Origin of the sequence: Nocardioides sp. YR527, from assembly GCF_900101045.1 — a bacterium.
In the GTDB taxonomy this organism is placed as follows: domain Bacteria; phylum Actinomycetota; class Actinomycetes; order Propionibacteriales; family Nocardioidaceae; genus Nocardioides.
Window position 1 is genome coordinate 456124 of record NZ_FNFN01000002.1, and the last position, 57671, is coordinate 513794.

The window sequence follows — 57671 nt, forward strand, 5'->3', positions numbered from 1 at the left end:
CCCCCCAGTCGGTCCAGTCGAGCCCCCTGACCGCGAACGATCCGCGCGAGATGGGTCCGTACACCCTCATCGGCCGCATCGGCCACGGCGGCATGGGCGTGGTCTATCTGGGTGAGGACGCCGCGGGCATGAAGGCGGCGGTCAAGGCGATCCTTCCCGAGCTCACCTCCGACCCGGGGTTCCGCGCCCGGTTCGAGCGGGAGATCGAGGCCGCCAAGAGGGTCGAGAGCCGCTTCACCGCGAGGGTCCTCGACGCCGACCCCAGTGCCGAGCAGCCCTGGATGGCGAGCGAGTACGTCGCCGACCCGCCCCTCAACAAGGTGATCGGATCCGGTCAGCGCCTGTCCGAGATCGACGTACGTCAGCTGGTCGCCGGCGTCGCCGAGGCCCTCGCCGCGGTGCACGCTGCCGGGCTGGTCCACCGCGACATCAAGCCGGGCAACATCCTCTACGGCGACACCGACCCGTGCGTGATCGACATGGGCATCGCCCGCTCCGTCGACGGCACCTCGCTGACCCAGACCGGCAAGGCGGTCGGCACCTACGGCTACCAGGCGCCCGAGCAGGTCCAGACCGGCACCTTCTCCAGCGCCGTCGACATCTGGGCGCTGGGCCTGGTCGCCTTCGTCGCCGCCACCGGCCGCTGGCCGTTCAGCGGCGAGATCGGCTCGATGGGACATCTCCTCACGGGCGAGTCGCCCAACCTGAGCCTGTGCCCGGTATACCTGCGCCCGCTGGTCGCCGCCTGCCTGGCCGAGAACCCGACCGGACGCCCCTCCGCCGCGGACATCCTCGCCACCAACGGCGACTGGACCCTGCTGCCGGCCCCGGTCACCTCGGAGGAGGAGACGAGCGTCGGCACGCTGTCGCCGGCCGCCGTCACGGGCGGGATCGCTCGCCCTCCGCACCCCGCCACGGCCTCCTCGAACACCGCCGACCTGCCGACGATGGCACCCACGTTCGCTGAGCCCGCCCAGCCTGCCGCCCGACGCTGGAAGGTCGCGGTCCTGGCCGCGGCGGCCGTGGTCCTGGTCTCGGCCGGCGTGGCCGTTGCCGCCAATCCCGGCCTCCTGCCCGGCCAGGAAGACACCCCGAAGGTCGGCGAGGTTACCCCGTCTGCCGAGCCGACCACCGGCGAGAGCAGCACGGCGCCGACCACGCCGGTCGGCGGCTCGGTCGACACCGGGACGGACCCCGGGCTGAGCGAGGAACCCGGCAACGAGGGTGCGGAGGGCGACGGCGAGGTCGCCCCCAGTGACGGCGCGACCAACGGCGAGACGATGCCCGCCGAGTCGCCGGCCTCGAGCGCGACGGCCCCCAGCGACCCGGCCACCGACCCGGCCACCGCGACGCCGACCGCCGAGCCGACCGAGACCGCGACGGTCGAGCCGACCGAGGATCCCGCCGAGGATCCGACGGCGACCGCGACTCCCTGAGCAGGTCGCCGGAGGGGTTCGCGAGACCCCGGTCACACCGCGTCCCAGGTTGGATCGATCAAGGTGGCCGGGGCTCTGGGGATGCCGATAATCGAGCCTGGCGGAGTGTGCCGTCCGCCCCGAAATGGGCCTTCCCGAGCAACTGAAAGTTGAGCTGTGAGCGACACCGACGAGACCTTCAACGACTGGCAGCACCGCGAGGAGCTCGCGGAGACGATGATCCCGATCATCGGCAAGCTCTACCGCGAGAAGGATGTCACCATCCTGGTTCACAGCCGGTCGCTGGTGAGCAAGTCCGACATCTCGATCCTCAAGGCCCACCGCTTCGCACGCCAGATCGAGGGCGAGGAGCTCTCGGTCACCGAGACGTTCCCGCTGCTCCAGGCGGTCGCCAAGCTCGACATCGGCCCCTCGAAGATCGACCTGGGCCTGCTCGCGGTTCAGTACGCCGAGGACGAGCGCGGTCTCTCCGTCGACGACTTCGTCGCCGAGAAGCTGTCCGGCGCAACGGGCGAGAACAAGCTCGAGCGCAACGGCGGCCAGGACGTCGTGCTCTACGGCTTCGGCCGGATCGGCCGGCTCGTCGCCCGGCTCCTCGTCGAGAAGGCCGGCTCGCGCCACGGTCTGCGGCTGAAGGCCGTCGTCGTCCGCAAGGGCGGCGAGGACGACCTCATCAAGCGCGCCTCGCTGCTGCGTCGCGACTCGATCCACGGACAGTTCGCCGGCACCATCACGGTGGACGAGAAGAACGGCGTGATCATCGCCAACGGCAACCCGATCCAGTTCATCTACTCCAACGACCCCACGACGGTCGACTACACGGCGTACGGCATCAAGGACGCCATCCTCATCGACAACACCGGCAAGTGGCGTGACCAGGCCGGGCTCGAGCAGCACCTGCGCCCGGGCATCAAGAAGGTCCTGCTGACCGCGCCGGGCAAGGGCGACGTCCCCAACATCGTCCACGGGGTCAACCACCAGACCCTGACCGGGGACGAGAAGGTCATCTCCTGCGCCTCCTGCACGACCAACGCGATCGTGCCGCCCCTGAAGCTGATGGAGGACCGCTTCGGGATCTCCCGTGGTCACGTGGAGACGGTCCACTCGTTCACCAACGACCAGAACCTCTTGGACAACTACCACAAGGCCGACCGTCGCGGCCGCTCCGCACCGCTCAACCTGGTGCTCACCGAGACCGGTGCCGCCTCCGCCGTTTCCAAGGCGCTCCCGGACCTGAAGGCGAAGATCACCGGCAACTCGATCCGCATCCCCACCCCGGATGTCTCGATCGCGATCCTGTCGCTCTCACTCAAGAGCGAGACCTCGAAGGAAGAGGTCGTCGACTACCTGCGCGAGGCCTCGCTCACCGGCGAGCTGCGTCGCCAGGTGGACTTCACCACCGCCCGCGACGCCGTCTCCTCCGACTTCATCGGCTCCCGCGCCGCGTCGATCGTCGACGGCAACGCGACCATCGTCGACGGCGACTCCGCCATCCTCTACGTCTGGTACGACAACGAGTTCGGCTACTCCTGCCAGGTCGTCCGCACCGTGCAGTCGATCTCCGGTGTCGAGTACCCGACCTTCCCGGCGCCCTCTGCCTGATTCTTCTCGGTGGTCTCGACAGGCTCGACCACCATGGCTGCCCCTCCTCGCCCGGTCTCCGGGCGAGGAGGGGCGGTCTCGTTCCAGGCCCAGAGAATGGCGTCGGCGCTGGTCAGGCCGACCTGTGCGACGTCGCGGAGCACGGGCGCGGACCGTAGCCACATCTCGTACTCGACCCGCTCCTTCTGTTTCTCGGCATCGACGCTGAGCCAGTCGACCTCACGCAACGGCCCGTTGACCGGCGCACCCCAGACCGTCACCGTCGGTCCGTGCTCGAGCGGCAGCCAGGTCTCCTCGATCGGCGCGAACCAGTCGCCGGCTGGTTCGACGTGAAACGTACGAGGCGGAGCGCTTCGGTTCGCAGCCGGCGGCGCACCTCTGTCGTAGGTGTGGCCGGTGACCTCCGCACCGAACACCACCCAGCTGGCGATCGTCGCGACCAGCGGGAAGCGGCGGCCGTCCAGGCAGCCCCAGCGGTCCAGCATCAGGCCGAGGAGGGGCGGCACGTACCAGTTCCGTCTGACGACCTCGGCCTGCTCCGCCCAGGTCTGGGAGAGGTTCAGCTTGCGCTCGCGGCCGAGCCTGACGATCACCGGCCGGACCGCATCCAGCGTCTGGTCCGTGCAACGCGGGCGGGCCAGCAGGTCGGCCAACCTCCGTTCGTCATAGACGATCGCACTCCCCACCTTCTGCCCCGGGCCGGCGAGGCCGGCGGTCAGAACTCGGTTCGCCTCGACCTTCCCGATCATGTGCAGCTCGCAGATGCGGCGTATCGCCTCGCGCGTCGTGATCCCCATGGGTTACGGACGGTAGGCAGAATCTCACGGTCCTTCGACCACAAACTCGCAGCCTGTGGATAACCCTGTGGAAAGTCCGTCGGCGCCGCCCATCAGAAGTCGGCTCGCGTCCTTTTACTAGACGATGACAGCTTGTGAAGGATTCACAAAGCGTCATCGTCTAGTAAAAGGACGAGATCATCGCCTGACCCGCGGCCCGCGACTCAAGCGCGGCCCCTGGTGGCGACCAGGGACCGGACACTGGCCACTTCTTATTACTCATGAGTAGCATACGGTCCATGGCGTACGAATCCCTGCTCTCACCGATCACCATCGGGTCGCTCACGCTGCGCAACCGGGTGGTGATGGGGTCGATGCACACCGGCCTCGAGGACCACGCGTGGGACATCCCGAAGCTGGCCGCCTACTTCGCCGAGCGGGCGCGCGGCGGCACCGGGCTGATCATCACCGGCGGCTACGCGCCCAACAAGCGGGGCTGGCTCAAGCCGTTCGCGAGCGAGATGAGCTCCCGGCTGCACGCCGCCCAGCACCGCCGGGTCACCGGCGCGGTGCACGAGGAGGGCGGCGCGATCGCGATGCAGGTGCTGCACGCGGGTCGCTATGCCTACACGCCGTTCTCGGTCAGCGCTTCGGCCGTCCAGGCGCCGATCAACCCGTTCAAGCCCGCGGCCCTCTCCGACAAGGCCGTCGACGCGACCGTGAACGACTTCGCCAAGAGCGTCTCGCTGGCGAAGAGGGCCGGCTACGACGCGGTCGAGATCATGGGCTCGGAGGGCTACCTGATCAACCAGTTCCTCGCCGAGCGGACCAACCAGCGTGAGGACCGCTGGGGCGGCACCGCGACCAACCGGATGCGGTTCCCGGTGGAGATCGTACGTCGCTCGCGCGAGCTGGTCGGCGACGACTTCCCGATCATCTTCCGGCTCTCGATCCTCGACCTGGTCGAGGACGGCCAGACCTGGGAGGAGACGATCGAGCTCGCCTACGCACTCCAGGACGCCGGCGTCTCGGTCTTCAACACCGGCATCGGCTGGCACGAGGCGCGGGTCCCCACCATCATCACCCAGGTCCCGCGTGGTGCGTGGCTGGACATGACCGCCCGCCTCAAGGCCGAGGTGTCGGTCCCGGTCTGCGCCTCCAACCGGATCAACACTCCCGAGCTCGCCGACGAGGCGATCGCGACCGGCAAGGCCGACCTGGTCTCGATGGCCCGACCGCTGCTGGCCGACCCGGAGTTCGCCAAGAAGACCGCCGAGGGCCGCACCGACGAGATCAACACCTGCATCGCCTGCAACCAGGCCTGCCTGGACCACGCCTTCGCCAACAAGGCCGCCTCCTGCCTGGTCAACCCGCGCGCCGCGCGCGAGACCACCCTGGTGCTCCGGCCGACCAAGCTCAAGCAGAAGGTGGCCGTCGTCGGCGCCGGACCGGCCGGCCTCGCCGCCGCCACCTCGGCCGCGGAGCGCGGCTTCGCGGTGACCCTGTTCGAGAAGTCCTCGCAGATCGGAGGCCAGTTCCGCCTCGCGATGGCGGTGCCCGGCAAGGAGGACTTCAAGGACACGCTGCGCTACTTCACCCGCCGTCTCGAGGTGCTGGGCGTCGAGGTACGTCTCGACACCGAGGCCACCACCGCTGACCTGGAGCCCTTCGACCACGTCATCGTCTCCACCGGTGTCACGCCGCGGCTCCCGCAGATCGCCGGCTCCGAGGACGAGCGGGTCGTGACGTACGCCGATGTGCTCGCCGGTCGGGTCGTCCCAGGCCGTCGCGTCGCGGTGATCGGCGCCGGCGGCATCGGCGTCGACGTGTCCGCCTGGCTGACCCACCAGCCCGAGACCCTCGATGAGTGGAAGGCCCGGTGGGGCGTCGGTGACCCGGCGACCTTCCGCGGCGGTCTGACCAGGCCGGTCCTGGAGGCACCGGCTCGCCAGGTGACCCTGCTGCAGCGGAAGGCCACCCCGATCGGCATCGGCCTCGGCAAGACCTCCGGCTGGGCCCACCGAGCCCACCTGAAGCAGGACGGCGTCAAGCAGGTCCGGGGCGCGACGTACGACAAGATCGAGGCCGGTGACGACTCCCTCACCCTCCACTACGCCGTCGACGGCGAGCCGCGCACGCTCGACGTCGATCACGTGATCCTCTGCGCTGGCCAGGAGTCGGTGCGAGACCTGTGGACCGAGCGCGAGCACTGGCACCTGATCGGTGGCGCCGACGTCGCCGCCGAGCTCGACGCCAAGCGCGCGATCAAGCAGGGAACCGAGGTCGCAGCCGGCCTGTGACCCGATAGCCTCGGCACATGAGCGATCCCGACTGCCTGTTCTGCAACATCGTCGCGGGCAACATCCCCTCGACGAAGGTCTACGAGGACGAGGAGACGTACGCCTTCACCGACATCGCCCCGGCGGCCGAAGGCCACACGGTGGTGGTGCCGAAGACGCACACCAAGGACGTCCTCGAGGCCGACCCGGCGGTCTACGCAGCCACTGCGAAGACCGCCCAGGCGGTCGCGAAGCGGGCGGTCGAGGTGCTGCAGGCGGACGGGGTCAACGTACTCAACAACTGCGGGCCGGCCGCGTGGCAGACGGTGTTCCACCTGCACTTCCACGTGATCCCGCGCTACACCGACAAGACCAAGGACTCGCTCACCCTCCCCTGGGTGCCGAAGCCGGGTGACCTGGACGCGATCCGGGCGATCGGTGAGAAGCTCGCCTTCTAGCGGCACTGCCCAGGAACGACTGCCCAGGAACGGCGGAGTGGCGGCGCACCGGGTGCGCCGCCACTTAGCGATCACGGGTCAGGACAGGCTGCGAGGGGCCTTGCCCTCCTCCACCCAGCTCACCAGCGCCCCCAGCGGGTCCGCAGGTGCCGGGGCCGCACCCGGACCGCAGTGGGCGGCGCCGGGCACGAGGAAGAGCCGGTAGAAGTCGCTGGTCGCCCGGCGACCGAAGCGCTTCTCGACCTCGTCGTGGTAGCGGATCGAGCCGCCGACGGGGACGAGCTGGTCGGCCAGGCCGTGCCAGGTCAGCAGCTTGCCACCGGCACGACGGAAGCCGGACAGATCGGCGTCGTCGCTGGCGATGACGTCGTGGTACTGCTCCACCGACTGCTCGAGGTAGGCCTCGAAGTCGGCCTGGGTGATCGTGGTGAGGTCATAGGCCGGGTCCTGCTTCAGCAGGCTGGCGACCCAGCCGGTCGACACCGGGAAGGGGTAAGTGCCGATCGCACTGAGGTCGGCGCCCTTCGCCAGGCCGTACCAGAGCCGCTTCCCGGTCGAGGAGCGCGGACCGTCCCAGATCCGGTTCACGACCTCGGCGTCGGTGGCCGTGAGGGTCAGCTGCTCGCCGTCGCAGAGGACGGTCCGCCCGACGATGCTCTTCGCGTCGAAGTCGCAGGCGGACGGGTCCTCGATGACACCGTTCGTGTCCGGGCCGTCGCAGGCGGCGACGGCCGCGGCGGTGAAGGCGTCGAACTCGCACTTCGTCAGGTGGTCGTCCAGCTCGTTCTGCACCACGATCGGCCAGAGATCGGCCACGGCGAAGCGGTCCCAGGAGATCGCCGGTGCGTTGGCGAGCACCCCGTCGAAGTCCCCGGGATGACGCTGCGCCTCCATGTAGCCCTGGCGGCCGCCGGTCGAGCAGCCGTTCCAGTACGAGTACGCCGCCGCGCGGCCGTAGTGGGCGCGCGTGACCGCCTTGCCGACGACGGCCAGCTCGTGCGGGCCACGCTCGGCGAAGTTCTCCAGGACCGTCCGGTTCACCTGGCCGTCGGCGGTCAGCGCCCAGTCGGGCGTGTACCCGGTGGTCGGCGTCGCACCCGCGTCCGTGGTGCCGACGGCGTACCCGGCCTTGATCGCGTTCGCCTGGTCGGGGCCGAAGCCGCCGGCGAGGTAGCCGCTGCCGCCCAGCGCCTGGAAGCGTCCGGTCCACCCGGTCGCCGGCAACCACACCTCGATCAGCTCGCGGTCACCGGCACGACCGTGCGTCAGCGTGACCTGGACCTGGCAGAACGCGGGCACCCCGGTCACCGGCGGGGGCGGCTCGGCCTGCCCGAACAACGGCGGGAACTGCAGGGTGCCGCCCGGCTCGGCGACCGCCGTGACGTCGACGACCCGGGCACCCTTGGGCGCGGAGACGTCCGGGACGACGCATTCCGATGCGGCTTTGCCCGGGCCGGTCGCGGTCGTGGCCCCCGCGGAGGGCCGGTCGTGGTGGTTCGTGCCTGCGTACGCCGGCTGCACGGCGAACGTGAGCGCTGCGACCAACGGGACCGCGGCGACCAAGAGCCTCTTCATGTCGTTCTCCTCCTCGTGCGGCCCGCTCGGGCCGCACGAGGAACACTCCCTGGCAACACCCCGGTCCGACGCCAGGGAGACACCCTGGCCGACCCCCTGGCGGCATACCTGGCGAGGGATCAGAACTAGCCGGTGGGAGCTCCCTCGGCATGCGCCGCGACCATCTCCGCGTACCACCTGAAGGACCGCTTCGGCGTCCGCACCCCGGCGGCGTCGACGTGCACCAAGCCGTACTTCCCGCCCACGCCGTCCTCCCAGTCCTTCCCGGTGAACGGCGCCTCCCAGCCGTCGCGGTCGAGCAGGGTGTAGGCGTAGAAGCCGCGTACGTCGACTCCGCGCTCGATCGCGGCCGAGACCGCCTCCAGGTGTGCCTCGAGGTAGTCGATCCGGGCCTGGTCGTCGACCTCGCCGTCGACCATCGGAGCGTCGTACGCAGCACCGCACTCGGTCACCACGATCGGCGGCATCGCGGCGCGATAGCGGGATCGGGTGATGATCAGCCACTCACGCAGGGCGGTGGGCACAACGCCCCAGCCGGTGTCGGTGGCGGGATAGCCGACGAGCGGCACCATCCGGAACGGGATGTCGTCGCCCTCGGCGGAGGCGCCGATGCGTTGCGGAGCGAAGAAGTTGACCCCGTAGAAGTCGAGGGGCGAACGGATCACGGCCATGTCGCCCGGCATCGTGACCTCGTCGGCGAGACCGGCGATGTCACGGGGATAGCGGCCCATCAGCATCGCTTCGAGAGGCACCGCGTTCCAGGCCAGGTCGATGAGCTTGGCCGCGCCGACATCGGCGGGGTCCTCCGAGAGCGGCCAGATCGGCTCGTGGTGGTTGGCACACCCGACCGACTCGACACCGGCGGCGCGCAGCACCTGGACACCACGGCCGTGGGCGAGGAGGAGATGATGCATCGCCGCGACGACTCCCCAGCCCGCGCGGCGCCCGGGCGCGATCGTGCCGAGCCCGTATCCGAGGTAGCCGGCCACGTTGGGATCCTGGACCGGCACCCACTCCGGGATCCGGTCGCCGATCAGGTCCGCGACCGTCTCGGCGTAATCGCCGAACGCATCGACGGTGGCGCGGTTGAGCCAGCCGCCGTCGGCGGCCAGCGGCTCGGGCAGCTCGCCGGCGTAGAGCGTGGCCGACGGGCGCAGACCGGCCTCGAGCAGCTCGTCGGCCAGGCGGTCGTAACGAGCGCGGGCATCGGGATCGAAGGCACCGCGCCCACCCGGCTGAAGCTCACGCCAGGAGACCGCGAACCGGTAGCCAGGCGCACCGAGGCGTTGAAGCAGCGCAACGTCCTGCTCGCCCCCCGGCCGGGTGGCGTCTGCAGTGCCGAACACGAAGCCAGTCGGGAACTTGGGAAACGCCACGGCACAATCATGACTGTGACTGCCCAGATCCGCCGAGGAAACGCCCGATTCACGGAACGTCCACCCGGCCTCCGGCCAGGAAAAATAACCTGGCACACCTACTCGTTCGGCCCCCACTACGACCCCGACCGCATCGGTTTCGGTCCGATCGTGACCTACGACGAACACCTGCTGCGCAGCGGTGAGGGGTTCGATACCCATCACCACGCCGGGGTCACGATCGTGACCTGGCCGCTGGCCGGCGAGGTGACCCACACCGACTCGACCGGCGCCACCGGGACCGTCGCCCCCGGCCAGGTCGGTGTCTTCACCACCGGCGACGGTGTCGACCACTCCGAGTTCGCCTCGGCTGCCGGCACCCGGTTCATCCAGGTCTGGATCGCGGGCAGCACCGGCACGCCGGCGTACGCCGTCCACGACGTCGCCGCCGTCGAGGGCGAGTGGACCGAGGCCGTCCGCCTGGACCAGGGGACGCTGCGGGTCGGTCGCGTCGGCACCGCCGGACCCGCCGAGATCACCCTCCCGGGCGGCGACCTCCGCCATCTCCACGTCGCTTCCGGAGCGCTGCTGCGCAGCGGGATGGCCGAGCCGCTCACCGCCGGCGACGCCTTCGAGATCACCGCCGGCGAGGATCTGCCGCCGGAATTCACGGTCAGCGCGGGCGTACCGACGGAGCTTCTGCTCTGGACCTTCGACCAAGGCGGATAAAGCGCGGACAGGGCGACGAAACGACGGCTACAGTCCGCCTAGACTGCTGCTCAGTGTGGAGACTCTGCTGAAGGATTTGGTGTGACGACGTTCCTCATCATCGGAGCCGTCGGGCTGGGCCTCCTGCTGGTGTCGCTGGTGATCGGCGACCTCCTCGACGGCTTCCTCGGCGGCCTGCTGGACTGGCTGGCGAGCGACTGGTTCTCCACGGCCGCGCTGGCCGGATTCGTGTCGGCGTTCGGGTTCGGCGGTGCCATCGCCCACGGGCCGCTGGACCTCGGCCTGCTGCCCTCGGTCCTGATCGGCTCCGTCGTCGGAGCACTCTTCGCCTGGTTCGCGCTGTGGCTGACCCGCCTGCTGAAGGAGGAGCACACCGACGCGGCGCCCTCGGGGGACGCCGCCGTCGGCCTGGACGCTGCCGTGATCACAACGATCCCGGCGGACGGGTTCGGCGTGGTGCGGGTCGCCCTCGGCGGCCACACGATGACCTACAACGCCAAGGCTCCCGACACCGACGAGGCGATCACGCCCGGCACCGCCGTGCACATCACCGGTGTCCTCTCACCGACGGCAGTCACCGTCGCGCCGACCTGGCGCGAGATCACCTCCTGACCTGAAGGGGTCCTCATGGAACTGCTGGTGCCGATCGCCGGCCTTGTCGTACTTCTCATCCTGCTTCTGCTGCTGGTCACCAGCCGCTACAAGGTCGCCGGTCCCAACCAGGCGTTCATCGTCACCGGCCGCAAGGGCAAGGCGGTGCTCAACCCCGAGACCGGCCAGCTCACCACCGACCTGTCGGGTCAGAAGGTCGTGCTCGGCGGCGGCGTCTTCGTCGTGCCGTTCGTGCAGAAGCTGGCGACCATGGACCTCTCCTCGCGCCGGATCTCGGTCCAGATCCGCGGCGCGGTCTCCGGGCAGGGCATCAAGCTCAACCTCGAAGGTGTCGCGATCGTGAAGGTGGGCGGCAACGCCGACCAGATCCGGCTGGCCGCACAGCGCTTCCTCTCCCAGCAGCAGGAGATCGAGCCGTTCACCCAGGAGGTGCTCGCCGGTGCGCTGCGCTCGATCGTCGGTGGTCTGACCGTCGAGCAGATCATCCGTGACCGGGCCGCGTTCGCCCAGCGGGTCGCCGACGAGTCCGAGTCCTCCCTCACCGGCCAGGGCCTGATCCTGGACACCTTCCAGATCCAGGACGTCACCGACGACGGCTCCTACCTCGCCAACCTGGGCCGCCCTGAGGCCGCCCGCATCACCCAGGCTGCTTCGATCGCCGAGGCGGAGGCGCGTCGTGCCGCCGAGCAGGCCCGGATCAAGGCCGAGGAGGAGATCGCGGTCGCCCAGCGCGCGCTCGCGCTCAAGCAGGCCGAGATCAAGGCCGAGACCGACGCGGCCTCGGCCAACGCCGCCGCCTCCGGCCCGCTGGCCCAGGCCGACCGCGACCAGGCCATCCTCACCGAGCAGGAGAAGGTCGCCGTACGTCAGGCCGCACTGACCGAGCGACAGCTCGAGACGCAGGTGCGCAAGCCCGCCGACGCGGAGCGCTACCGCGTCGAGCAGGAGGCGGAGGGCCGCCGCAACTCCGAGATCGCCGCCGCGGAGGCCCGCAAGGCGGCCACCATCGCCGCGGCCGAGGCCGACGCCGAGCAGGCGCGTCTCTCCGGCGAGGCCGAGAAGGCCCGCCGTGCCGCGCTGGCCGAGGCCGAGGCCATCGAGGGTGCCAAGCGCGGTGACGCGCAGAAGGCGCTGCGTCTGGCCGGTGCCGAGGCGACCCGGGCCGAGGGTGAGGCGAGCGCGGCCGCGACCCTGGCCGTCGGTCACGCCGAGGCCGAGGCGATGGACAAGCGCGCCGCGGCGTTCGCGTCCTACAACGACGCCGCCGTGCTGCAGATGCTCATCGAGGTCCTGCCCCAGGTCGCCAGGGAGGTCGCGGCGCCGATCAGCGCCATCGACAACCTCACCGTGCTCTCCACCGAGGGGGCCGGCGCCATCCCGAAGCAGGTCAACGACAACGTCGTCCAGACCCTCAACATGCTCAAGACCACGACCGGGGTCGACCTCGGCGGGATGCTCCGCAAGGCCGCCGACTCGACCTCGGCGAACGGCACCGCCGAGATCCCTGCCGGACAGTGACCGATCCACACCTTGCTAACACCCGGTCACCAATCCTGTGGAAAAGGGACATAAACGTGACAGCCAGGAACAAGTCTGGTTATGTATCCACGTCGACGTAGGGAGGGAGCACTCCAAGCCTCGACCGGGCCTCGCGGCCGCAAGGCCGCCAGGCTCGCCCCTTGAGCTTCTCTACTGTTCCCCCCGTCGGTAGAGAAGCACCGAGGGAAATTGAATGTGGCCCGGCCTCACGGCCGGGCCACATCTTATTTGCCGGTCTCTATCGCTCGTTGGCCATCCGGAGGAAGGCCTCGACGAGCGGGCCCGAGGTGGCGGCGCCGTTCTCGCCCTCGTCGACGTAGACGGCCACGGCCAGGTCACCCTGCGCGGCGATCATCCAGGTGTGGGTGAGGCGCTTGCCGTTGCGGTCGAACTCGGCCGTGCCGGTCTTGGCGATCACCGGCTTGCCCGGCACGTCGGCCAGGCCGCTGCCGGTGCCGTCGGTGACCACGCCCCGGAAGATCGTACGCAGCTGCTCGGCCTCGTCGGCGGCGAGCGGCTCGACGCCCGACGGCTTGGCGACCTGGCCCTCGACGAGGGTCGGGACCACGGTGTGACCTGCCTGGATGGAGCCGATGACCGTGGCCATCACGAGCGGCGAGGCGAGCACCTTGCCCTGGCCGATCAGGTCGGCGGCGTGCTCGGTCTCGCCCGCGGGCTCGGGGATCTGTCCGAAGTAGGAGGTGAAGCCGGCGTCGCGGTCGATCCCGAAGCCCAGCGAGGCGGCGGCGGAGGCGATCTCCGCGTGACCGACCTCGCCGGCCACGCCGACCATGGCGGTGTTGCAGGACTCGGCGACGGCGTGGGCGAGGGTGATCTCGCCGAGGGCCGACTTCGGGTACCACGAGTCGTTCTTGAAGGTCTTGCCGTCGACGGTGGCCTTGGCAGGGCACTTGACCTGGCTCTTCGCGTTCAGCCCCTTGCGCAGCAGCGCCAGCGTGGTCGCGGCCTTGAAGGTCGAGCCCGGCGCCGCCTGGCCGTAGGTGGCCAGGTTCATCTTGTTGTCCTCGCCGTTGGCGGCGACCAGCACGGCACCGTCGCTGGGCCGGATCGCGACCAGGGCACTCTCGGGCTTGATTCGCTTCAGGATCTTCTCGGCGCTCTTCTGGAGCCGCGCGTCGAGGGTGACGGTCAGCGACTTCCCGTCGACCGGGTCGGTGCTGTGGAGCCTCTTGAGCACCTCACCCTCGTCACCGAGCACCGCGACCTGCAGCCCGGGCTTCCCCCGCAGCTGTTCGTCATAGCGCGCCTGCAGGCCGGAGAGCCCGGCGAGATCACCTGGAAGGAAGGTGCCAGGCTTCTTCTTCATCATCTCCGCCGTGACCTCACCGACGATGCCGACGACCGGCGAGGCGAACTCCTTGGTCGGGCCGAGCGGGAGCGTCCGGTTGAGCATCGCGGCGCCCTTGATCTTGGCGATCTTCGCGGTCTTGGCCTTCGTCATCATCGGCTTGCGGATCGAGAGCGCCTCGACGAACGCCTTGTCGCCGGCAGCCTTGACGCGCTTGGCGTAGCGCTTCGGGTTGATGCCGACGATCGCGGCTACGTCCCGGGCGGCAGCGGGAGCCGCCACCGGGTCGATCAGGGTCTTGTCGATGCCGACCGTGACGACCGGCCGGTCCGCGACCAGGGTCTCTCCGGACGTACTCAGGATCTCGCCGCGCTGCTGCTGGACGGTCTCGACATGGAGGCTGCGTCCTTCGGCGAGCGTCGGGGCGACGACCGTCGGCTCCCAGACGAACTCCCACGTGTCATCGGTCTTACGGAGCTCGACCTCCGACTCGTAGGTCCACCGGCCGCCCGGCAGTCCCCACGCCCAGGTGAGCGTCGACTTGGCGCTGTCGGTGCCGTGGCCGGAGAAGACCGGCTTGGTCGCGGACACGTCGGGCGCGCCGAGCTTCCCGAACAGGTTGCCGGTCAGATCGCTGTAGTCGGCGGCGACGGCAGCGGGATCGGTCTTGGCCACGAAGTCGACCTTCGTGAACTTTCCGGTCTCCAGCGCGGTGGTCAGGGTCGACACGCTCGGAACCGGCTCCTTGTCCCCACCACAGGCGGCAAGCAGCGGTAGGGCAACAGCAAGGGCCGCTATGCCCCGGGAGACTCGCATGGAACGGTTCTATCAGCCTCGCCCCCAAGATTGGGTTACACCTGTCCAACGCGGAGGTTGTGAAGCCGAGAGTGACCAGTAGGCCACGCTCGGCTTCACAACCCATCCGGTCAGTGCGTCGCCAGCCAGGCGTCCAGGTCGACGCCGCGCTGGTCGGCGAGCTTCTCCAGACGCTCACGGGTCGGCGGCTGGAACACCTTCGGCTCGATGTGGCGGTCGAGGGCGGCGTACTTCCTCTGCTTGGCGGCCTGCGCGGGACCGGTCGCCTCGGCCGCGGTGACCACGGCCGGGGTCGCGGTGACCGCGGCACCGGTGAGCGGCGAGCTCACCAGAGGGGTGTAGCCGTCACGATGGCCGGCGGTGTTGGCGTGGTAGGACTCCGCGATCGGGTTGGAGAGCCCGTTGACCCACTCGGGGTTGTCACAGACCGCGTGTCCGGTGAACCGGCTGATCGGGTTGACGTAGCTGAAGCCGGCGGCGCTCGCCCGGGAGGCCGTGGTGTTGTTGAGGAGCACCGCGGTGTCGTTGAGGAGCGCCTCGTCCTGCGGGCTGAACCAGGTGAGGGCGTTGCAGTCCTCGCCCATGAACAGCTTCGGATATCCCACGACCACCACCTTCGCGCTGGGAGCGGCCGACCGGATCCTCGAGTAGAGCGTCCCGAGACTGGCCGGGAGGGTGTTGCGGATGTAGTTCTGCGCACCCGCGACCGCTCCCGCGCAGTCGCTCGCCCAGGCGGGGAGAGCGCACTCGGTGATCACGTCGACGAAGCCGGCGTCGTTGCCACCGACCGAGATGGTCACGTAGCGGGTCGAGGTCGACAGCGCGCTGAGCTGGCTGTTGGTGACGTCGGCGACGACCGCACCCGAGCAGGCACGGAAGTTGAGGCTGTAGCTCTTCGCCGCGGCGACCAGGCTCGGGTACGCCAGGGTCGAGCGCATGCAGTTGCTGCCGTCGTTGATGTAGGTGCGGGTGCCGACTCCTGAGGAGTAGGAGTCGCCGAGCGCGACGTAAGGCTCCCCGGCCGCGGCGGCCGGGGAGCCTGGGGCGGCGGCGAGGCCGGCGCCGAGAAGGGCGATGGATGTGAGGGAGACCGCGAGGCGGACTTTGGACAGGCGGAAGATCGAACCGTTCATGGCAACTCCCGAAAGCCGGGGACCGCTGGGGGCGGCCCTTCCCTTCGGTTGTACGCGCCCTTACGTCTCCCCGCAGGAAATTTGTTTCATGTCCAAGTAACTGTCCGGAACCCGCTTACCCGGATTCACCCGACGTTCTGCAGCCTCGGCAGGAGCCGGTCGAGCCACCGCGGCAGCCACCAGGCGCCGGGGCCGAGCAGACGCATCACCGCGGGCACGACGAGGCACCGCACCACGACCGCGTCGAGCAGCACCGCCACCGCCATCACGAAGCCCATCTCCTGCAGCATCCGGTCAGGGCTGAACCAGAAGGCACCGAAGACCACGACCATGATGGCGGCGGCGGCCGTGATGACGCCGCCGGTGTGCGCCAGCCCCTCCCGGACCGCCTCCTGGGCATCGCCGCTGCGCAGCCACTCCTCGCGCATCCGCGAGATCAGGAAGACCTCGTAGTCCATCGAGAGCCCGAAGACGATCGCGAAGGTCATCACCGGCAGGAACGCCTCGATCGGACCGGGCTCGACCCCGAGCAGCCCCTCCTGGAAGACGTACGTCATCGCGCCCATCGAGGCGCCGATCGAGAGGAGGTTGAGGATCGCCGCCTTGACCGCCACCGCGACGGAGCGGAAGACGCACATCAGCAGCAACGAGGAGAGCCCGACGACGAGCCCGATGAAGAGCGGCAGCTTCTTCGCGACCGCGTCGGAGTAGTCGATCAGCGCCGCGGTCGATCCGCCGACGAGGACGTCGTCGCCGAGATCCTCGCGGAGATCCTTGACCAGCTCGGTGGTCTCGGCATCCTGCGGGCCGGTCTCCGGGAAGGCGACGGAGGTGAACACCGCTCCGTCGGGCGACGGTTGCGGCGGCGTCACGGCGGCCACGCCGGCGTACCCCTGGACCTCCTCGTACGCCGCCACCGCTTCCTCCTGGGAGCCCTCGGTCATGACGATGAGCGGACCGTTGGCACCGGGGCCGAACTTCTCGCTGACCAGGTCGTACGCCTTCCGGGTGGTCGAGGAGGGGTCATCGTTGCCGGCGTCGGCGAAGCCGAGCTGGAGCCCGAGGACGGGGGTGGCCAGCGCACCGAGCGCGACCAGGGAGACGACCAGCGCGGCCCACGGGTGCCGCTGGACACCGGAGGCCCAGGCGCGCCAGCGCTGGCCGGGCTCGCGGCGGGAGCGGGCGGCGTGCTTGCGTACCGACTTCTCCAGACGCTTGCCGAACAGCGTCAGCAGCGACGGCAGCAGCGTGACCGCGGCGATCATGGTCATCAGGACCGTGAGCGCGACCCCGAGCACGACCCCCTGGATCGAGGTCAGCTGCAGCACGTAGAGGCCGCAGAGGGCGAGGATCACGCTCACGCCGGCGAAGAGGACCGAGCGGCCGGCGGTGTCGATCGCGGTCGCCGTGGCGTCCTCGCGGGTGGCGCCGCCGAGGAGCTCGCTGCGGTAGCGCGAGAAGACCAGCAGGGCGTAGTCGATACCCACGCCCAGCCCGACGATCATCAGCATCGGCGCGGTGTAGTCCGGGATCGTGGTCAGGTGCGAGAGCAACGTGACCACGCCGAAGGTCGTGCCGACCGCGAAGATCGCGGTGATCAGCGGCAGGCTCGCCGCCAGGAACGAGCCGAACATGAACAGCATGATCACCAGCGCGGCGAGCATGCCCATCCCCTCGGAGCTGCCGCCCTCGCCCTCGTTCACCTCACGCATCGAGTCGCCGGCCATCTCGACCTGGAGGTCGTTGGTCGAGGTCTCGTCGGCCAGCTCGAGGAAGGGCTCGTAGGCGCTCACCGGGAGCTCTCCGGCCTCGGCATCCATCACCACGGTGACCAGCGCGGTCGTACCGTCCTCGCTCACCGACCCGCGCTGGGGATCCGCCGCCTCGACGGTCTCGACATGAGGGACCTCGGCGAGATCCGCGAGCAGCTGGCCCACGGCCTGCTGGTCGGTGTTCCAGCCCCGCTCGTCGTGGATGACCGCGCGCACCTCGTCGCCGCGCGATCCACCGTGCTTCGCCTGCAGGTCGGCCATCTCCTGCGACTGGGTGCCCGGGATGTCGAAGGAGTTGCGGTAGTCGTCGCCGATGCTCTGCGCCGCCGCCGTCACACCCACCAGGACGACCACCCACAGCAGCAGTGCGGTCCAGTGATGGCGTTGAGAGAAGGACGCCAGCCGCCGCAGCGGACTGGGTCTGGTGGTCGTCTGGATGGTCATCATGTCTCCTGTCGTACGTCGCCTGGCTATAGGTAGTCTGGCGACATGTATGAAGACAATGTACGACCTTCTGTGTAGGCTGTCTACATGAAAGCCGACGCCCTACGTGGCCACCTCGACTCGCTGATCCTGGCCGTCGTCGAGAAGCAGCCCCTCCACGGCTACGCGATCATCGAGGCCCTGAGCGCCCGCAGCGGTGGCGAGCTCGACCTCCCCACCGGCACCATCTACCCCGCGCTGCGTCGCCTCGAGAAGGCGGGCTACCTCGACAGCTCCTGGTCCGAGGTCGGCGGCCGCAAGCGCCGCACCTACGAGCTCTCGAGCGCCGGCCGCAAGGCCCTCGCCTCCCACCGCCAGGAGTGGCGCACCTTCGCCAAGGTCGTCTCGGGCGTACTCGGCGAAGCCTGATCCCCGCCGAGCCCTACCGAGGCGTCACCCCGATCGGCCGAGTCGGCACTTACGTCGACCGAGTCGGCATTTATGGCGAGTCATTCAGGGAGTTCCCTGATGTGGCCGACACCGTCGAGCGCAGAAGATGAGCCTATGAGCGCCGTCGACGTCTACCTTGCGGACCTGCGCGCCGCGATCCCCGGCCCGAGCTGGACCCGGCGCGACCTGCTGCGCGAGGCCGGCGGCCATCTCGAGGACGCGACCGACGCCTACACCGCGGCGGGCTACACGACGACCGAGGCCGAGGCGCTCGCCCTGCGCGACTTCGGCTCCGTCGACGACATCGCGCCCGGCTTCCGGGACACCGTCGCGGTCGGCGCGGCCCGACGTACGGCGCTCCTGCTCGTCCTCGTCATGATCCCCCAGGCCGTCCTCTGGGACGGCGGGATCGACCTCGGCGCGAGCGCCCATTCGGCCGCCCCGGACAGCGGCCTCTTCCACGTCCTCGACCTCGTCATCGGGTACGTCGGCACAGCAGGCGCCCTCGGCGCCGTCATCGCCCTGGCGGTGACCGCGATCGGTCAGCGTTGGCTCCGGATCGGGCGCCGTACGGCCCGACTGACCGCCGCCTGGTCCCTGGCCACGGCCGTGATCGTGCCGATCATCGGCTTCACCATGCTGGCCCTGACCGGCGGCCTCACCGTGTTCCTGGCGCTCAGCGCGCTCGCCTTCATGGCCGCGCCGTTCGCCCTGGTCGCCCTCTCCGCCCAGCGCACCCTCGCCGCCTGCTGAACTGCGCTGGTCGAGCCGCCGGAGCCGCTAGGCGAAGGCGTGTCGAGACCAACACAGCCACTGTCGCGTCGAGGGGCACTGTGTTGGTCTCGACACGCTCGCTGGCGCTCGCGGCTCGACCAGCGGGGGTTGGTCAGTCGAACTTGCGCTTCTGCCGCGGCTTGCGGGGGCGGTCGCCGAAGTCGGAGCTGCCCTGACGGCCACCCTTGTCGAAACGGCCGCCCGAGCGACGCACGGGGCCGCCGCCGGAGTCCTCGGAGAGCTCGATGAGCTTGCCGGAGATGCGGGTCGACTCGAGCGCCTTCCAGGTCTCGGGAGCCAGGTCCGCGGGGAGCTCGACGAGCGAGAAGTCGTTGCGGATGGAGATGTTGCCGAAGTCGGCGCGACGCAGGCCGCCCTCGTTGGCGATGGCACCGACGATCTGGCGCGGCTCGACGCGGTGACGCTTGCCGACCTGGATCTTGTAGGTGGCCAGCGGCTGCCCGGAGTGACGCGAGGTGCTCGTCTCGCGGCGAGGGCCGCGGTCGCTGCCGCGGTCGTCGCGGTCGCGACGCCCGCGCCGGTCCTCGTAGGCGGGCTTCTCGGGCTCGGGCTCGAGGAGCAGCGGCTCCTCGCCGTGGAGCACCGCGGCCAGGGCGGCGGCGACGTCGACCTCGGGGATGTCGTGCTCCTCGACGTAGTGACGCACCACGTCGCGGAAGAACTCGATCTTCTCGCCCTCCTGGAGCGCGGCGGTGATGCCGTCGTCGAAGCGGGAGAGGCGGGTCGCGTTGACCTCGTCGACCGAGGGCAGCTGCATCTGGGTCGGCGATGCCTTGGTGTGCTTCTCGATCGCGCGCAGCAGCCACCGCTCACGCGGGGTGACGAACGAGATCGCGTCGCCGGTGCGACCGGCGCGGCCGGTGCGGCCGATGCGGTGGACGTACGCCTCGACATCGGTCGGCAGGTCGTAGTTGACCACGTGCGAGATCCGCTCGACGTCGAGACCACGAGCCGCGACGTCGGTCGCGACCAGGATGTCCAGCGAGCCGTCCTTGAGCTGGTTGACGGTCTTCTCGCGCTGGGCCTGGGCGATGTCGCCGTTGATCGCGGTCGCGGCGAAGCCACGCGCGCGCAGCTTCTCGGCCAGCGACTCGGTCTCGGACTTGGTGCGCGTGAAGACGATCATGCCCTCGAAGTTCTCGACCTCGAGGATGCGGGTGAGCGCGTCGACCTTCTGGGGGTAGGACACCATCAGGTAGCGCTGGGTGATGTTGGCGGCGGTCTGGGTCTTCGCCTTGACCGAGATCTCCTTCGCATCGCGAAGGTACTTCTTCGACAGCCGGCGGATCTGCGCGGGCATCGTCGCCGAGAAGAGCGCGACCTGCTTGTCCTCGGGGGTGTCGGCGAGGATCGTCTCGACGTCCTCCGCGAAGCCCATGTTGAGCATCTCGTCGGCCTCGTCGAGCACCAGGAAGCGCAGCTGGGAGAGGTCGAGCGTGCCCTTCTCCAGGTGGTCCATGATCCGGCCGGGAGTGCCGACGACGACGTGGACGCCGCGACGCAGCGCGGTCAGCTGCGGGCCGTAGCCCTGCCCGCCGTAGACCGGCAGGATACGTACGCCGTCGAGGTTGGACGCGTAGCGCTCGAACGCCTCGCACACCTGCAGGGCCAGCTCGCGAGTCGGCGCGAGCACCAGCGCCTGCGGCGCGTTCTGGTAGACGTCGAGGTTCGAGAGCACCGGCAGCGCGAACGCGGCGGTCTTACCGGTGCCGGTCTGCGCGAGGCCGACGACGTCACGGCCCTCGAGCAGCGAGGGGATCGTCGCTGCCTGGATCGCGCTCGGCGTCTCGTAGCCGAGCGCCTTCACGGCCTCGAGGACGCCTGCGGAGAGACCGAGCGAGTCGAACGTCGGGCCCTGCTCAGCCTCCACGTCGGACCCACCGCTGGGCGCGCTCGGCTCTTCGGGCGCGGGAGTGGTGGATACGGGAGAATCAGCGTCGGTGCTCACCATCCAACGGTAGGCCCTTATAGCACGATCTCAGCATTCCTCGGCGCGGTGGCCCCCGTCACTCAGGAGACGATGACCTCGTCGCCGACCGCGATCTCGCCGGGATGCGCGACGGCGAGATGCACCGCCGCCCAGACCTTGCCATCCCAGCGGCGATGCCGGGCGAGAGCCCGGAGCGGGTCCTTGCCCGACTCCAGCGTGTCGGCGTCGATGGTCGTCATCACGCACCGGTCGATCGGCGCGGCGACCCGGAACCGGGCGCCACCGATCGCGACCTCGCTCCAGCCGTCCTCGGCGAACGCCTCCGGGGACCCCTCGATCAGCAGGTTGGCACGGAAGCGCTGGGCAGGGACCTCACCCTCGGCCCAGGCGTCGATCTGGTCGACCGAGGCGTCGGTGATCATCGACACCGGCGAGGAGTCGTGAAAAGCGGCGAACTCGCCGGGCCGGTACTTGTCCGGGTTCATCGGCCGCTTCGTCGGGTCGGCACACCACATCAGCCTCAGGTCGTCGCGGCCGAGCGCCTTCCTCAGCCACGCGTCGGCAGGCTCCCCGACGGCCTGTGCCGTGAGCGGCTTCGCGAAGAGACGTACGCCGACGGCCGGCGTCCCCCGCGGGGGCACCGCCACCTCCAGCGGGTCCATCTCGGGACCGTTCAGGAGCAGGTCCACCCCGGCCGGCCCACCGGTCGACGGCGTGTCCGCCACGATCGTGAACAGCTCCCGCAGCTCTCGAGCCGTCACCAGCTTCCCGCTGCCGTCGACGACCATCCACTCGCGGTCCCCCACGATCCCGGCCCTACCGACGTACGCCTCCTCGACCGGCCGGATCGCCGTCGACTTCACCGGATGGATGTTGATCCCTGCCAGGCGCATGGGGCCCATTGAAGCGGAAACCGCTACTCGACCGTGACCGATTTAGCGAGGTTCCGGGGCTTGTCGACGTCGTGGCCGAGAGCCTTGGCGGCGTGGAAGGCGATCAGCTGGAGCGGGATGGTCAGCAGGATCGGATCGAGCTCGACCTCGTTCTTCGGTACGTCCACGCGCAGCGCGTCGAGCTCGCCGAGGTCGACATCGGGGTGGGTGACGACGACCAGCGGTCCGCGACGGGCGCTGATCTCGTGCAGGGCCGCGACGTTCCGGTCGGTCAGCTCGTCCTGGGGCACGATCGCCACAGTCGGCACGGACTCGGAGATCAGCGCGAGCGGGCCGTGCTTGAGCTCGGAGGTCTGATAGGCCTCCGCGTGCCGGTAGGAGATCTCCTTCAGCTTCTGCGCGCCTTCGCGCGCGACCGGGTAGCCGCGTACGCGACCGACGAAGAACATCGACTCGGCCTCGGCCAGGCGCGCCGCGACCTCCTCGAGGTGGGACTCGCTCTTGAGGATCTCCTCGATCTGGGTCGGCAGCGCCTGCAGGCCGGCGATGAGCCGCTTCCCGTCGGCGATCGAGAGGTCGCGCACGCGGCCAAGCTGGAGCGCCAGGAGCGAGAACGCGACGTACATGTTGGTGAGCGCCTTGGTCGAGGCAACCGCGATCTCTGGGCCGGCGTGCAGGTAGATGCCACCGTCGACCGCGCGCGCGATCGCCGAGCCGACGACGTTGACGACACCGAGCACACGCCCGCCCTTGCGCTTGATCTCCTGGACCGCGAGCAGGGTGTCGATCGTCTCGCCGGACTGGGAGACGGCGACGTAGAGGGTGTCGGGCTCGATGATCGGGTTGCGGTAGCGGAACTCCGAGGCCGCCTCGGCGTCGGCGGGGACCCGGGCGAGCTCTTCGATGAGCCCGGCGCCCATCTGGCCGACGTAGTAGGCGGAGCCGCAACCGAGGATCTTCACCCGGCGGATCGCGCGCAGCTCGCGCGGGTCGAGGTTGAGCCCGCCGAGGTGGGCCGTGCCGAACCGCTCGTCGAGCCGTCCGCGCAGCGCCCGCTCGACCGAGGACGGCTGCTCCAGGATCTCGGTGAACATCCGCGGCTCGTCGGCGAGCTCGCCGTACTCGTACGCCGACGGGTCCACGTCGACCTCGCGAGCCGTCGTCGTGGTCGTGGTCAGGTCCTGGCGGAAGGTCGTGAACCCGGTCGCGGTGACGGTCGCGAGCTCGCCGTCGTCGAGGTGGGCGACGGTGGTGGTGTGGCGTACGACCGCGGCCAGGTCCGAGGCGACGTACATCTCCCCGTCGCCGACGCCGACGATCAGCGGCGAACCGTTGCGGGCGACGACCATGCGATCGGGGAAGTCGGCGTGCACGACCGCGAGACCCCAGGTGCCCTCGACCTGCGAGAGCGCGTCGACGACCTTCGCCTCCAGATTGTCAGCAGTCGACAATCCGATCAGGTGGGCGAAGACCTCGGTGTCGGTGTCGCTGACCAGCTCGACGCCCGCCTCGGTGAGCCTCTCCCGCAACGAGGCGGCGTTGTCGACAATCCCGTTGTGGACAACCGCGACGCGGCCGTCGGCGGAGACGTGCGGGTGGGCGTTGGTGTCGTTTGCCGGGCCATGGGTCGCCCACCGGGTGTGGCCGATGCCGACCTTGCCGGCGAACCGCTTCGGCAGCGCGTCGACCAGATCGCGTACGCGTCCGGCCTTCTTCACGACCTGGAGCCTGCTGCCCAGCACCGCGACGCCCGCCGAGTCATAGCCGCGGTGCTCCAGCCGGGCCAGCCCCTCGGTGAGCAGGCCGGCCGCCTGCTGAGGTCCGATGTAGCCGACGATTCCGCACATGTGTCCCGTCCAATCCATCCGTCGTTCTATCCGTAGATGAGCCGTCGTAGCTGCCGTTCGGTCAGCTGCGGCGCGGCGACGACCCGCGCCCGAAGCTCCTCGGCGAGCTGCGCGAAGATCGCGTCGTTCTTCGCGCCGTAGGTCTTCAGCTGTGCATGCCGGCGGCGTACGTAGGTCTCGACCGGTTCGTCGAAGTACGCCACCACGTCCTCGATCACGCGCGCCGCCTCTGCGGGCCGGAGCCCGGTGGTGGCGACCAGGTGGTCGATCAGCGCTTGCTCGGCATTCACATCACCAACTGTGAAGCACCCACATCTCCAGGTTCAAGTTCCTGCCCGATTTCGGGCAGGAATCGCGCATTCATGCCGAAGTGGAGCAAAGGGCGGACAGATCACCCATTTCGACACCTCCAGGTGGAGCGACGCACGCCATATGCCCCATTGCTTGGACTTACCCGTGGGGGTGCGGTACCTTAGGTGAACACAAGGTGAACAGGAGGTGTCTGATGAACGGTAGTAAAGTGACCAGCAAGCTCGAGCTCCGCTGGCTCCCCGTCGTCGACCGCCGCGGCCGTAAGCACATGGAGGCCCGCTGGGTCGAAGTCAGTGCGCCCGCGACCACGCGTCACGCCGCCTGACAACCGCTCAACGTTTCCGAGGCCCGCCCCCGACAAGGGAGCGGGCCTCGTGCGTTTAGGGATAGCGTTGTCACTGCAACCAATTTCCCCGCCCGCCGTCAGAAAGCCCACGAGAGCGGGAACATTGGGAGAGATTCCCCCGTTATGATGCTTGCAGTTTCAACCAATTCCTCCAGGAGCAAACCCAACATGGGCATTTTCAGCAAGAAGGACGCGGCCCCCGCTGCGACCGACTTCGACACCCCCACCGCGGCGATCGACGACATCACCGGTGACTACACCCTCGACATCGCGCACACCCGCCTGGGCTTCTCGGCCCGCCACGCGATGGTGACCACCGTCCGCGGCTCCTTCAAGGAGTTCGAGGGCACCGCGACGATCGACACCGCCGAGCCGACCAAGTCCAAGGTCTCGCTCGCGATCACCGCCGCCTCCGTAGACACCGGCAACGCCGACCGCGACGGCCACCTGCTCTCGGGTGACTTCTTCGAGAACGAGGCTCACCCCAACATCACCTTCGAGTCGACCGCGGTCGAGTTCGACGGCGAGACCTGGAACATCACCGGCGACCTGACCATCAAGGGCACCACCAAGTCGGTCACCGTTCCCTTCGAGCAGACCGGCTCCGCCAAGGACCCGTTCGGCAACACCCGCGTCGGCTTCGAGGGTGCCGTCGCGATCAACCGCACCGACTGGGGCCTCTCCTTCAACGCCGCCCTCGAGACCGGCGGCGTCCTCGTCTCCGAGAAGATCAAGCTCGAGTTCGACATCTCCGCGATCAAGGACGCCGACGAGGCCGCCTGATCCCGAGGTCGATCTGACCCACGATGCGTCGGGGCCACCGGGAGATCCCGGTGGCCCCGACGTATCACGTGCGAGGTTCGCTCAGGGCGCGTCCTGGACGTAGTAGTGCTTCTCCGTCCCGATCCGACCGGTGCCGACGACATCCACGGACGAAGAGTCCCCGGTTGCTCCCCCGGCGAAACCGAGCTGGTCCGTGCCGAGGTCCACACCACGACCGCCACCCAGCGGCGAGCCGGTGTCGTCGTCATGGTGGACGACACCACCACCGGCACCGGGGTCGGCCGGAGACTCGAGGTGCGCGCGGCCACTGACCACGACAGTCGTCCCGTCGGTCGTCACCGTCACCGCGGCGTCGCTGCCGGCTGCCGCTCCCGCGACCGTCATCGGGCCGGCATGTCCGCGGTCCGGAGCCTTGATCGGCTGCTGGGCCACCGAGGCGGCGCGGCTGTCGGCGTGCTCCACGGACTGCGAGTCGGCGCAGGCGATCCCGGCACCGGCGGCGATCAAGCCACCTGCCACCAGGGTCACCGCCACCGATCGCCGAAGCCCCCCGAGGACCTTCGAGTTCATCGCGTTCTCCTGACGTGTTCGAGTGTTGCGGGGAATGCGGGACCCCGTCAGCGCCTGCACCCGGCGCCCGAGCGCACGGGGATCGCGGCTGGCGCCGACGGGGTCCCGCCGAGCGGGGCGAGCGAGTTCCTGGTCACGCTCATAGCCCCACCCATCTGACCGGACGGATCGGCAGCCTGAGTCGGCTGACCAGCTTCACGCCCGGCGGTAGATCCATGCAGGGCGACGCCCCCCGGCGTCCAATCGCCCGCATGGATCCGTTGCTCGCTCCGACGCTCGATCGTCGCGTCACGTCCGGTGCCACGAGCCATCGCGGCACGGCGTACACCGCGGCCTCGACTGCTCGTCGAGGCCGTCACAGCCTCACTGCTCACCATGGACGCTCCCGAGTTCGGTCCGAATCAGAGCCTTCAGTACTTGTTACGTACGTCGATGCGCCGATGTTGCAGTTCTCGGAGAAATACGGAGAAAGTCCCGCAAACACGTCGCTGAGACATGTTTGCGAGACTTTGCGGGCAGGCTCAGCGGCCCTCAGCGCACCTCCGTCGTCGAGCTCAGCTCCTCGACGACACCCTCGTCGCCGGCGTCGACCGAGTAGTCCGACGCCTCGGTGGCGTCCTCCCCGTCCGGCACGTTGAGCGCCCTCAGGACCGGGGTCAGGACGACGACCACGACGATGTTCAGCAGGAACGCGGTGAGCGCGATGTAGATCGGCGTCTCCGTGCCCGGGAACGGCGCCAACGGTCCGCCGAAGTGCTCCTGCGTGGGGGAGGAGACGCCGTAGGCGACGATCGTCCCGTACGCCATCCCGACCGCCCATCCGGCCAGGACCGCCCACCGGTGGAACCACCGGGTGTAGAGCCCGACGACGATCGCCGGCAGCGTCTGCAGGATCCAGACGCCGCCGAGCAGCTGCAGGTTGATGGCGTACGACTTCGAGAGCGCCAGCACGAAGATCAGCGCCCCGAACTTCACGACCAGGGACACGATCTTGGCCTGCTTGGCCTCCTCCTGCGGGGTCGCGTCGGGCTTCAGGTAGGCCTTGTAGATGTTGCGCGTCCACAGGTTGGCGGCCGCGATCGACATGATCGCCGCCGGCACCAGCGCACCGATGATGACGGCTGCGTACGCGACGCCGGCGAACCACGCCGGGAACTGGTCCTCGAAGAGCTGCGGGATCGCGAGCTGCGGGTTCGGCGGGTCGCCGACCATCACGCCGGCCGCGAGGGCGACGAACCCGAGCAGCGCGAGGAGCCCCAGGAGGAACGAGTACGCCGGCAGCAGCGAGGCGTTGCGGCGGATCACGTTGCGGCTGCGGGTGGAGAGGACGCCGGTGATCGAGTGCGGATACATGAACAGCGCCAGCGCCGAGCCGAGGGCCAGGGAGGCGTAGGCCCACTGGCCGGCCGCCTGCGTCGGGAACAGCGCCTTCGGGGCTGCGTCGCCGGCGGCGATCGCGTCGGCGTTCTCGGTGTTGAACGTGTCGAAGCTGTTCTGCACGGTCTCGAAGATGTTGCCCCAGCCGCCGAGCTGCGAGGGGATGTAGATGATCGCCACGATGATCACGATGTAGATCAGCGAGTCCTTCACGAACGCGATCAGCGCCGGCGCCCGCAACCCGGAGGAGTACGTGTAGGCGGCCAGCACCGCGAACGCGATGAAGAGCGGCAGATCGCGAATGAACCAGTTCGAGGAGTCGCTCTGCAGGCCCATCACCTCGAGCACGACCTCCATCCCGACCAGCTGCAGCGCGATGTAGGGCATGGTGGCCAGCAGGCCGGTGACCGCCACGGCCAGGCCCAGGGACCTGGACCCGTAGCGGCCGACGACGAAGTCTGCCGGGGTGACGTACCCGTGCTTGTGCGAGACCGACCAGAGCTTCGGCAGGAACGCGAAGATGATCGGGTAGACGAGGATCGTGTAGGGCACCGCGAAGAACCCGACCGCCGAGCCGGCGAACAGCGTCGCGGGGACCGCGATGAACGTGTACGCCGTGTAGAGGTCGCCTCCGATGAGGAACCAGGCCACGAACGTACCGAACCCGCGGCCGCCCAGACCCCACTCGTCGAGGTTGTCCATCGACTTCGCCCGGCGCCAGCGAGCGGCGGAGAAGCCGAGGATCGTGACCAGCAGGAAGAGGAAGGCGAAGACGGAGACAGCTACCGCGCTCACTGGCCACCCTCCTTCCACGGGCGACCCGCGGCGGCACGGTCACGCCGGAACGCAGCCTTGGCGACGAAGTACGCGATGGTCGTGAACAGGACGGAGCAGGGGATGAGGACGAGCTGGAACCAGAAGTAGAACGGGAATCCGGCGAGCGTCGGATCCTCCTTCGCGTACAGCGGCACCGCGAGTGACGGCGCTGCTGCCGCGAACAGGAGGATCCCGACAAGGATCCACGAGCCCTTGGACGAGGACGGCATGGGTCACCTCCGAGATCTGTCGAAGTGGGGTTGGACGACCTGTGACCTTGGTCACATCCAAGCCCCGTGTCCAGCCCAATTCGACCGACACGACGACGAACGGTCGATCTGCCGGGACGAACGGTCATCCGGATCCAGAGGGTCACTATCCATGCGCTAACTTCCACGTCGACGATCCGAAGGAGAATGAGATGAACCGACGTACGTCCCTCGCCGCCGTCCTCCTGATGAGCGGGGTGATCGCGGGCGCGCCCGGCTCGGCTTCGGCGCATCCGGAACGTCCACGCGAGATCATCGCGTCTCAGGTGGTGAAGGCGACCAGCCCTCATCCCGGGCTGAACATGACGCTGCTCGAGGGCCCGACGTTCGGCGCCGACGGCGACCTCTACTTCGTCGACGTGGTGGCCTCCTCGCCGGCGCCGAAGGTGCTGCGGCTCGACCCGGCGTCGCGGGAGGTCTCCGGGTTCTTCACCGACTCCGCAGGCAGCTACACCTCGGCGCAGTGGAGTCCGGTCGACGGCCGGCTCTACCTGACCGACTACCAGGGCACGATCCGCAGCGTCGCCGCCGACGGGACCGATCCGCGCACGGTCTTCTCCGGACCGGTCGAGGGCAGCCCGATGAGTCCCGACGATCTGACCTTCGACCCGTTCGGCAACATGTACGTCACCGATCTGACCGGCTACCTCGACCCGGCGCGGGTGCCGCTGGGGCGGGTCGTGCGCATCGCCGCCGATGGCTCGGGCGCGACCGTGCTGGCCTCGGGGCTCGCCGCGCCCAACGGGATCTCCTTCGACCGCGGCCACCGCGGGCTCTACGTGAGCACGCTGTGGGAGAACCGGATCAGCTACCTCGCCCTCGACCGGTCGCGCACGTCGGTCGTCGCGGACCGGACCGTCGCCGAGGTCGACGGCGCCGCGGGGACCGAGACCGATTCCAACGCCGTCGACGCGGCCGGCAACATCTACCAGGCGACCCACGGCGAGCCGGTCATCCGCGTCTTCTCCCGGCACGGCCGGCCGCTCGCGACGGTCCGCGTCCCCGTCGCTGACCGGGCCGGACTCACCTCGGCGACCAACGTCGCGATCCGGCCCGGGACCAAGCAGGCGTACGTCACCGTCTCCGGCGATGCCGGCGGGTTCATCTACAGCTTCGACGCGCTGGCCAAGGGCATCCGGCAGTCGAACGGCGGTTAGCGCGGCCGCCGCCGGGAAATCACCTGCCGAACGGTGCCGTCGGGGCTAGCCTGCAAGGTGATCCTCACCCCCTCGGCACAGGAGCCCCCATGAGCACTGAAGTCCCCAGGATCGACCGCCGGCGTCTGCTCGGCGCTGCCGCGGCCGGCGCCGCAGCGGCACCGCTTCTCACCGGTTCGTCCGGCGCAGCGAGCGCTGCCGTCGAGCCGCTCGGGCGAGGCCAGGCCGTCCGGACCGGCGCCGAACGGGCCGCTGCCGACGGCTGGTCGGTGCTGTCGGGCGATCGGGTCGGCATCATCACGAACCCCACCGGCGTGCTCCGCAACCTGCGCAACATCGTGGACGAGATGCACGAGTCCGGGGCGGTCCAGATCGCCGGCGTCTTCGGCCCGGAGCACGGCTTCCGCGGCACGGCTCAGGCGGGCGGCTCGGAGGGCACCTTCGTCGACGAGCGCACCGGGCTGACCGTCTACGACGCCTACGGCGCGAATGTCGCGAAGATGACCGAGCTGTTCACCACCGCCGACGTCGAGACCGTCGTCTTCGACATCCAGGACGTCGGCTCCCGGTTCTACACCTACATCTGGACGATGTGGACAGCGATGCAGGCCGCCGTCGCGACCGGCAAGCGCTTCGTCGTCCTCGACCGGCCCAACCCCGTGGGCGGGACCGCCCGCGGACCGATGATGACCGCGGCGTACACCTCGGGCGTCGGCGCCCGCGAGATCGTCCAGCAGCACGGGATGTCGGTCGGTGAGCTGGCCCGGTTCTTCGACGGGGAGTTCCTCGAGGAGCACGCCGGCGGGCGGCTGGCGCAGCTCGACATCGTCCAGGTCTCCGGCTGGCGGAGAAGGACGGTGTACGCCGACACCGGGCTCGACTTCATCCTGCCGAGCCCGAACATGCCCACCGCCGACACCGCGCTGGCCTACCCCGGAACCTGCATGTTCGAGGGCACCAACCTCTCCGAGGGGCGTGGCACCACCAAGCCGTTCGAGCTGATCGGGGCGCCCTTCGTCGACCACCGCTGGGCCGCGGCGCTGGAGGAGGCCGGGCTTCCGGGCGTGACGTTCCGCGAGGCGTACTTCAATCCCTCGGTCAACAAGTTCGCCGGCCAGGTCTGCGGCGGGGTCCAGGTCACGATCCAGGACCGCGACCGCTTCGACCCCATCCGCACCGGCGTCGAGATGCTGGTCACCGCCAAGGGCCTCTATCCCGAGTTCGCCTGGCGCCAGGACTCCTGGGACACCGCCCGCCCGTTCTGGATCGACAAGCTCACCGGATCGACGAGGCTGCGTACGCAGATCGACGCCGGCGCCACCGGCGACGAGGTAGAGGCGGCCTGGCGAGACGAGCTGGCCGCCTTCGACCGGACCCGCCGCCAGTACCTCCTCTACCGCTGACCCGGCGCGTCCTCACCGAAAACCACGTCGAGTCGGCGCGTTATGACGCGCCGACTCGGCGAGATTTTCGGTCAGAACGAGCCGACTCGGCGGTCGGGTCAGCGGAGGGCGGCGGTTGCGGCTGCGAGCGCGGTCACGCGGTCCCAGTCGCCGGAGGCGAGCGCGTCGGCGGGGGTGAGCCAGGAGCCGCCGACGCAGCCTACGTTGCGGAGGCTGAGGTAGCTGGGGGCGGTGGCGAGGGAGATGCCGCCGGTGGGGCAGAAGCGCGCGTCGGGGAGGACGGACGGCAGCGAGCCCAGGTACTTGGCGCCGCCGGAGGCCTCGGCCGGGAAGAACTTCATCGCGGTATGGCCGGTCTCGAGCACCGCGAGGGCCTCGGAGACGGTGGCGGTGCCGGGCAGGAACGGCAGGCCGGTGTCGCGCATCGCGCCGAGCAGCGTCGGGGTAGCGCCCGGCGAGACCAGGAACTGAGCGCCGGCCGCGGCGGCCTCCTTCGCGAGCACGGGAGTGGTCACGGTGCCGGCGCCGATCAGGACCTCCGGCACCTCCTCGGCGATGGCCCGGATGGCGTCGAGCGCGACCGGCGTACGCAGCGTCAGCTCGACCACGGGCACGCCGCCCTCGGCGAGGGCGCGGGCCACGGGCACCGCGTGGGCGACATCCTCGACCACGACGACGGGGATCACCGGGGAGAGGTCGAGCAGGTCGGTGGACTTCAGGTCAGACATGGACGGGGGTCTCCTGGGACGATGCGGGGAACTGGAACACGGAGGCGCCGGTGTCGGCGGAGCCGACCGTGGCACGGAAGGCGCCGAAGAGCTCACGACCGGTGCCGCGCCACTCGGCGTCGAGCGGCGCCCGGCCGGTGGTCGGACGGTGCGCGAACTCGTCGGCGTCGACCCCGATCGTCAGCGTGCCGGCGACGGCGTCGACAGTGATCAGGTCGCCGTCCTGCACGCGAGCGAGCGGTCCGCCGAGCGCCGCCTCGGGAGTGAGGTGGATGGCCGCGGGCACCTTCCCCGACGCGCCGGACATCCGGCCGTCGGTGACGATGGCGACGCGCTGGCCGCGGTCCTGCATCACGCCGAGCGCCGGGGTGAGCTTGTGCAGCTCGGGCATCCCGTTGGCCGCGGGACCCTGGTAGCGGAGCACAGCGACGAAATCGCGGCCGTCGAGGCGCTTCTCGGAGAAGGCGGTGAGGAAGTCGGCCTGGTCGTCGAAGACGATCGCCGGCGCGGAGACCAGCTGGTGCTCGGGCGCGACCGCCGAGGTCTTGATGACGGCGGTGCCGAGCTCGCCGGTCAGCACCCGTAGACCACCGTCGGGCGAGAAGGGATCCGAAGCCGGGCGCAGCACGTCGAGGTCGCCGGAGACCGGGGCGCCCTCGACCAGCTCGATCTCGCCGTCGCGGGTGAGCCGCGACTCCTGGGTGTAGGCCGAGAGCCCCGGCCCGAGGATCGTGGTGACGTCCTCGTGGAGCAGCCCGGCCTCGAGCAGCGTGCGGATCAGGAAGCTGACGCCGCCGGCCGCGTGGAAGTGGTTCACGTCGGCGGAACCATTGGGGTACATCCGGGTGAGCAGCGGGACGACCGGCGACAGGTCGGAGATGTCGGCCCAGGTCAGCTGGATCCCGGCGGCACGAGCGATCGCGACCAGGTGGAGGGTGTGGTTGGTCGAGCCGCCCGAGGCCAGCAGCGCGACGCAGGCGTTGATGATCGCCTTCTCGTCGACCAGCTCGCCGATGCCCGGTCCGCCTTCGAGGGCGAGCTCGGTGGCCCGGGCGGCGGCGGCGCGGTTGAGCGCGGCGCGCAGCAGGGTGTCCGGGGAGGCGAACGAGGAGCCGGGCAGGTGGAGGCCGAGCACCTCCATCAGCAGCTGGTTGGAGTTGGCGGTGCCGTAGAAGGTGCAGGTGCCGCGCGAGTGGTAGCTGGCGGCCTCGGCCTCGAGCAGCTCCTCGCGGGTGGCCTCGCCTGCTGCGTACCGCTGTCGGACGCGGGCCTTCTCCTTGTTGGGGAGCCCCGAGGACATCGGGCCGGCCGGGACGAAGACGGTCGGCAGGTGACCGAACGAGAGGGCCCCGATCAGGAGGCCGGGCACGATCTTGTCGCACACACCGAGCATCAGCGCGGCGTCGAACATGTCGTGCGAGAGGGCGATCCCGGCCGACATCGCGATCACGTCGCGGGAGAAGAGGGAGACCTGCATCCCGTCGCGGCCCTGGGTGATGCCGTCGCACATCGCGGGTACGCCGCCGGCGACCTGCGCCAGCCCGCCGGCCCGCATGACCGCGGCCTTGAGGAGCGGCGGGTAGGTCTCGTAGGGCGCATGCGCGGAGAGCATGTCGTTGTAGGAGGTCACGATCGCGACGTTGGGCTTCGCGCCGGGGTTGATGACCTTGAGCTCGGCCTTCGTCGGGGCGGTGGAGGCCGCGAAGCCGTGGGCCAGGTTGCTGCAGGCGAGCCGGCCTCGGGCGGGCCCGGTCGCACGGGCGGACGCGATGCGGGCCAGGTAGTCGGCCCGCGTGGCCGCGGACCGCTCGATGAGCCGGGCGGTGACGTCAGCGACGGTGGGGGAAACGGCGGTCACGGGTCCTCCAAAAGACAGTGTGCTTTGGCACACCTTGACACGATCTTTGGATCGATACAAGTAAATCTTTGGTACTTGGGAGACATAAGAGGGGTAGGCTGACCCCCATGCCCGAGATGACAACCGCCGCCGACGTCCTCGCTCTGGTGCGCTCCGGGCGCGCCCTGACCCGCAGCGATCTGCAGAAGACGACCGGGCTGTCGCGTACGGCCGTGGTCTCCCGGGTCTCGGCGCTCGTCGACGCAGGGCTGATCCTCACCGGGGAGGAGCTCGCTTCCACCGGCGGCCGACCGCCGGGCTCGCTGAGCTTCAACGCCGACGCCGGGGTCGTCCTGGCGGTGGCCATCGGACGCTCCCGCAGCCAGCTCGCCGTCTTCGACCTCGATGGCCGCGAGCTCGCCGGCGACACCCGTGATCATGAGGTCGGCATCGCCGCCGACGACCTCATGCCCGACGTGACCGACCGGCTCGAGCGGCTCCTGGAGGGCATCGAGCCGCCGGTGCTCGGCGTCGGGATGAGCCTGCCGGGCGTCGTCGACCCGGTCCGCCTGGTCTCCGTCGACTCACCGGTGATGCGCGGCTGGGACGGCGTCGCCCTCGACCCCTACTTCGACCGGCTCACCGACGGGCCGCTCGTGCTCGTCAACGACACCGACGCGCTGGCCACGGCGGAGCTCTTCGGCGCCGGGCTGCACCCGAAGGACGCGCTCGTCGTGAAGGCGTCGACCGGCCTCGGGCTGGCGGTCATCGCCGACGGCCGGGTGCTGCGCGGCCACGCCGGCGCCGTCGGCGAGATCGGCCACACCCGGGTCGAGTCCGCCGGCGAGCGCCCGTGCCGGTGCGGAGCCACCGGGTGCCTGGAGACGGTCGCCGCCGGCTGGGCGCTGACCCAGGGTCTGGTCGACTCCGGCGTCTCCGCCGGACACATCCGCGACCTGGTCGCCGCCGCGCTCGCCGGCGACGCCATCGCCCGCGGCCTGCTGCGCGAGGCCGGCCGCCAGCTCGGCGAGGTGCTGGCGATCGCGATCAACCTGCTCAACCCCGAGGTCGTCGTCATCGGCGGCGACATGGCCGGCGCCTTCGACCTCTACACCGCAGGCGTACGCGAGACCGTCTACTCCCGCTCGACCGCCCTGGCCACTCGCGACCTGACCTTCGTCCCCTCCACCCACGCCGACTCCACCGGCATGGTCGGCTGTGCCGCGGTGGTCATCAACCACCTGCTCTCCCCCGAGCGCCTCGACGCCCAGCTCGGTGCCGCGACGTAGCGCTCGGTCGGGCGTCAGGGAGCCGCGACGGTGAAGGCGGCCTCCACCTCGGCGTAGACCGTGATGTCGTCGGGGTCGAAGGCCAGATCCGGCGCGGCCTCGTCCGCTCCCCACACCTTGGCCTGCGCCGACAGCGCCATCGGCGCCGCCGACGAGTACGCCACCTCGTGGCTGACGCCGACGTCGTTGATGCTCCGGACGACGACCGGGCCGAGGTCGAGCGCATCGGCGTAGTCCTGCGCGCGCACCTTGGCCTGGCGCACCGCCTCCTGACGTACGTCACGCTCGACCTGCAGGCGGCGGTCCTTGGTGAGCTGCCACGACACCTGGTGGATCGCGAGGCCGCCGTCGCCGGCGGTGCGGCCGACCCAGGTCGCCAGCGCCGGGAAGTCGACGAACTCGGCCACGAGGCCGACCGATCCCCGATGAACCAGCGGCAGTCGCTTGCCCTCCTGATGCCAGGGCCGCTCGGCGGAGGTGCGTACCCGCTGCACGACGAACCGCTCGATCGCGCCCTCCTGCTCGAGCCGCTCGAGCTCCGCACGCACTCCGTGCAGGCTCCGCTGCAGCCGCTCCATGACCGGCTCCGGAGCGGGCCCGTCGAACCGCACCTCTGCGGTCACCACTCCCCGCTCGGGCACCACCTCGACGCTGTGCGACCCGCGCACCTTGATCAAGACCTCACTCATGCCGAGAAACGTACGCGGCGAGGACCTATCCTCACCAGGGTGACTGCAACCAGCCGCCTGCGCCAGATGACCGGACGCGACCCGCACGAGGAGCATCGGGCCGCCACTCCGTTGGAGCTGCTCTTCGACCTCACCTTCGTCGTGGCTTTCGGCGTGAGCGGCAACGAGCTTGCCCATCAGCTCGCGGAGGGCCACGTCCTGGCGGGGATCGTGGCCTTCTGCTTCGCCTCGTTCGCGATCTGCTGGGCGTGGATCAACTACTCATGGATGGCCTCGGCCTACGACACCGACGACTGGGCGTTCCGGCTGCTCACGATGGTGCAGATGGTCGGCGTGATCATCATGGCCCTCGGCCTGCCGGAGATGTTCGCGAGCGTCCACGAGGGCGACCGGCTCCACAACGAGGTCATGATCGCCGGGTACGTCGTGATGCGGGTCGCGCTCTGCGGGCAGTGGCTGCGCGCCTGGCGCCAGGATCCGGCCCGTCGCGGCGCCCACCGGGTCTACCTGATCACCATCCTCACCGCGCAGGTGCTCTGGTGCGTCATCGCCTTCCTGCCGCTGAGCGTGACGGTCGCGTTCGTGGCGATGACGGTGCCACTGGTGATCGAGCTGGTCGGACCGTTCATCGCCGAGCGTCGCTTCGGAGGCACTCCCTGGCACGCCAGCCACATCGCCGAGCGCTACGGTCTGCTGACGATCATCACCCTCGGTGAGGGCGTGATCGGCACCGTCGCGGTGATGTCGGCGTTCGTCCAGGAGCAGGGCTGGAGCCTCAACGCGATCCTGCTCATCACCGCCGGAATCGGCCTGACCTTCGGCCAGTGGTGGACCTACTTCACGATCCCGTGGGCCACGATGATCGAGCGGCACCGCGACCGCTCGTTCCTGTGGGGCTACGGCCACATCCTGATCTTCGCCGCGATCGCGGCGACCGGCGCCGGCCTGCACGTGGCCGCCTACCTGCTCGAGGACCACTCCGAGCTCGGCGAGGTCGGCACGGTCCTCTCCGTCGCCCTGCCCGTCGGGGCGTACGCCTTGGTCCTCTATCTCCTCTACAACCTGTTCATGCACGTGCTCGACCCGTTCCACATCCTCCTGGTCGCCCTCACCGCCGCCGTGCTCGTCGCGAGCGTCGTGATGGCGGCCACGGGCGTGCCGGTGGCCTGGTGCCTCGTGGTCGTGGCGCTGGCGCCGGTGGTCACGATCGTCGGCTACGAGGCCGTCGGTCACCGTCACATGGTCGACCACCTCGAAGCGCTCTAGCTCACCGAAATGAGAAGGTGCCCCACGCTCGCCAGAGTGGGGCACCTACCGTTGGGGACATCAGGCCTTCGGCTCGGGGCCGGGCTCGCCGTCCTCGGACTCCTCGACCTCGTCGACCTGCTCGGCGGTCACGGTGTGCTCGTCGTCGCCGGCCGCGAGGATGCCGTAGAGCTTGCGCCGGGTGTCGGCGAGGACGTCGGCGGCGGCCTGGCGCTGGGCGTCGGTGCCGGAGGTGGCGAGCTGCCACACGGCCGGGAGCACCTGGGCGAGCTCGCCGCCGAGGACTCCGAAGCCGGCCAGGTCGCCCAGACCACTGGGACCACCACGGCCGCCGCGAGCCTGGCCGCGAGCGTTGTCGACGGCCTTGTCGAACGGCTTCCAGACGGCTGCCAGCTCGTCGGCGTGCTCGGTGGCGTACGTCTTGCCCGACTCGGTCAGCCGGATCGCCCGGCGGCCGTGCTCGTCGTCGGACTCCACGAGACCCTCGTCCTCGAGCTGCTGGATGGTCGGGTAGACGGAGCCGGGGCTCGGCCGCCACTCACCCGAGCTGCGCTCGGAGATCTGCTGGATCACCTGGTAGCCGTTGATCACCTGGCCCTGCTCGGCCGCTTCGGCCATCACGTAGATGATCGCGGAGCGTACGTCACCACGACGGACACGGGGCCCGGGCCGCTGCGGGGGCTGGTTCTCGAAGCCGAGCAGCGCCGCGATCCACGGCGGCGGGCCGGCCGGCCCACGACCGCGACCGTGGTGGCCGCCCTGCCAACCGGGGCCGCCGGGGCCACCCCATCCGGGTCCGCCCCAACCGGGACCACCCTGCCAGCCATGGGAGCGGCGCGGGCCGCCCTTGCCGAACTCTCGACCCATCTGGTCGATCCACTCACCCCAAGGGTTGTTGTTACTCATCAGGTTTCTCACTTACTCTCGGAAGACTAGATCGCGTTCCTTCGCGATATATCGTGATCGTACGCCGAGGATTCGAGTGGTTCAAGCCAAATAGGAGGGAGCCCCCGAATATCCGGGGGCTCCCTGACTCAGACCCTGAGGGTCGCGAGTGCGATCAGACGCCGGGCGTCTGCGGCGGCGTCGAGTTCTGAGCTGTCGGCGCGGCAGCCGGACGCGTGCCACCGCCCTCGGCCTGGAGCCGCTCCAGCTGGCGGGCGGCAGCCTCTCGACCACCGAGACCGAAGGCGAGCGCCGCAGCAGCGGCACCACCGACGACCACGGCACCGAAGCCGAGGTTGATGATCGAGTCGGCAAGCCCCATGAAGCTCAGCCCGATCGCGACGAAGAGCACGATCGTGGCGTACTTCAGGATCTGCGACGCCGATCCGGGCACGATCTTCGCGAGCACCGAGGCGATCACGACACCGGCAGCGATGATCGCGCCACCGAAGATGACCCGGCCACCCAGCTCGAGCACCTCGGCGATGAACGCGGTGATCTGCGGGAACTCCAGCATCTGCGCCGCCATCACGGCGAAGAAGAGCACGATGCCGATCTGGATCACCTTGGTGATCGCCGGGGTCGCGCTCTGGCCCTGCGGCAGCACGTCCATCGAGTGGAGCGCGTTGTCGAAGCCGAGCCCGTCGATGAGCTGACCGAGGACGTCGGCGGCGAAGCGGGCGATGACCACACCGATGCCGAGCAGGATCGCGGCGGCGATGAGCTTCGGGATCGCAGCCAGGATCATGGCGAGCATGAGCTCGGCAGGCCGCGAGATCGAGCTGATCCCGAGAATCTGCAGAGCGGCGATGGCCACGACGATCATGATGATCGCGTAGAGAACGAGACCGATGACCTTGACGATCTGCGCGGCAGCGCCCGAGGGAGCAGCCGGTGCATCGTACGAGTCGGTGGCGTCCACACCCACCGTCGCGTCGACCTGACCGGAGAGCTTGCTACCGCTGCCGAGCCACTTGTCGAACGGGACCGCACCGAGCGCGGTCTCGACGAGCTGGCGGACGACCTTGGCGACGAGCGCGCCGACGATGAAGACGAAGACCGCGCCGATGAGGTTGGGCAGGAAGCCCAGCACACCGTCGAGCAGACCCTGGATCGGAGTCAGCACCGAGCTGAGCCCGAACAGGTCCAGCAGCGCGATCAGACCGAAGAGCCACACCAGCAGGGCAGCCACGGAACCGAGGCTCTTGCCGATGGTGTCCCCGTCATTTCCAGCCTTCTGGAGCACCGGAATCTTCGAGGTCAGCTTCGCGAACGCCCAAGCGACGATCTTCGCGATGATCCACGTGACCACCAGAATGACGATCGCGGCGAGCACCTTGCCCCCGAGACCCACCCAGTCGATGTCCTTCACGGCATCCATTTGTCTCTCCCCTCAATAGGGTTCTGAGAAGGTGCCTGGGATCGACGAGCAGCCCGAGTGATGCGCGCAACAGGCACCTCTGCTTCCAGAGACGTTCGTCCAGATGGAGCCACGACGCAAGTTTGGCGCTCCATAGGACGCAAATAAGCGATTCCTTTACAAGACAAGGATTTCGTGTTCGTACGCGCCAAACGGGTGTTATAAGCGCCTGTCAGACCCCCACGTCAGTAGAGCATGTAGTTCCGGGTCATCTGCACCGGAGCCTTGGTGAGCGGAACCAGACGCACTCGTCCGCACGCATCGGTGGAGCGCCGAACCGTGACCCACTTCCATCCGCTGGTGCGCGACCAGGCACTCACGGTGCCGACCTTCGAGCTGCCCAGGAAGACGTTCATCTTGCCCTGACCCGGGCCCTTGAACACGCGGACGCGGACCCCCTTGGCGCAGTACGCCCCGTTGCTGCGCTGCGTGCCGAACCGCGTCGACACGTAGGCGACGGCGGGGCCGTCGGCGGACCCGTCGAGGTGCAGGCCGGTGATCAGGTTGGGCTGGCAGCACCATGACCAGGTCTCGGCGGCCCGCATCGGCGCGTGCGCGCAGCGCCAGCCCGTCCACGCCGAGGTCAACCCCGCCGCGTCCTTGGCCCGAACGCGGAAGCAGTCGACGGCACCGGGGTCCAGGAGACCTCGGACCGAGGTCCGCGACGGGTAGAGCCACGTGCTGGAGCCGTCCGCCCGCCACACATAGCCGGCCGCGCTCATCTTGGCTCGGCGCGTCGGAGAGGTGCTCCACGGTGCGCTCTTCCGCTGCACCTGGAACCCGGTGACGCCCTGGTCGTCGCGCGCTGCGTACGAGAACGCGGGGGTCCACTGGATGATCCCTTCGGTCTTCACCGGCAGCCACGTGGAGATCGTGGCCTTGGTGATCCGGGGCGCGGTGTTGGCAGCTGCCGGAGCGGCGGTGAGCAGGGTGGCGCCGAGAAATCCGAGGATGGCGAGGGCGATAAGACGGGTCGAGCGACCCGGACGGGGAGACATCTGGAGAACCTGCCTGGGGGAAGGCACGAGGCGTGCCGGTCGACGCTGACGAACGTTCAGCGGACGTACCCTAGCGGGCATCCCGCCGGTGGCTGCCCGGGGTCGGTGCTTGCGTCAGGAGACCAACCAGGCCGCGTACGCATCGAAGGAGTAGGGCCGGCCGAGGAAGTCGGCGACCAGGTCGGCGGCGTCCTTCTCGCCACCGCGGGCGAGCACGAGGTCGCGGTAGCGGCCCGCCACCTCGGGGTCGAACAGGTTGTCGCGGTCGAAGGCGCTGAACAGGTCCTTCGCGATGACCAGCGACCACATGTAGGTGTAGTAGGCCGACGAGTAGCCGCCCAGGTGGCCGAAGCTGGCGAAGAAGTGGGTGCCCTCGAGGTAGGGGTAGGGAGAGTAGGCGGCCTGGAGCTCCTCGAGCCGCTTGGTCAGGTCGTCGGGCTGCTCCTTGTGGAACCAGTAGGAGATCGCGGCGTAGAACATCTGCTGCCGTGCGTGGTAGCCCTTGCCGAAGTCGTCCGCGGCACGCATCCGGGCGACCAGGTCGGCCGGGATCGGCTCGCCGGCCGCGTTCGTGGCGAAGGTCTGGAGTACGTCGGCGTCCCAGGCCCACTCCTCGAGCATCTGGCTCGGCGCCTCGACGAAGTCCCACTCCGTCGCGACCCCGGAGAAGCGCGCCCACTCGCCCTGTCCGCCCAGCACGTGGTGGATCAGGTGGCCGAACTCGTGGAAGAGGGTGACCACGTGGTCGTGCTCCATCAGGCCACGGGAGAAGTTGCAGACCAGCACGCCCTCGGGGAGCTGCCGGCCCTTCACGCCGGGGGCGAGGTCGAACTGCGCGGCGTGCTTGTACTTGCCCTCGCGGGGGTGCAGATCGAGAAAGATCCGGCCGAGGGGCTCGTCGCCGTCCTGCCGATAGACGTCGAAGGCGCTCACGTCCTCGTGCCAGGTGACGACGTCGGAGACCGGCTCGTAGCGCAGCCCGAAGAGCCGGCCGGTGACGTCCAGCAGCCCCTGGTGCACCTTCGCGAAGTCGAAGAACGTACGCACCACCTGGCTGTCGACGTCGTACTTCTCCTGCCGCACCAGCTCCTCGTAGTAGAGCGCGTCGGCGGCCGAGACCGCGCTGGCGCCGCCCCCGGAAATGGGTGCAGTGTCGCGGTCGTAGCGGTCGAGGAGCACCTCGAGGTCACGCTTCATCCGCCCCTCGGCGGCACCGGCGATCTTGTCGATGAACTCCGGGATCGCCGGTCCCTCGCCGATCATCTTCACCGCGGCGTCGAACGCCGGCCAGTCCTCGTAGCCGACCAGGTTGGCCAGCTCGTGACGCAGCGCGAACATCTCCTTCAGGACCGCTTCGTTGTGCGGCCAGCCGCGCTCGAGCCCGGCCACGGTGACGGCGCGACGGATCGCGGGATCCTTCACGAACATCCGAGCGGGAAGCGCGTCGGGGTAGTCGGTGGTGATCTCCACCAGCCCCTTGTCGTTGACCGGGTGCGCCTCCAGCCAGTCGGCGGGCATCCCGTCCAGCTGTTCGGGTGTGGCCAGGGTGATGCGTACGTCGTCCCGGGCCACCCGGGAGAACTCGAGGTTGAGCTCGGTGAGCCGTTCGTTGATCTTCGTGAGCCGGGACCGGGTGGCGTCGTCGCGGTCGACACCGGCACGGGCGAAGTCCTGCAGCGTCTTCGCCAGGAGCCGCTCGGCCAGCGGGTCGAGCGCCTCGGTCTGCTCCGTGGGGAGGTCGGCGAAGACGCGGTAGAGGGCCTGGTCCTGGGTGAGCTCGGTGCGCAGCCGGTCGACCTCGACCTCGGTGTCCTCGCACGCCGTACGGACCGCCTCGACAGGGTGAACGTTGGCGAGCAGCCCGGCGAGGCCACCGAGCGAGCCGAGCTCGAGGGAGAGCTCGTCCCAGGCCCTCAGCACCTCGATCGCCTCGCTCGGCGGCGCGGTCCGCAGCTGCTCGGCCAGCTCCCGCACATGGGTCAGCGTCGTGGACGTACGCTCCTTGACCCAGCTCTCCGCGGCGTCGGTCTCGGGCAGGGCAAGCGGCTCTGGCGTCATGCGGCAAGCCTGCCACGACCTGAAACGCTACGCCGCCGAGATTCGGCGAAGCGTTCCAGGTGCGATGCTCACTCCTCCGTCGGGAAGATGTTGGGGAACCGGTGAACCTCCTGCGGCCAGTCGAGCGCGACCGTCAGCCGACCCGCCCAGTGGCGCGCTGCGTCCTCGTCGGGGGCTTCGATGACGCAGAAGCCACCGAGGTGCTCCTTGGTCTCGACGTACGGGCCGTCGGTGAAGACCGGCTCGCCGTCCTTGGCCTCGACGTTGAAGAGCGCGGTCGAGGCGTCGAGGGCTCCGTTGCCGTAGACGTAGACGCCTGCGGACTTCATCTCCTCGATCACCGCCATCGAGGTGTCGCGCTTCCGCTCGAGCTCCTCCATCGTGTGCTCGGGAACCCACTCGTCGTTGAACACGATCAGGTATTCGGGCATGCGTATCGTCTCCTCGCCTCACGGGCGGTCCGGTGACCGCCGCTCACTCCTTCTACGAACACACCTGCCTCGATCCGACAGCCTCGGACGAAATTCCGTCAAGTACGTCCGAGCTGGTCCCTGCGCCTGGTCAGCAGCGCGACCTCGGCGGCGTTCTCGGCGAGCTCGATGGCCTTGTCGTAGGCCGCGCGGGACTCACCGCTGCGGCCGAGGCGGCGCAGCAGGTCGGCGCGGGTGGCGTGGAAGGCGTGGTAGTCGTCCAGGCTGGACCCCAGGTGCCGATCGATCTCGGCGAGCGCGACCTCGGGCCCGTCCAGCTCGGCGACGGCGATCGCGCGGTTGAGCCGGACGATGGGAGAGCCGTCGACCCGGATCATCTGGTCGTAGAGCGCGACGATCTGGGACCAGTCGGTGTCGCGGGCGTCGCGCACGGAGGTGTGGACCGCGTTGATGGCGGCCAGGATCTGGTAGCGACCGGGCCGCGGACCACCGTTCGCGACGACGCCGAGCCGCTCGCGCACCAGCGCATGACCCTCGGCGATCAGCGCGAGATCCCACGAGCCGCGGTCCTGCTCGTCGAGCCGGACCAGCTCGCCGGTCGCCGAGATCCGAGCCGTACGCCGCGCCTCGATCAACAGCATCAGGGCCAGCAGGCCGGCGACCTCGCCGTCGTCGGGGAGCAGCGCTCGGACCAGGCGGGTCAGTCGGATGGCCTCGAGGGTCAGGTCGCCGCGTACGGGATTCTCGTGGTCGCCGGAGGAGAGGTAGCCCTCGTTGAAGACCAGGAAGAGGACGGCCAGGACGCCCGAGACGCGCTCGGGGAGGTCGGCCGCCTCGGGGACCCGGTAAGGGATGTGGGCCGCCTTGATCTTGGTCTTCGCGCGGGTGATCCGCTGGCCCATCGTGGTCTCCTGGACCAGGAAGGCCTTCGCGATCTCGGGCACGGTCAGGCCACCGACCATCCGCAGCGTCAGCGCGATCCGCGCCTCGGGCGCGAGCGCGGGGTGGCAGCAGGTGAACAGCAGTCGGAGCCGGTCGTCCTCGATCGCGCCGAGAGGCTCGTGCGGGGTGTCATCGTGCATCGCGACGGCCTCCTTCTGCTTGTCGTCACGCTTGGACTCGCGGCGGATCCGGTCGATCGCGCGGCGGTTGGCGGTGGTGGTGAGCCAGGCGCCCGGGTTGGGGGGTACGCCATCGAGCGGCCAACGCTCGACTGCGACCGTGAACGCCTCGGCCGCGGCATCCTCGGCGATGTCGAGGTCGCCGAAGCGCCTGGCGAGGCTGGCGACCACCCGTGCCCACTCCTCGTGGTGGGCCCGGGTGATCGCCTCGTCAATATCCGTCAACGGTGGTTCACGCCTCGGGGCCGGTCTGCATCGGGCGCACCTCGACCTTGCCGAGGCAGGCCGCGGAGGCCTCGCCGGCCAGCTTGAGCGCGACGTCGAGGTCGGGGACGTCGATGATCCAGAAGCCGGCCATGTACTCCTTGGCCTCTGCGTAGGGGCCGTCGGTGATGACCGGCTTGTCTCCCATGCCGTCGACGACGGTGGCGGTCTTCGCGGCATCGAGACCGTCGGCGAAGACGAAGTAGCCCTCCGCCTGGAGCTTGTCGTTGAACTTCCCGGTCGCCTCGAACGAGGCCATCATCTCCTCCGGCGAGGCGTAGCCGTAGTTCTCCTTCTCGTAGTCCGAGTCGGGACCCCAGACGGACATCAGGTACTTGGCCATGGTGCTCACTCCTTTGTGTCGGACGGCCTCGGTGGCCGCCTCTCACCCTTGCTACGAACGTCTACACCCCGATCCGACACCTCTCTTCGGAATTTCTCCAGGTAAATTCATTCCTTTAGCATCGGTAACCATGTCGACGACCGCACAGCGATGAGCATCACCGCCAAGCTCAAGGGTGCCGTCGCGGACACCCGCCCCCTCCAGGATCCGCACTTCCGGCGCCTGTGGATCGCCGGGATCATCACCATGATCGGCGCGCAGCTGACCGTTGTAGCGGTGCCGGCCCAGATCTATGCGGACACCGGCTCCTCGGCGTACGTCGGGCTGACGGGTGTCTTCGGGCTGGTCCCGCTGATCGTCTTCGGCCTCTACGGCGGCGCGCTCGCGGACCACTTCGACCGGCGCACGATCCTGATGGTCTCGACCATCGGGCTGATCGGCACCAGTGCGCTCTTCTGGCTCCAGTCCGCGCTCGGCAACACCAACGTCTGGCTGCTGCTGTGCCTCTTCTCGGTGCAGCAGGCCTTCTTCGCGGTCAACTCGCCGACCCGGAACTCGCTGCTGCCCAAGATCCTGCCCGCCCACCTGCTCCCGGCCGCCAACTCGCTGCAGATGACGGTCTTCCAGGCGGGTGCCATCGCGGGACCGCTGGTCGCCGGCGTGATGCTGCCGTTCACCGGGTTCACCTGGCTGTACGCCATCGACACCGTCACCCTCTTCGCGACGCTCTACGCGGTCGTGCTGCTGCCGAGGCTCCCCGTCGAGGGCGCGGTCGCGAAGGTCCCCGGGCTCCGTTCGGTGTGGGACGGGTTCGCCTACCTGCGGCATCAGCCGGTGCTGATGATGAGCTTCGTGGTCGACCTGATCGCGATGGTCTTCGCGATGCCACGGGCGCTGTTCCCGCAGATCGCGCACGAGTCCTTCGGCGGCCCCTCGGACGGCGGGATCGCGTTCGCGCTGCTCTTCGCGGCCATCCCGGCGGGGGCGGTGATCGGTGGCATCTTCTCCGGCTGGGTCTCGCGGATCGAGGCCCAGGGGCGCGTGGTCATCTGGTGCATCGCCGTGTGGGCCCTCGGGATCACCCTGTTCGGGCTCACCGTCGGGTTCGCGGATCTCGCTGTGGACAAGCGCACCACGATGCTGATGCTGGGCCTCGCCGTGTTCTTCATGATGGTCGCCGGCGCCGCCGACGTGGCCTCCGCGGCCATCCGGATGTCGATCCTGCAGTCGGCGGCCGACGACAACGTACGCGGCCGGCTGCAGGGGGTCTTCACGGTGGTCGTCGCGGGTGGCCCGCGGGTGGCCGACGTCCTGCACGGAGGCGCGGCGGCCGTGGTCGGCACTGCGATCGCGACCACCGGTGGTGGCCTGCTCAACCTCCTCGGGATCGCGCTGTGCGCGCTACTCGTCCCGAGCTTCCTCGCCTACCGGGTCAACCGGAGCGCTCCCGCCGAGAACACTGTCCTCGACCACGAAGGCTCGAAGTAGGTCCGCGAGCAGCTCGGGCTGGTCGATCGGCACCAGCGTCGAGGAGTCCTTGACGATCTCCAGCCGCGCGTCGGGATAGTGCGCGGCCAGGCGCGGGCCGTGCTCGGCGGGCATCATCGTGTCCTGGTCGGCCCAGACCACCAGCACCGGCTTGGTGAACTTCTGCTGCCCCTCGGCCAGCTCGAGCAGCTCGTCGCGACCAGGTGCGCCGCCGGCGAACTTGATGAAGTCGCGGCGGATCGCCCGGTCGGTCAGCGCCGGCGCGAACCAGCCGTGAACGAGGTCGTCGTAGAGGTGGTAGCTCTTGTCGACCGACATCCCGCCGTAGCCGGAGCTCATCTGCCGGAAGCTCTCCATGCGGAACAGCTGCAGCGCGGCGGTGAACAGCGGCGGCATCTTCGAGAGCACCGCCAGCGGCCTCGCCGCCTTGGGCGGGTAGTTGTCGAAGGCCTCGCACGCCACCAGCGCCAGCCGCGCGATGCGGTCGGTGCGGTCGGCGTTGATCAGGAACTGGCCACCGCCCCAGTCGTTGAGGACCAGGGTGACGTCGTGGAGGTCGAGCGCGTCGAGGAAGTCGCCGAGGATGCTCGCCACACCCTGCTGGCTGAGGTCCGCGTCGGGCCGCATCGGCTGCCGGTGACCGCCCAGCGGGAGCGTGGGCCGGATCACCCGGAAGCCACCCAGGTAGGGCAGCGCACGGCGCCACACACGGCCGTCCATCGGCACTCCATGGAGGAGTACGAGGACAGGTCCGTCACCGCCGGTATCCTCGAAATCGATCGGACCGGCCGACAGCTCGACGCTGGGCATTCAGTGGGCTCCTCGAAGCAATGGCGTGGGGTGCCCACACCTTGCCCCCAGGGGAACCCCCGTGCAACGGGAATCGCCCAATTCCCTGCGCATCTGGGTATATCGCAGGTCTTAGGTCCCTGAGCCGCTAGGGCCGTCTTATACGCCCCAGGGCTTCTGGTCGAGTCCGACGGGATCGGGCTCAGAGTCCGACGGGCAGGTCCTCCGCGGCGGCGAACGCCTCGATCCCCTTGGCCGGGCCCCGCTCGTCGATCGTCTCGATGAGAGCGGCGAGGTCGTCGCGACGGTCCTGCGAGACGAGCCAGGCCATCAGGCGCTGGCCACGCGGGACGGTGGTCTCCTCGAAGGGGACCCCGGCGTCGTACCAGAACTCCAGGACGGCGCCGCGCAGCAGCGACCAGTAGCGGTCGGGGTCCTCGGTGGTGGGGTTGACCGACGCCCGGAAGTGCTCCCACATGTCGATCGGGAGGATCTCCGTGCGCAGCGTCCGCATCAGCTTCGACGAGCCCGAGCCGGCCACGAGGTCGACGGTCTGGCGCTTGGTGGTGATCCGCTCGAGCAGGTTGGCGATCTGGGCGCGCTTCTGGGTCGCGGAGGACAAGTCGGAGCGGACCCGCCAGTCGTAGACGACGTCGGTGAGGATGTCGAAGTTCCTGGCGGCCAGGAACGCCTGGGTCAGGGCCACCTGGTCCTGGTAGCGGGTGCGCTCGGGGAAGGTGATGTCGTTGTCGGTCCAGAAGGACCGCCGGAAGATCTTGTTCCACACGAACACGTCCGCGAGCATCAGCGGGGCGTCCTCGATCCGGCATCTGAGGCGTGTCCGGGTGTGGTTGCGGCGCATCAGCGGGGTGACGTACCTCCGCTCCTCGCCGTTCACGAGGGTGACGCGCTCGGCCGAGCCGACGACGAAGTCGGAGCCCGTACGCCGCAGCGTCTTCACCATCGAGCTCCAGGCGTCACGGGGCAGGATGTCATCGGGGTCGACGAAGGTGAGCAGGTCACCGGTGGTGGCCTCGATCCCGGTGTGACGGGCGATGGAGACGCCTGAGTTGGGCTGGGAGATCAGCGTGACCCGGGGGTCCTTGGCGGCGATGCCCTTGACGATCTCGGCCGACCCGTCGGTCGAGCCGTCGTCGACGACGACCACCTCGAGGGCACAGACCTCGCGCAACGGCTGGTGAAGGATGCTGTCGAGGCTGTCGGCGACATAGTCGGCCACGTTGTAGACAGGCACGACGACGCTGAGCAGCCTCGGCTTCCTCCTTCTGAATCCCCCCACGCGCATCAACTCTAATTGGGTGCGCATCAACGCGTCCTAGCGATGGTGAGCGTGTCGACCTCGGAGCCGTCCGTGGCGATGACTTCGAGGTCCAGCCTCGCCTGCCCCTGGGCGTCGCGCGGGTGGGCATCGAAGAACGCGACCGAGTGGGTCGCGTCGCCGACGGCGCGGTAGGTGGTGGGCTCGGGGATCTTCAGGCCGTGCGCGTCGGTGTAGTAGGAGAGCACCGGCAGGACGTCGGGGTAGGTCGAGCCGCCACCGCCGCCGGCGGTGATGTAGATCGTCCCCTGGTTGGTGCTGACCGTGGAGCCGCGCGGCGCCTCCTGGACCGGCTTGCCGTCGCGCATCAGGTGGGTGCGCTCGTAGCAGTGGTTGTGGCCGTTGATCACGACGTCGACCTGGTAGCGGTCGAAGAGCGCCTCCCAGCGGTCGCGGATGCCGCCGTCCGAGGCGTGCGCGATGTTGGTGCAGTAGGCGCACTGGTGGAAGCCGACCAGGATGAAGTCGATGTCGTTGCGGCCCCGGAAGTCGGCGAGCTGCTGCTCCAGCCAGCCGTCGAGGGTGTCGCCGAGGTATCCCGCGTTCCGCGTGTACTCGTACGTCGCGTCGTTGCCGTCGAGGGCGATGAAGGCCACGTTGCCGCGGACGAAGGAGTAGGTCTCCTGTCCGCCGCCGGCACCGTTGCCGGGGTGTCGGAAGCGAGCGCGATGGCCGTCGTAGCCGAGCTCGCCGTTGCCGTTCTCCATCTCGTGGTTCCCGACGACGGTCATCCACGGGATCCCGTTGGCGCTGGGCTGGATCTGGGTCAGGAGCTCGTCCCAGACACCGAAGTCCTGCTGCGTCTTCCTGCTCTTGCCCTGGCCTCCGGTGTCGGCGTACGCGATGTCGCCGACGACGAAGGCGAACTCGGCGCCCTGCTGACGGATCAGGTTCACGTTGCGCGCGGCGTCCTCGGCCACGCCCATGTCGCCGAAGGCGGCGAACCGGAAGGACCTCGTGGCCTTCGGGGCGGTGGTGAACGAGCCCCTCGTCGGGGAGCCCCCGTCGTGGCTGAGCCGGTAGTAGTAGCGCGTGCCCGCTCGCAGGTCGCTGAGATCGACGTGGTGGTAGACGCTGTCGACCCGGATCGTGGAGAGCGACTCGGGTCGCAGGGTGAGGCCGTAGTCAGGCGTCACGCCCAGGTCGAGCCGTGGCGCCTGCACCGACCCGGCGGTCGACCAGGAGACGTTCATCTGCTTGACCGGGTCGGCACCGTAGGACAGATGTACGCCGGTGGCCGGCGCGGCCGACCTGGCCGCCTGTGTCCACAGCATCGGGCCGGCGACGACGCCGGCACCACCGATCAGGCCGGCCTTGAGCAAGGTGCGCCTGGAAGGGGCCAGCGCGGTGGGGCCAATGTGGGGGCGATCGGTCACGGGAGGATCAACGCATAGGTAGGCGAGACGTTAGGCCACGTGCGGTGTCGCCGGGGTGAACGAGTGGTGATCGTTCGTCACACGGCAACATGAGATGCGGCCATTTGTGCGCCGAAGGCTGCGTTGTCGCGTACCAGCGCGATGTTGGTCGCCAGGGAGTCACCGCCGGTCAGCTCGACGATTCTGGCGAGCAGGAACGGGGTGATGTCCTTGCCGTGGATGTCGCGGGCCTCGGCGTCGGCGAGGGCCTGGTCGATGTGCTTCCCGATCACCTCGGCGGGGATCTCGTCGGCGGCCGGGACCGGGTTGGCGATGACCAGGCCGCTGGGGAGGCCGAGGTCCCAGGTGGCCTTCATCACCGCGGCGGCCTCCTCGGGGCCGTCGATGCGCAGCGGCGCAGCGAACCCGGAGCTGCGGGAGTAGAAGGCCGGGAACTCGTCGCTCCCGTTGACCAGGACCGGCACCCCATAGGTCTCCAGGGTCTCCAGGGTCAGGCCGATGTCGAGGATCGACTTCACCCCGGCGCTGACCACCGCGACCTGGGTGCGAGCGAGCTCGGTCAGGTCGGCGGAGATGTCGAAGGACGTCGCCGCACCCCGGTGTACGCCACCGAGCCCTCCGGTCACGAACGTCCTGATCCCGACCATGGCCGCCAGGCGCATGGTGGCCGCGACCGTGGTCGCGCCGTGGAGACCGCGGGCGACGACGTAGGGAAGGTCGCGGACGCTGACCTTGGTCACCTCGGGGTCGGAGGCGAGCAGCTCGAGGTCGTCCTGGTCGAGGCCGGCGCGCGGAACGCCGTCGAGCAGCGCGATCGTGGCCGGGACGGCGCCGTTGTCGCGCACGATCTGCTCGACCTCGGTGGCCATCTTGACGTTGTCGGGATAGGGCATGCCGTGGCTGATGATCGTCGACTCGAGCGCGACGACCGGTCGGTCCTCGGCGAGCGCCGTGGCGACCTCCTCGGTGAGCCTCACCTTCACGCGAGCTCCCGCACGAGGGTCTCGTTGAGGTCCATCCGGACGGTGTCGTGGGTGCCACAGGTCAGCGCTGCCGCGGCGTGCCCGAACCGGGCCGCCTCGACCAGGTCGACGTCACGGAGGACCTCGTGCATGAACGCGGCCAGCATCGCGTCGCCGGCGCCGGTGACGTCGACGACATCGGTCGGCACAGCGGGAAGCTCCTGGTAGACGTCGTTGTAGCTGATCACCGAGCCGCGGGCGCCGAGGCGCACCCAGACGACGCCGACACCGCGGTCGTGCAGCGAGTGGACGGCCTTCTCGATCTCGGCATCGGTGCCGGCGGGCAGGTCGGTCAGCGCCGCCAGCTCGGCCTGGTTGGGTGTGACCAGGTAGAGCTCGCGATCGGCCCGGATCAGGTCCCGCGCCCGCCTCGCCTTCGACACCGAGACCGGGTCGAACCCGACGGGCACGCCGAACTCGCGGGCGAGGTCGATCGCCACGTCGGCGGTGCGGACCGGGATGTTGCCCTCGACGAGCACGCCACGAGCGTTCTTGATCAGGTCGCGGGCCGCCTCCACGACCAGCGGGGAGAACTCGTCGGTCGCGGCCATGTCGGCCACCGCGACCACCAGCTCGCCGGAGGAGTCGAGCACGGCGTTGTAGGTGCCGGTACGTACGTCTGCCCGGCGTCGGACGTAGGTGCAGTCGACGCCGACGTCCTCGGTGTAGCTGATCACCTCGTCGCCGATCGGGTCGTCGCCGACGACCGAGACCAGCGCCACCGAGTCACCCAGCCGGGCGAGGTTCTCCGCGACGTTGCGGCCCACCCCACCGGGCGAGAGGCCGGCGGATCCGGACATGCTCGAACCCATCACCACCTGCTCGTGGGCCCGAGCGTGGAGATCCATGTTGGAGCCGCCGATCACGACGATGTCTGGCGGAGATTGCGGATTCATCACTTGAATCGTAAGTGGGGTGCTCAGATCTCGCCCCCTCATAAAGTATGAACTTGACGCGAGGGGTGATGACGCAACCTGGTCGAGCTAGTACGTCAGTCGGTCGGCGCCGCTTCCTCCGGCAAGCTTGTCGGCTCCAGACCCACCGATGAGTCGGTCCTGACCATCTCCTCCGGACAAGGTGTCGTTGCCGGATCCACCAGAGAGCCAGTCCCTGCCGACGCCACCGAAAACCTCATCGGCGCCACCGCCGGCCTCGACCTCGTCATTGCCGCCCTCACCCCAGATCCGGTCGCCATCGCCACCACCCTTGATCACGTCGTCGCCGGACGATCCCCAGATCCGGTCGCGCCCGTCCTCCCCGATGAGCCGGTCGGCCCCGGCGCCTCCGTACATCCTGTCGTCTCCGCCGACACCGTAGAGCCCGTCGTCACCGGCACCGCCGTAGAGGTGGTCGTGGTCCGCCCCGCCCACGAGGAAGTCGCGACCGAGACCTCCGTAGATGCGGTCATTCCCCGGCCCCGCCCAGATCGCGTCGTTGCCGGCGCCGCCGTAGACGAGGTCGTTCCCCGCACCGCCGTAGACGTCGCCGCCGCTGCGGGATCGGACGTGGACCGTGTCGGCGCCGTTGCCCCCACTGATGTAGGTCCAATTGTTGCTGCCGTAGATGGTGTCGTTGCCGTTGCCACCGTAAAGCTCGGGCCCGGAGTACTCGACGATGCCGCCGTAGATGACGTCGTCACCATCGCCTCCGTAGATCTTTCCGCGCGGGCCGTCCTCCAGACGACAGATCGTGTCGTCGCCCGCAAGGCCGTAGGTTTCGGAGCTCTCGTAGCCGGTGAGGATGACGTCGTCGCCGTTGGTCGGTCTCTCGCCGTACCTCATGTCGACGGTGACCGTCTTACCGCCGCAGGTGGCGCCCCCGGCGGCAGCGGCGGGCCCGAGGCCCATAACGACCACGGCAGCGGGAAGAACAACAGCAGCGGCCACGGCGTGGCACCAACGAAAACGCATGAACGAGCTCCATCTATCCGAACGAGCGAGTCGAGCAGTCACCTCGTCCCGGACACGACCGATCTGCGAGCGGGACGCTAGCAGCGCAGGCGTGTCGGCAGGGGTGAACCCGGCGTCCGTTCACAACCTGTGCCCGACGCGAGGAGCACCAGTGCCCTCGAGCTTCAGCCGAGGAGCTCGCGGCCGATCTCGTCGACGGAGCGGCAGCCGACGAGTCCGAGGGAGAGGTCGAGCTCGGCGATCATGTGCTCCAGGACGGCCTGGACACCGGCGGCGCCGGCGAGGGCGAGGCCGTAGACGTAGGGGCGGCCGAGGAGGACCGCGTCGGACCCCAGGGCGAGCGCCTTGAGGATGTCGGCGCCGGAGCGGATGCCGGAGTCGAAGAGGACCGGGATGCGGCCGTCGACCTCGTCGACGATGCTCGGCAGAGCGTCGATCGAGGCGATGGCGCCGTCGACCTGACGGCCACCGTGGTTGGAGACGATGATCCCGTCGACACCGTGCTCGAGCGCGCGCCGGGCGTCCTCGGGCGCCTGGAGCCCCTTCAGCACGATCGGCAGGTCGGTTATCTCCCGCAGCCGGTCGAGGTCGTCCCAGATCAGGTCGGAGCGGGAGAAGACGTCGAGGAAGGTCTCGACCGCGGCTCGGCCGTGGCCGGAGCGGAGGTTGTCGACGAGCTTGCCGGGATGGTGCTGGGCCATCGAGGCGACCGCGGTGAGGGCCGAGGGGATCTCCCGGAGCCCGGGTCGCACGCTCGTCCCGCTCCTGTCCGCGAGCCGGGCCTCGACGAGGGCACGGAAGGCCGGGTCGGAGGTGTACTGCGCGATCCCCAGCCCCCGCGCGAAGGGCAGATAGCCCAGATCGAGATCACGCGTACGCCACCCCAGCATGTGCGTGTCGAGGGTGACGACCAGCGCGTCGGAGCCGATGGCCTCGGCGCGGCGTACGAAGGACTCGACGATCGACTCGTCCTTCGACCAGTAGAGCTGGTAGAGCCGCGGGGTGTCGCCCAGGTCCTCGGCGACCTCCTCCATCGGGACCGACGCCTGGGTGGAGATCACCATCGGGATGCCCGTCGCGCGGGCCGCCGCGGCGACCTCGTGCTCGGCGCGGGGGTGGGCCAGCTCGAGCACGCCGACCGGGCCGAGCATCAGCGGCGCTGGCATGTCCACACCGAACAGCGTGGTGCGCAGGTCGCGGCTCTCGACGTTGGTGAGCATGCGTGGCACCAGCCGGTAGTGGTCGAAGGCGGCGGTGTTGGCGGCGACCGTGCGGTGCTGACCGGCTCCGCCGTCGACGTACGCCCAGGCCTCCTTGCTCATCGCCCGCTGGGCGGCCTCGGCGAGTGCCGAGGGTTCGGTCGGCACCACGGGACGGTGGCCGAACAGGCCCTTGCGGAAGATGGCCGACTGCAGGTCTCTGCCGATGCTCACGCGCGAAGGCTACTCGCGGAGGGCATTTTCCCGCCATGGCGGGAAAATGCCCGCGCACCCGCTCAGCGCCCGGCCGGGTCGGCCACGACGGCCGCGGGCGGCTCCGCGCCGGACAGCGCCACGATGAGCCGGTAGCACCGCGCGGTCATCTCGCTCCGCGTGACCTCGGGATGATCGAGCCACCAGGTGACGAGCGAGTCGACGACGTTCATCCACACCGCGGTCATCGCGGAGACATCGAGCGGGTCGTCGTCACCGACGAGCGCCATCAGCTCGCCGACGCCCTCCATCGCCAGCCGGGTGATCCGGTCGGTGTAGACGGCCCTCACAGCGGCGACGTCACCCGTGTCCGGGGCGGTCCCGTCGAAGAAGAGCCGCCACAGCCACGGCTGGGGCTCGAGGATGCTGAAGATCCCGTCGAGGGTGCGCAGACCGCGCTCCAGACCGACCGAGTCGTCGGCGGCGACCCGCTCCATATCGCCGGCGAGCAGCTCGGCGCCATAGGTGAGGCAGGCGGAGAAGAGGCCTTCCTTGGAACCGAAGTACTGGTAGACCAGCGGTTTCGAGATGCCCGCGTCGGCAGCGATCCCCGCGACCGACGCCTTGGCGAACCCGATGGTGCCGAACACCTCACAGGCCGCCCGCACGATCTGCAGCTCGCGGTCGGCGCGCGGGACGCCCTTGGTTCCAGCGTTGGCCCGTGACATGTCCGAGAGTCTAGCGGCGGCATATGACCTTGAGGTAACTTACTCGAAGGTCATATCCCTGGGAGGTCCCCCATGAACGACATGCTCGACCCGTTGAAGAACCCCTTGACGTACGCCATCCCGTTCTTCGTCATCTCGATCCTCATCGAGCTGGCGGCGCTGAAATGGCTCGACCACGACGACAACCTGGCCGGTTACGTCTTCAAGGACGCGCGCACCTCGGTGCTGATGGGCCTCGGCTCGATCGTGTCGATGACCGTGTTCAAGGTGCTGACCTTCGCGGTCTACGCGGCGATCTTCGCCTACGCGTCGCTGTGGCAGATCCCGGAGACGTGGTGGGGACTGGCGATCTCGGTCGTGGTCGTCGACCTCGCCTACTACTGGAACCACCGCTTCGTGCATCGGACCCGAGTCGGCTGGGCGGCGCACCAGGCACACCACTCGAGCGAGTACATGACGTTCGCGACCGCGCTGCGCCAGAAGTGGAACCCGTGGTTCGAGTTCTTCTTCTTCCTGCCGCTGCCGTTCCTCGGCATCTCCCCGGCGGCGATCTACATCGCCTTCTCGATCAACCTGATCTACCAGTTCTTCGTGCACACCGAGACGGTCGGCAAGCTGTGGCGTCCGATCGAGCTCGTCTTCAACACCCCGAGCCACCATCGCGTCCACCATGGCTCCGACCCGGAGTACCTGGACAAGAACTACGCCGGCATCCTGATCGTCTGGGACCGCCTCTTCGGGACGTTCCAACCGGAGGTCCAGCGCCCGACGTACGGCCTGACCTACAAGGTCGACACCTACAACCTTCTCCGGCTGGAGTACGGCGCGTTCCGTGAGCTCTGGGACGACGTACGCAGCGCCGACGGCTGGCGGCTCAAGCTGAGCTACGCATTCCGGCCGCCGGGGTGGGCGCCGGAGGCTGACCTATCGTCGATGCGGCGGCCTGAGCCCGTCGAAGGGTATGCAGACCAGCGGACACATCCCTAGCGGACCTCCGCGCGGGATGTGCGCCTTCGGCTGCATACCTTGACGAAGGAACCGCCCCGCGTCAGGAGGGCTTCCGCCGCCCGAGGATCATCACGATGACCAAGCCGAGGATGCCGACGACGACGAGCGCGACGCCGGGGGCGGCGACCTCGACGAGCTTCTGACCCTCGGGAGAATCCGGCTCGCTGAAGCTCACCTGCTGGGGCTCGGGGGCGATCACCTCTGGGAACTCCTTGGCGATCTCGGCCTGGAGCTTGTCGGTGTACTCCTCGACGCGCGGTGCGGTGCCGGCGGCGAGGATCGTGCCGCCCTTCTTCTGCACGAAGAAGTAGTAGTCCTCGTTGGCGGTCAACGACTTCTTCTGGCACACACCGGGGTTGAGCGCGACGTCGAGGTTGCTGCCGCCGGTGACGCCCTTGAGCGCCTTGACGACGGTCACCGGGTAGACCACCTGGCCCTTGGCGCCGGCCTTCCCGGGTCCGGTCACCCGCGCATGGAAGACCAGCGGCTCCTGGACCGCGTCGCTGAGCACGAAGGCGGGGCACTTCGCGGGAGCCGCAACCGGGGATGCCGAGGCAGGGGCGGGGCTCGTCATGACCACCGCGGCCACCGCAAGAGCGAAGGCAGCGAGGAACTGGGGGACGCGGCGCATGGCGAAGATCAAACCAGTCACAGGCCGAAGACTCCAGCCAGGACCCGCGCGACACCGTCATCTTCGTGCCCGGGCGCCAGATGCGACGCGCACGCGACCACGCTCGGATGGGCGTCCGCCATGGCGTACGAGGTCCCGGCCCAGGTCAGCATCGGCAGGTCGTTGGGCATGTCACCGAAGGCGATCACGTCCGCATCGGAGATGCCGAGCTCGGTGCAGACCAGCTCGAGCGTGGAGGCCTTGGTGACGCCGGGAGCGCTGATCTCCAGCAGCGGGAACGACGAGTGGGTGACGTTGACGCGATCACCGACGACGGCCGCCGCGGCCGCGAGCAGCTCGTCGGCGTCGTCGTGGTCGTGACGCCGGGCGAGCAGCTTGATCAGCGGCTCGTCGGCGAGCTCCTCGATCGGCGCGATGCGCTTGGCGGGCCGGAGGGCATCGGAGGTGTGGGCGGCGAACTCGGGCTCGCACGACCAGCCCTCGAGCGACTCGGTCGCGAAGACCAGTCCGGGGACCTCGTCCTTCAGCACCGCTGCCACCTCGGCGGTCAGGGTCGGCTCGATCAGCCGGGTGAGCCGGGGCTGATCGCTGGCGACGTCCCAGACCAGGGCTCCGTTGGAGACGATCGCCAGCCCGACGCTGCCGATGTGCTCGAAGAGCTCACGGGTCCAGCGCAGCGGCCGACCGGTCACGAAGATGACCGGCACGCCGATCTCCTCGAGCTTCACGAGTACGTCACGCGTGAAGTCCGATACCGAACCGTCCGCTCTGACCAGGGTGCCGTCCAGGTCGGTGGCGACCAGCTTCGGCATCGTCATTCCTCTATCCTGCCACCCGGGACCGGCCTGGCCATCACCAGATGCCCGTCCTCGTCTGCGCCGCGCAGCTCGGTGAACCCGCACTTGGCGAGCACTCGGAGGCTCGCGGCGTTGGTCGGCTCGACAGAAGCCCGGATGCGTACGTCCTCTTCGTCCGCGCACGCCAGCAGAGCCTTGAGCGCCTCGGTCGCGAATCCCCACCCGCGTGCCTCTTCGATCAGGCCGTAGCCGACCTCGGTCTCCGGGGTGCCGTCGGCGGCGGTGGCAGGTGACCCGAAGAAGCCGATCGAACCGAGTACGGTCCCGTTACGCATGATGTAGCGGGAGCTCCACCGGTCGCCCTCGACCCACATCGTCGCCGCGTCGCGGTCGTCCTCGCGCGGGAACTGCGGGTGCCAGCTCTGCGGCCGCCCGACCCCGAGGTTGGGATCGCGGATGGCCTCGACGTCGGCGCGGGTCCACAACGGCAGCGTGAGCCGCTCGGTGGTGACGGTGGTGGGAAGAGTCACGAGCGCTGAGACTTTCAGAACCAGCGGGAGAGTTCCAGCGCCGCGCCGTCGTCAGCGACGTGGGCGGTGACCGCGTCGGCGACCTCCTGGACCTCGTCGGGGGCGTTGCCCATGGCCACCCCGCGACCGGCCCACTCGAGCATCTCGACGTCGTTGCGGCCGTCGCCGATGGCGAGTACGTCGGCGGGCTCGAGGTCGAGCTGGTCGCAGACGTAGGAGAGGCCCGACGCCTTGGAGACGCCGACCGGGGTGAGGTCGAGCCAGGCGGTGTAGCCGACCACGTAGTCGATGCCGTGCAGGCCGAGCTCACGGCCGAGGGCGATGAAGTCCTCGGGCGTCGCGTCGGGGTCGCGGATGATCACCCGGGAGACCGGGGCGGCGACCATCTCCTCGACCGGAGCGACGAGGTTCTCACCGTTGCCCAGCTCGCCCGGCGGGAACGGCCGGTTGAACCGGTAGCCGATGCCGCGGTTCTCCACCGCGACCAGCA

General features: G+C 69.3%; 52 protein-coding genes (1 of these 52 running past the window's edge). 17 read left to right on the forward strand and 35 right to left on the reverse strand.

Features of this window, described 5'->3' with window-relative positions; all coding sequences use genetic code 11:
- Positions 1–50: 50 nt before the first annotated feature.
- A complete protein-coding gene (locus tag BLT25_RS06605) occupies positions 51–1436 on the forward strand; it encodes a serine/threonine protein kinase (protein WP_176883664.1) in 1386 nt (461 codons plus the stop codon).
- A gap of 156 nt (positions 1437–1592) precedes the next feature.
- Complete coding sequence (locus BLT25_RS06610; RefSeq protein WP_091043457.1) at positions 1593–3038, forward strand: glyceraldehyde-3-phosphate dehydrogenase; 1446 nt, start codon at positions 1593–1595, stop codon at positions 3036–3038.
- On the opposite strand, the gene BLT25_RS06615 is transcribed toward BLT25_RS06610, so the two are convergent.
- Entirely contained in the window at positions 2960–3835 is an 876-nt protein-coding gene (locus BLT25_RS06615) for a hypothetical protein (RefSeq protein WP_091043460.1), read from the reverse strand. The two genes, BLT25_RS06610 and BLT25_RS06615, sit on opposite strands and share 79 nt — an antisense overlap.
- A gap of 278 nt (positions 3836–4113) precedes the next feature.
- On the opposite strand from BLT25_RS06615, the gene BLT25_RS06620 reads away from it, so the two are divergent.
- Both BLT25_RS06620 and BLT25_RS06625 read left to right on the forward strand, forming a co-directional pair.
- Complete coding sequence (locus tag BLT25_RS06620; protein WP_176883666.1) at positions 4114–6114, forward strand: NADPH-dependent 2,4-dienoyl-CoA reductase; 2001 nt, start codon at positions 4114–4116, stop codon at positions 6112–6114.
- Positions 6115–6131: 17 nt separating this feature from the next.
- A complete protein-coding gene (locus BLT25_RS06625) occupies positions 6132–6551 on the forward strand; it encodes an HIT family protein (RefSeq protein WP_091043461.1) in 420 nt (139 codons plus the stop codon).
- Between the two features lie 78 nt (positions 6552–6629).
- Here BLT25_RS06625 and BLT25_RS06630 read toward each other — a convergent pair whose 3' ends face one another.
- Both BLT25_RS06630 and BLT25_RS06635 read right to left on the reverse strand, forming a co-directional pair.
- Positions 6630–8126: a tannase/feruloyl esterase family alpha/beta hydrolase gene (locus tag BLT25_RS06630; RefSeq protein ID WP_091043464.1), complete on the reverse strand. Its 1497-nt coding sequence runs from the start codon at positions 8124–8126 to the stop codon at positions 6630–6632.
- A 125-nt stretch (positions 8127–8251) separates the two neighbouring features.
- Positions 8252–9502, reverse strand: a complete 1251-nt coding sequence (locus BLT25_RS06635) for a glycoside hydrolase family 1 protein (protein WP_256328476.1) — start codon at positions 9500–9502, stop codon at positions 8252–8254.
- 9 nt (positions 9503–9511) lie between these two features.
- On the opposite strand from BLT25_RS06635, the gene BLT25_RS06640 reads away from it, so the two are divergent.
- From BLT25_RS06640 to BLT25_RS06650, 3 genes are all read left to right on the forward strand, one after another.
- Positions 9512–10210, forward strand: a complete 699-nt coding sequence (locus tag BLT25_RS06640; protein WP_091044308.1) for a pirin family protein — start codon at positions 9512–9514, stop codon at positions 10208–10210.
- A gap of 81 nt (positions 10211–10291) precedes the next feature.
- Positions 10292–10822, forward strand: a complete 531-nt coding sequence (locus BLT25_RS06645) for a hypothetical protein (RefSeq protein WP_091043465.1) — start codon at positions 10292–10294, stop codon at positions 10820–10822.
- A 15-nt stretch (positions 10823–10837) separates the two neighbouring features.
- Positions 10838–12340 carry a flotillin family protein gene (locus tag BLT25_RS06650; RefSeq protein WP_091043467.1) on the forward strand — a complete coding sequence of 501 codons (1503 nt, stop codon included), beginning with the start codon at positions 10838–10840 and terminating at the stop codon, positions 12338–12340.
- 259 nt (positions 12341–12599) lie between these two features.
- Here the strand turns inward: BLT25_RS06650 and BLT25_RS06655 are convergent, their stop codons facing one another.
- From BLT25_RS06655 to BLT25_RS06665, 3 genes are all read right to left on the reverse strand, one after another.
- The gene (locus BLT25_RS06655; RefSeq protein WP_256328477.1) at positions 12600–14399 is read right to left on the reverse strand and encodes a penicillin-binding transpeptidase domain-containing protein; all 1800 of its coding nucleotides are present in this window, start codon (positions 14397–14399) and stop codon (positions 12600–12602) included.
- A gap of 197 nt (positions 14400–14596) precedes the next feature.
- Positions 14597–15619: an SGNH/GDSL hydrolase family protein gene (locus BLT25_RS06660; protein WP_091043472.1), complete on the reverse strand. Its 1023-nt coding sequence runs from the start codon at positions 15617–15619 to the stop codon at positions 14597–14599.
- Positions 15620–15744: 125 nt separating this feature from the next.
- Complete coding sequence (locus BLT25_RS06665) at positions 15745–17835, reverse strand: MMPL family transporter (RefSeq protein ID WP_091044310.1); 2091 nt, start codon at positions 17833–17835, stop codon at positions 15745–15747.
- A gap of 87 nt (positions 17836–17922) precedes the next feature.
- On the opposite strand from BLT25_RS06665, the gene BLT25_RS06670 reads away from it, so the two are divergent.
- Entirely contained in the window at positions 17923–18243 is a 321-nt protein-coding gene (locus BLT25_RS06670) for a PadR family transcriptional regulator (protein WP_091043475.1), read from the forward strand.
- Positions 18244–18378: 135 nt separating this feature from the next.
- Positions 18379–19017, forward strand: a complete 639-nt coding sequence (locus tag BLT25_RS06675) for a permease prefix domain 1-containing protein (RefSeq protein ID WP_091043476.1) — start codon at positions 18379–18381, stop codon at positions 19015–19017.
- Positions 19018–19150: 133 nt separating this feature from the next.
- Here the strand turns inward: BLT25_RS06675 and BLT25_RS06680 are convergent, their stop codons facing one another.
- The 4 genes from BLT25_RS06680 to BLT25_RS06695 are packed head-to-tail and all read right to left on the reverse strand — an operon-like array spanning position 19151 to position 24019.
- A complete protein-coding gene (locus BLT25_RS06680; protein WP_091043479.1) occupies positions 19151–21010 on the reverse strand; it encodes a DEAD/DEAH box helicase in 1860 nt (619 codons plus the stop codon).
- Positions 21011–21069: 59 nt separating this feature from the next.
- Positions 21070–21882 (reverse strand): MOSC domain-containing protein, encoded by an 813-nt coding sequence (locus tag BLT25_RS06685; RefSeq protein ID WP_176883668.1) that lies wholly within the window; start codon positions 21880–21882, stop codon positions 21070–21072.
- Positions 21883–21905: 23 nt separating this feature from the next.
- The gene (gene glmS / locus BLT25_RS06690) at positions 21906–23747 is read right to left on the reverse strand and encodes a glutamine--fructose-6-phosphate transaminase (isomerizing) (RefSeq protein ID WP_256328478.1); all 1842 of its coding nucleotides are present in this window, start codon (positions 23745–23747) and stop codon (positions 21906–21908) included.
- Positions 23748–23755: 8 nt separating this feature from the next.
- Positions 23756–24019, reverse strand: coding sequence for a hypothetical protein (locus BLT25_RS06695; protein WP_091043484.1), 264 nt, complete (start codon positions 24017–24019; stop codon positions 23756–23758).
- A gap of 215 nt (positions 24020–24234) precedes the next feature.
- On the opposite strand from BLT25_RS06695, the gene BLT25_RS30300 reads away from it, so the two are divergent.
- Positions 24235–24366, forward strand: a complete 132-nt coding sequence (locus BLT25_RS30300) for a hypothetical protein (protein ID WP_256328479.1) — start codon at positions 24235–24237, stop codon at positions 24364–24366.
- Between the two features lie 189 nt (positions 24367–24555).
- Positions 24556–25170: a YceI family protein gene (locus tag BLT25_RS06700; protein WP_091043487.1), complete on the forward strand. Its 615-nt coding sequence runs from the start codon at positions 24556–24558 to the stop codon at positions 25168–25170.
- An 81-nt stretch (positions 25171–25251) separates the two neighbouring features.
- Here BLT25_RS06700 and BLT25_RS06705 read toward each other — a convergent pair whose 3' ends face one another.
- The 3 genes from BLT25_RS06705 to BLT25_RS06715 form a co-directional block, all read right to left on the reverse strand.
- Complete coding sequence (locus BLT25_RS06705; RefSeq protein WP_091043488.1) at positions 25252–25740, reverse strand: hypothetical protein; 489 nt, start codon at positions 25738–25740, stop codon at positions 25252–25254.
- Between the two features lie 531 nt (positions 25741–26271).
- On the reverse strand, positions 26272–27912 hold the full coding sequence (gene mctP, locus BLT25_RS06710; RefSeq protein WP_256328480.1) for a monocarboxylate uptake permease MctP: 1641 nt from the start codon (positions 27910–27912) through the stop codon (positions 26272–26274).
- Positions 27909–28163 (reverse strand): DUF3311 domain-containing protein, encoded by a 255-nt coding sequence (locus BLT25_RS06715; protein ID WP_091043495.1) that lies wholly within the window; start codon positions 28161–28163, stop codon positions 27909–27911. Before BLT25_RS06715 ends, mctP begins: the two co-directional genes overlap by 4 nt.
- Positions 28164–28354: 191 nt before the next feature.
- On the opposite strand from BLT25_RS06715, the gene BLT25_RS06720 reads away from it, so the two are divergent.
- Positions 28355–29359: an SMP-30/gluconolactonase/LRE family protein gene (locus BLT25_RS06720; protein WP_091043498.1), complete on the forward strand. Its 1005-nt coding sequence runs from the start codon at positions 28355–28357 to the stop codon at positions 29357–29359.
- Positions 29360–29448: 89 nt separating this feature from the next.
- Entirely contained in the window at positions 29449–30762 is a 1314-nt protein-coding gene (locus tag BLT25_RS06725; protein ID WP_091043501.1) for an exo-beta-N-acetylmuramidase NamZ family protein, read from the forward strand.
- A 98-nt stretch (positions 30763–30860) separates the two neighbouring features.
- Here the strand turns inward: BLT25_RS06725 and eda are convergent, their stop codons facing one another.
- Both eda and edd read right to left on the reverse strand, forming a co-directional pair.
- Positions 30861–31490, reverse strand: coding sequence for a bifunctional 4-hydroxy-2-oxoglutarate aldolase/2-dehydro-3-deoxy-phosphogluconate aldolase (eda, locus tag BLT25_RS06730; RefSeq protein WP_091043503.1), 630 nt, complete (start codon positions 31488–31490; stop codon positions 30861–30863).
- The gene (edd, locus tag BLT25_RS06735) at positions 31483–33348 is read right to left on the reverse strand and encodes a phosphogluconate dehydratase (protein WP_091043506.1); all 1866 of its coding nucleotides are present in this window, start codon (positions 33346–33348) and stop codon (positions 31483–31485) included. The genes eda and edd overlap by 8 nt, the downstream gene beginning before the upstream one ends.
- Positions 33349–33455: 107 nt before the next feature.
- Between edd and BLT25_RS06740 the strand changes: the two genes are divergently transcribed.
- Positions 33456–34616 (forward strand): ROK family transcriptional regulator, encoded by a 1161-nt coding sequence (locus BLT25_RS06740; RefSeq protein ID WP_091043508.1) that lies wholly within the window; start codon positions 33456–33458, stop codon positions 34614–34616.
- Between the two features lie 14 nt (positions 34617–34630).
- Here the strand turns inward: BLT25_RS06740 and BLT25_RS06745 are convergent, their stop codons facing one another.
- Positions 34631–35305 (reverse strand): SIMPL domain-containing protein, encoded by a 675-nt coding sequence (locus BLT25_RS06745; RefSeq protein ID WP_176883669.1) that lies wholly within the window; start codon positions 35303–35305, stop codon positions 34631–34633.
- Between the two features lie 39 nt (positions 35306–35344).
- On the opposite strand from BLT25_RS06745, the gene BLT25_RS06750 reads away from it, so the two are divergent.
- Positions 35345–36571, forward strand: coding sequence for a low temperature requirement protein A (locus BLT25_RS06750; protein WP_218131253.1), 1227 nt, complete (start codon positions 35345–35347; stop codon positions 36569–36571).
- Between the two features lie 60 nt (positions 36572–36631).
- Here the strand turns inward: BLT25_RS06750 and BLT25_RS06755 are convergent, their stop codons facing one another.
- The 7 genes from BLT25_RS06755 to BLT25_RS06785 form a co-directional block, all read right to left on the reverse strand.
- A complete protein-coding gene (locus BLT25_RS06755; RefSeq protein ID WP_218131254.1) occupies positions 36632–37477 on the reverse strand; it encodes a PadR family transcriptional regulator in 846 nt (281 codons plus the stop codon).
- Between the two features lie 154 nt (positions 37478–37631).
- Positions 37632–38897 (reverse strand): mechanosensitive ion channel, encoded by a 1266-nt coding sequence (locus BLT25_RS06760; protein WP_091043517.1) that lies wholly within the window; start codon positions 38895–38897, stop codon positions 37632–37634.
- Between the two features lie 224 nt (positions 38898–39121).
- Entirely contained in the window at positions 39122–39934 is an 813-nt protein-coding gene (locus BLT25_RS06765; RefSeq protein ID WP_091043520.1) for a hypothetical protein, read from the reverse strand.
- Between the two features lie 114 nt (positions 39935–40048).
- Complete coding sequence (locus BLT25_RS06770) at positions 40049–41992, reverse strand: M3 family metallopeptidase (RefSeq protein WP_091043523.1); 1944 nt, start codon at positions 41990–41992, stop codon at positions 40049–40051.
- Positions 41993–42060: 68 nt separating this feature from the next.
- Complete coding sequence (locus tag BLT25_RS06775; RefSeq protein WP_091043525.1) at positions 42061–42423, reverse strand: YciI family protein; 363 nt, start codon at positions 42421–42423, stop codon at positions 42061–42063.
- A 98-nt stretch (positions 42424–42521) separates the two neighbouring features.
- Positions 42522–43769 carry an RNA polymerase sigma factor gene (locus BLT25_RS06780; protein ID WP_091043528.1) on the reverse strand — a complete coding sequence of 416 codons (1248 nt, stop codon included), beginning with the start codon at positions 43767–43769 and terminating at the stop codon, positions 42522–42524.
- Between the two features lie 7 nt (positions 43770–43776).
- Positions 43777–44151, reverse strand: coding sequence for a YciI family protein (locus tag BLT25_RS06785; RefSeq protein ID WP_091043531.1), 375 nt, complete (start codon positions 44149–44151; stop codon positions 43777–43779).
- 150 nt (positions 44152–44301) lie between these two features.
- On the opposite strand from BLT25_RS06785, the gene BLT25_RS06790 reads away from it, so the two are divergent.
- The gene (locus BLT25_RS06790) at positions 44302–45639 is read left to right on the forward strand and encodes an MFS transporter (RefSeq protein WP_091043533.1); all 1338 of its coding nucleotides are present in this window, start codon (positions 44302–44304) and stop codon (positions 45637–45639) included.
- On the opposite strand, the gene BLT25_RS06795 is transcribed toward BLT25_RS06790, so the two are convergent.
- From BLT25_RS06795 to BLT25_RS06830, 8 genes are all read right to left on the reverse strand, one after another.
- Positions 45553–46449: an alpha/beta fold hydrolase gene (locus tag BLT25_RS06795; protein ID WP_091043535.1), complete on the reverse strand. Its 897-nt coding sequence runs from the start codon at positions 46447–46449 to the stop codon at positions 45553–45555. The genes BLT25_RS06790 and BLT25_RS06795 overlap by 87 nt on opposite strands.
- A 181-nt stretch (positions 46450–46630) precedes the next feature.
- Positions 46631–47755, reverse strand: a complete 1125-nt coding sequence (locus BLT25_RS06800; protein WP_091043538.1) for a glycosyltransferase family 2 protein — start codon at positions 47753–47755, stop codon at positions 46631–46633.
- Positions 47755–49143: a metallophosphoesterase gene (locus tag BLT25_RS06805; RefSeq protein ID WP_091043541.1), complete on the reverse strand. Its 1389-nt coding sequence runs from the start codon at positions 49141–49143 to the stop codon at positions 47755–47757. The genes BLT25_RS06800 and BLT25_RS06805 overlap by 1 nt, the downstream gene beginning before the upstream one ends.
- Positions 49144–49220: 77 nt before the next feature.
- A complete protein-coding gene (locus BLT25_RS06810; protein WP_091043543.1) occupies positions 49221–50126 on the reverse strand; it encodes a pseudouridine-5'-phosphate glycosidase in 906 nt (301 codons plus the stop codon).
- Positions 50123–51061, reverse strand: a complete 939-nt coding sequence (locus BLT25_RS06815) for a carbohydrate kinase family protein (RefSeq protein ID WP_256328481.1) — start codon at positions 51059–51061, stop codon at positions 50123–50125. The genes BLT25_RS06810 and BLT25_RS06815 overlap by 4 nt, the downstream gene beginning before the upstream one ends.
- Positions 51062–51148: 87 nt before the next feature.
- On the reverse strand, positions 51149–52075 hold the full coding sequence (locus BLT25_RS06820; RefSeq protein ID WP_091043547.1) for a calcium-binding protein: 927 nt from the start codon (positions 52073–52075) through the stop codon (positions 51149–51151).
- Positions 52076–52239: 164 nt separating this feature from the next.
- Entirely contained in the window at positions 52240–53508 is a 1269-nt protein-coding gene (locus BLT25_RS06825; protein WP_091043549.1) for an alpha-hydroxy-acid oxidizing protein, read from the reverse strand.
- A gap of 62 nt (positions 53509–53570) precedes the next feature.
- The gene (locus BLT25_RS06830; protein ID WP_091043552.1) at positions 53571–54215 is read right to left on the reverse strand and encodes a TetR/AcrR family transcriptional regulator; all 645 of its coding nucleotides are present in this window, start codon (positions 54213–54215) and stop codon (positions 53571–53573) included.
- A gap of 72 nt (positions 54216–54287) precedes the next feature.
- Here BLT25_RS06830 and BLT25_RS06835 point away from each other — a divergent pair, with 72 nt between their 5' ends.
- Positions 54288–55202, forward strand: coding sequence for a sterol desaturase family protein (locus tag BLT25_RS06835; RefSeq protein ID WP_091043554.1), 915 nt, complete (start codon positions 54288–54290; stop codon positions 55200–55202).
- Positions 55203–55263: 61 nt separating this feature from the next.
- On the opposite strand, the gene BLT25_RS06840 is transcribed toward BLT25_RS06835, so the two are convergent.
- The 4 genes in view from BLT25_RS06840 to BLT25_RS06855 are tightly spaced (at most 14 nt apart) and all read right to left on the reverse strand, a layout consistent with a single transcriptional unit that may run on beyond the window.
- Entirely contained in the window at positions 55264–55875 is a 612-nt protein-coding gene (locus BLT25_RS06840) for a hypothetical protein (RefSeq protein WP_143033655.1), read from the reverse strand.
- Complete coding sequence (locus BLT25_RS06845; protein WP_091043559.1) at positions 55872–56672, reverse strand: HAD family hydrolase; 801 nt, start codon at positions 56670–56672, stop codon at positions 55872–55874. The genes BLT25_RS06840 and BLT25_RS06845 overlap by 4 nt, the downstream gene beginning before the upstream one ends.
- Positions 56669–57181: a GNAT family N-acetyltransferase gene (locus BLT25_RS06850; RefSeq protein WP_091043562.1), complete on the reverse strand. Its 513-nt coding sequence runs from the start codon at positions 57179–57181 to the stop codon at positions 56669–56671. The genes BLT25_RS06845 and BLT25_RS06850 overlap by 4 nt, the downstream gene beginning before the upstream one ends.
- A 14-nt stretch (positions 57182–57195) precedes the next feature.
- Positions 57196–57671: the 3' portion of an HAD family hydrolase gene (locus BLT25_RS06855; protein WP_091043563.1), read on the reverse strand. Its footprint extends 385 nt past the window's final position; only the last 476 of its 861 coding nucleotides appear in the window; the start codon falls outside the window, past its right edge — the gene reads right to left on this strand; its stop codon occupies positions 57196–57198.

Bases quoted from the DNA above. Each gene is read 5' to 3' on its own strand.
- BLT25_RS06605 (WP_176883664.1), top strand. From the start codon at position 51: ATGGGTCCGTACACCCTCATCGGCCGCATCGGCCACGGCGGCATGGGC.
- BLT25_RS06615 (WP_091043460.1), bottom strand. From the start codon at position 3,835: ATGGGGATCACGACGCGCGAGGCGATACGCCGCATCTGCGAGCTGCAC.
- BLT25_RS06620 (WP_176883666.1), top strand. From the start codon at position 4,114: ATGGCGTACGAATCCCTGCTCTCACCGATCACCATCGGGTCGCTCACG.
- BLT25_RS06625 (WP_091043461.1), top strand. From the start codon at position 6,132: ATGAGCGATCCCGACTGCCTGTTCTGCAACATCGTCGCGGGCAACATC.
- BLT25_RS06630 (WP_091043464.1), bottom strand. From the start codon at position 8,126: ATGAAGAGGCTCTTGGTCGCCGCGGTCCCGTTGGTCGCAGCGCTCACG.
- BLT25_RS06640 (WP_091044308.1), top strand. From the start codon at position 9,512: ATGACTGTGACTGCCCAGATCCGCCGAGGAAACGCCCGATTCACGGAA.
- BLT25_RS06650 (WP_091043467.1), top strand. From the start codon at position 10,838: ATGGAACTGCTGGTGCCGATCGCCGGCCTTGTCGTACTTCTCATCCTG.
- BLT25_RS06660 (WP_091043472.1), bottom strand. From the start codon at position 15,619: ATGAACGGTTCGATCTTCCGCCTGTCCAAAGTCCGCCTCGCGGTCTCC.
- BLT25_RS06665 (WP_091044310.1), bottom strand. From the start codon at position 17,835: ATGACCATCCAGACGACCACCAGACCCAGTCCGCTGCGGCGGCTGGCG.
- BLT25_RS06670 (WP_091043475.1), top strand. From the start codon at position 17,923: ATGAAAGCCGACGCCCTACGTGGCCACCTCGACTCGCTGATCCTGGCC.
- BLT25_RS06675 (WP_091043476.1), top strand. From the start codon at position 18,379: ATGAGCGCCGTCGACGTCTACCTTGCGGACCTGCGCGCCGCGATCCCC.
- BLT25_RS06680 (WP_091043479.1), bottom strand. From the start codon at position 21,010: ATGGTGAGCACCGACGCTGATTCTCCCGTATCCACCACTCCCGCGCCC.
- BLT25_RS06685 (WP_176883668.1), bottom strand. From the start codon at position 21,882: ATGCGCCTGGCAGGGATCAACATCCATCCGGTGAAGTCGACGGCGATC.
- glmS (WP_256328478.1), bottom strand. From the start codon at position 23,747: ATGGATTGGACGGGACACATGTGCGGAATCGTCGGCTACATCGGACCT.
- BLT25_RS30300 (WP_256328479.1), top strand. From the start codon at position 24,235: ATGAACGGTAGTAAAGTGACCAGCAAGCTCGAGCTCCGCTGGCTCCCC.
- BLT25_RS06700 (WP_091043487.1), top strand. From the start codon at position 24,556: ATGGGCATTTTCAGCAAGAAGGACGCGGCCCCCGCTGCGACCGACTTC.
- BLT25_RS06705 (WP_091043488.1), bottom strand. From the start codon at position 25,740: ATGAACTCGAAGGTCCTCGGGGGGCTTCGGCGATCGGTGGCGGTGACC.
- BLT25_RS06715 (WP_091043495.1), bottom strand. From the start codon at position 28,163: ATGCCGTCCTCGTCCAAGGGCTCGTGGATCCTTGTCGGGATCCTCCTG.
- BLT25_RS06720 (WP_091043498.1), top strand. From the start codon at position 28,355: ATGAACCGACGTACGTCCCTCGCCGCCGTCCTCCTGATGAGCGGGGTG.
- BLT25_RS06725 (WP_091043501.1), top strand. From the start codon at position 29,449: ATGAGCACTGAAGTCCCCAGGATCGACCGCCGGCGTCTGCTCGGCGCT.
- eda (WP_091043503.1), bottom strand. From the start codon at position 31,490: ATGTCTGACCTGAAGTCCACCGACCTGCTCGACCTCTCCCCGGTGATC.
- BLT25_RS06740 (WP_091043508.1), top strand. From the start codon at position 33,456: ATGCCCGAGATGACAACCGCCGCCGACGTCCTCGCTCTGGTGCGCTCC.
- BLT25_RS06745 (WP_176883669.1), bottom strand. From the start codon at position 35,305: ATGAGTGAGGTCTTGATCAAGGTGCGCGGGTCGCACAGCGTCGAGGTG.
- BLT25_RS06755 (WP_218131254.1), bottom strand. From the start codon at position 37,477: ATGAGTAACAACAACCCTTGGGGTGAGTGGATCGACCAGATGGGTCGA.
- BLT25_RS06760 (WP_091043517.1), bottom strand. From the start codon at position 38,897: ATGGATGCCGTGAAGGACATCGACTGGGTGGGTCTCGGGGGCAAGGTG.
- BLT25_RS06765 (WP_091043520.1), bottom strand. From the start codon at position 39,934: ATGTCTCCCCGTCCGGGTCGCTCGACCCGTCTTATCGCCCTCGCCATC.
- BLT25_RS06770 (WP_091043523.1), bottom strand. From the start codon at position 41,992: ATGACGCCAGAGCCGCTTGCCCTGCCCGAGACCGACGCCGCGGAGAGC.
- BLT25_RS06775 (WP_091043525.1), bottom strand. From the start codon at position 42,423: ATGCCCGAATACCTGATCGTGTTCAACGACGAGTGGGTTCCCGAGCAC.
- BLT25_RS06785 (WP_091043531.1), bottom strand. From the start codon at position 44,151: ATGGCCAAGTACCTGATGTCCGTCTGGGGTCCCGACTCGGACTACGAG.
- BLT25_RS06790 (WP_091043533.1), top strand. From the start codon at position 44,302: ATGAGCATCACCGCCAAGCTCAAGGGTGCCGTCGCGGACACCCGCCCC.
- BLT25_RS06795 (WP_091043535.1), bottom strand. From the start codon at position 46,449: ATGCCCAGCGTCGAGCTGTCGGCCGGTCCGATCGATTTCGAGGATACC.
- BLT25_RS06800 (WP_091043538.1), bottom strand. From the start codon at position 47,755: ATGCGCACCCAATTAGAGTTGATGCGCGTGGGGGGATTCAGAAGGAGG.
- BLT25_RS06815 (WP_256328481.1), bottom strand. From the start codon at position 51,061: ATGAATCCGCAATCTCCGCCAGACATCGTCGTGATCGGCGGCTCCAAC.
- BLT25_RS06820 (WP_091043547.1), bottom strand. From the start codon at position 52,075: ATGCGTTTTCGTTGGTGCCACGCCGTGGCCGCTGCTGTTGTTCTTCCC.
- BLT25_RS06830 (WP_091043552.1), bottom strand. From the start codon at position 54,215: ATGTCACGGGCCAACGCTGGAACCAAGGGCGTCCCGCGCGCCGACCGC.
- BLT25_RS06835 (WP_091043554.1), top strand. From the start codon at position 54,288: ATGAACGACATGCTCGACCCGTTGAAGAACCCCTTGACGTACGCCATC.
- BLT25_RS06845 (WP_091043559.1), bottom strand. From the start codon at position 56,672: ATGACGATGCCGAAGCTGGTCGCCACCGACCTGGACGGCACCCTGGTC.